Source organism: Microcoleus sp. B9-D4, from assembly GCF_036705105.1.
GTDB lineage: Bacteria > Cyanobacteriota > Cyanobacteriia > Cyanobacteriales > Microcoleaceae > Microcoleus.
On sequence record NZ_JAUBTS010000064.1, the window covers coordinates 1 to 47,116 of the forward strand.

The 47,116-nt window shown below is 45.7% G+C and carries 36 protein-coding genes; 14 read left to right on the forward strand and 22 right to left on the reverse strand.

Features of this window, described 5'->3' with window-relative positions:
• Positions 1 to 289 precede the first annotated feature (289 nt).
• From QUB24_RS27290 to QUB24_RS27300, 3 genes are all read right to left on the reverse strand, one after another.
• Positions 290 to 622 (reverse strand): DUF2834 domain-containing protein, encoded by a 333-nt coding sequence (locus QUB24_RS27290; RefSeq protein WP_333156736.1) that lies wholly within the window; start codon positions 620 to 622, stop codon positions 290 to 292.
• 57 nt (positions 623 to 679) lie between these two features.
• Entirely contained in the window at positions 680 to 2,812 is a 2,133-nt protein-coding gene (locus QUB24_RS27295) for a pentapeptide repeat-containing protein (protein WP_333156737.1), read from the reverse strand.
• 499 nt (positions 2,813 to 3,311) lie between these two features.
• Positions 3,312 to 3,614, reverse strand: coding sequence for a hypothetical protein (locus QUB24_RS27300; RefSeq protein ID WP_333156738.1), 303 nt, complete (start codon positions 3,612 to 3,614; stop codon positions 3,312 to 3,314).
• 97 nt (positions 3,615 to 3,711) lie between these two features.
• On the opposite strand from QUB24_RS27300, the gene QUB24_RS27305 reads away from it, so the two are divergent.
• The gene (locus QUB24_RS27305; protein WP_333156739.1) at positions 3,712 to 4,161 is read left to right on the forward strand and encodes a hypothetical protein; all 450 of its coding nucleotides are present in this window, start codon (positions 3,712 to 3,714) and stop codon (positions 4,159 to 4,161) included.
• Between the two features lie 102 nt (positions 4,162 to 4,263).
• Here QUB24_RS27305 and QUB24_RS27310 read toward each other — a convergent pair whose 3' ends face one another.
• The 5 genes from QUB24_RS27310 to folK all read right to left on the reverse strand — a co-directional run bounded on the left by QUB24_RS27310 (position 4,264) and on the right by folK (position 8,692).
• The gene (locus QUB24_RS27310; protein WP_333106357.1) at positions 4,264 to 4,911 is read right to left on the reverse strand and encodes a Uma2 family endonuclease; all 648 of its coding nucleotides are present in this window, start codon (positions 4,909 to 4,911) and stop codon (positions 4,264 to 4,266) included.
• A gap of 94 nt (positions 4,912 to 5,005) precedes the next feature.
• Positions 5,006 to 5,653 (reverse strand): Uma2 family endonuclease, encoded by a 648-nt coding sequence (locus QUB24_RS27315; RefSeq protein ID WP_333156740.1) that lies wholly within the window; start codon positions 5,651 to 5,653, stop codon positions 5,006 to 5,008.
• 220 nt (positions 5,654 to 5,873) lie between these two features.
• Positions 5,874 to 7,325: an FAD-binding domain-containing protein gene (locus QUB24_RS27320; protein WP_333156763.1), complete on the reverse strand. Its 1,452-nt coding sequence runs from the start codon at positions 7,323 to 7,325 to the stop codon at positions 5,874 to 5,876.
• A 150-nt stretch (positions 7,326 to 7,475) separates the two neighbouring features.
• Positions 7,476 to 8,024, reverse strand: coding sequence for an NUDIX hydrolase (locus QUB24_RS27325; RefSeq protein WP_333156764.1), 549 nt, complete (start codon positions 8,022 to 8,024; stop codon positions 7,476 to 7,478).
• A 179-nt stretch (positions 8,025 to 8,203) separates the two neighbouring features.
• Entirely contained in the window at positions 8,204 to 8,692 is a 489-nt protein-coding gene (folK, locus tag QUB24_RS27330) for a 2-amino-4-hydroxy-6-hydroxymethyldihydropteridine diphosphokinase (protein WP_333156741.1), read from the reverse strand.
• Positions 8,693 to 8,860: 168 nt separating this feature from the next.
• Between folK and QUB24_RS27335 the strand changes: the two genes are divergently transcribed.
• Together QUB24_RS27335 and QUB24_RS27340 are read left to right on the forward strand one after the other, a co-directional pair.
• Complete coding sequence (locus QUB24_RS27335; RefSeq protein ID WP_333156742.1) at positions 8,861 to 9,364, forward strand: hypothetical protein; 504 nt, start codon at positions 8,861 to 8,863, stop codon at positions 9,362 to 9,364.
• Between the two features lie 192 nt (positions 9,365 to 9,556).
• Positions 9,557 to 11,905, forward strand: a complete 2,349-nt coding sequence (locus QUB24_RS27340; protein ID WP_333156743.1) for a PhoX family phosphatase — start codon at positions 9,557 to 9,559, stop codon at positions 11,903 to 11,905.
• 462 nt (positions 11,906 to 12,367) lie between these two features.
• Here the strand turns inward: QUB24_RS27340 and QUB24_RS27345 are convergent, their stop codons facing one another.
• Both QUB24_RS27345 and larC read right to left on the reverse strand, forming a co-directional pair.
• Positions 12,368 to 12,931 carry a Uma2 family endonuclease gene (locus QUB24_RS27345; protein WP_333156744.1) on the reverse strand — a complete coding sequence of 188 codons (564 nt, stop codon included), beginning with the start codon at positions 12,929 to 12,931 and terminating at the stop codon, positions 12,368 to 12,370.
• Between the two features lie 302 nt (positions 12,932 to 13,233).
• Positions 13,234 to 14,643, reverse strand: coding sequence for a nickel pincer cofactor biosynthesis protein LarC (larC, locus tag QUB24_RS27350; RefSeq protein ID WP_333156745.1), 1,410 nt, complete (start codon positions 14,641 to 14,643; stop codon positions 13,234 to 13,236).
• A 75-nt stretch (positions 14,644 to 14,718) separates the two neighbouring features.
• Between larC and QUB24_RS27355 the strand changes: the two genes are divergently transcribed.
• Complete coding sequence (locus tag QUB24_RS27355) at positions 14,719 to 15,381, forward strand: L-threonylcarbamoyladenylate synthase (protein ID WP_333156746.1); 663 nt, start codon at positions 14,719 to 14,721, stop codon at positions 15,379 to 15,381.
• A gap of 332 nt (positions 15,382 to 15,713) precedes the next feature.
• Here QUB24_RS27355 and QUB24_RS27360 read toward each other — a convergent pair whose 3' ends face one another.
• Complete coding sequence (locus QUB24_RS27360) at positions 15,714 to 15,998, reverse strand: DUF427 domain-containing protein (protein ID WP_190738299.1); 285 nt, start codon at positions 15,996 to 15,998, stop codon at positions 15,714 to 15,716.
• A 97-nt stretch (positions 15,999 to 16,095) separates the two neighbouring features.
• Between QUB24_RS27360 and recQ the strand changes: the two genes are divergently transcribed.
• Positions 16,096 to 18,291 (forward strand): DNA helicase RecQ, encoded by a 2,196-nt coding sequence (gene recQ, locus QUB24_RS27365; RefSeq protein WP_333156747.1) that lies wholly within the window; start codon positions 16,096 to 16,098, stop codon positions 18,289 to 18,291.
• Between the two features lie 43 nt (positions 18,292 to 18,334).
• On the opposite strand, the gene QUB24_RS27370 is transcribed toward recQ, so the two are convergent.
• From QUB24_RS27370 to QUB24_RS27405, 8 genes are all read right to left on the reverse strand, one after another.
• Positions 18,335 to 19,132: a peptidylprolyl isomerase gene (locus QUB24_RS27370; protein ID WP_333156748.1), complete on the reverse strand. Its 798-nt coding sequence runs from the start codon at positions 19,130 to 19,132 to the stop codon at positions 18,335 to 18,337.
• Between the two features lie 85 nt (positions 19,133 to 19,217).
• Positions 19,218 to 21,239: a hypothetical protein gene (locus QUB24_RS27375; RefSeq protein WP_333156749.1), complete on the reverse strand. Its 2,022-nt coding sequence runs from the start codon at positions 21,237 to 21,239 to the stop codon at positions 19,218 to 19,220.
• A 149-nt stretch (positions 21,240 to 21,388) separates the two neighbouring features.
• Complete coding sequence (locus tag QUB24_RS27380; protein WP_333156750.1) at positions 21,389 to 21,628, reverse strand: hypothetical protein; 240 nt, start codon at positions 21,626 to 21,628, stop codon at positions 21,389 to 21,391.
• A gap of 128 nt (positions 21,629 to 21,756) precedes the next feature.
• Positions 21,757 to 22,017 carry a hypothetical protein gene (locus tag QUB24_RS27385; RefSeq protein ID WP_333156751.1) on the reverse strand — a complete coding sequence of 87 codons (261 nt, stop codon included), beginning with the start codon at positions 22,015 to 22,017 and terminating at the stop codon, positions 21,757 to 21,759.
• Between the two features lie 110 nt (positions 22,018 to 22,127).
• A complete protein-coding gene (locus tag QUB24_RS27390; RefSeq protein WP_333156751.1) occupies positions 22,128 to 22,388 on the reverse strand; it encodes a hypothetical protein in 261 nt (86 codons plus the stop codon).
• A gap of 592 nt (positions 22,389 to 22,980) precedes the next feature.
• Positions 22,981 to 23,436 (reverse strand): HetP family heterocyst commitment protein, encoded by a 456-nt coding sequence (locus QUB24_RS27395; protein WP_333156752.1) that lies wholly within the window; start codon positions 23,434 to 23,436, stop codon positions 22,981 to 22,983.
• A 130-nt stretch (positions 23,437 to 23,566) separates the two neighbouring features.
• The gene (locus tag QUB24_RS27400; protein ID WP_333156753.1) at positions 23,567 to 25,369 is read right to left on the reverse strand and encodes an HlyD family efflux transporter periplasmic adaptor subunit; all 1,803 of its coding nucleotides are present in this window, start codon (positions 25,367 to 25,369) and stop codon (positions 23,567 to 23,569) included.
• Between the two features lie 257 nt (positions 25,370 to 25,626).
• Positions 25,627 to 28,773, reverse strand: coding sequence for an ABC transporter transmembrane domain-containing protein (locus QUB24_RS27405; RefSeq protein ID WP_333156754.1), 3,147 nt, complete (start codon positions 28,771 to 28,773; stop codon positions 25,627 to 25,629).
• Between the two features lie 745 nt (positions 28,774 to 29,518).
• Between QUB24_RS27405 and QUB24_RS27410 the strand changes: the two genes are divergently transcribed.
• The 4 genes from QUB24_RS27410 (at position 29,519) to QUB24_RS27425 (ending at position 31,224) form a co-directional block, all read left to right on the forward strand.
• A complete protein-coding gene (locus tag QUB24_RS27410) occupies positions 29,519 to 29,686 on the forward strand; it encodes a hypothetical protein (protein WP_333156765.1) in 168 nt (55 codons plus the stop codon).
• The gene (locus tag QUB24_RS27415) at positions 29,670 to 29,852 is read left to right on the forward strand and encodes a RecQ family zinc-binding domain-containing protein (protein ID WP_333156755.1); all 183 of its coding nucleotides are present in this window, start codon (positions 29,670 to 29,672) and stop codon (positions 29,850 to 29,852) included. The genes QUB24_RS27410 and QUB24_RS27415 overlap by 17 nt, the downstream gene beginning before the upstream one ends.
• 119 nt (positions 29,853 to 29,971) lie before the next feature.
• On the forward strand, positions 29,972 to 30,052 hold the full coding sequence (locus QUB24_RS27420) for an RQC domain-containing protein (RefSeq protein WP_333156766.1): 81 nt from the start codon (positions 29,972 to 29,974) through the stop codon (positions 30,050 to 30,052).
• A gap of 59 nt (positions 30,053 to 30,111) precedes the next feature.
• A complete protein-coding gene (locus QUB24_RS27425; protein WP_333156756.1) occupies positions 30,112 to 31,224 on the forward strand; it encodes a hypothetical protein in 1,113 nt (370 codons plus the stop codon).
• Between the two features lie 284 nt (positions 31,225 to 31,508).
• On the opposite strand, the gene QUB24_RS27430 is transcribed toward QUB24_RS27425, so the two are convergent.
• A complete protein-coding gene (locus QUB24_RS27430; protein ID WP_333156757.1) occupies positions 31,509 to 32,450 on the reverse strand; it encodes a leucine-rich repeat domain-containing protein in 942 nt (313 codons plus the stop codon).
• 139 nt (positions 32,451 to 32,589) lie between these two features.
• On the opposite strand from QUB24_RS27430, the gene QUB24_RS27435 reads away from it, so the two are divergent.
• From QUB24_RS27435 to QUB24_RS27445, 3 genes are all read left to right on the forward strand, one after another.
• Positions 32,590 to 34,539: a long-chain fatty acid--CoA ligase gene (locus tag QUB24_RS27435; protein ID WP_333156758.1), complete on the forward strand. Its 1,950-nt coding sequence runs from the start codon at positions 32,590 to 32,592 to the stop codon at positions 34,537 to 34,539.
• A 144-nt stretch (positions 34,540 to 34,683) separates the two neighbouring features.
• Positions 34,684 to 35,124, forward strand: a complete 441-nt coding sequence (locus QUB24_RS27440) for a YlqD family protein (protein WP_015179467.1) — start codon at positions 34,684 to 34,686, stop codon at positions 35,122 to 35,124.
• 170 nt (positions 35,125 to 35,294) lie between these two features.
• Positions 35,295 to 36,593, forward strand: a complete 1,299-nt coding sequence (locus QUB24_RS27445) for a dihydrolipoamide acetyltransferase family protein (RefSeq protein WP_333156759.1) — start codon at positions 35,295 to 35,297, stop codon at positions 36,591 to 36,593.
• A 793-nt stretch (positions 36,594 to 37,386) separates the two neighbouring features.
• Here the strand turns inward: QUB24_RS27445 and QUB24_RS27450 are convergent.
• A complete protein-coding gene (locus QUB24_RS27450) occupies positions 37,387 to 42,678 on the reverse strand; it encodes an AAA family ATPase (protein WP_333156760.1) in 5,292 nt (1,763 codons plus the stop codon).
• 77 nt (positions 42,679 to 42,755) lie between these two features.
• Entirely contained in the window at positions 42,756 to 44,729 is a 1,974-nt protein-coding gene (locus QUB24_RS27455; protein WP_333156761.1) for a carotenoid oxygenase family protein, read from the reverse strand.
• A 577-nt stretch (positions 44,730 to 45,306) separates the two neighbouring features.
• Here QUB24_RS27455 and surE point away from each other — a divergent pair.
• Positions 45,307 to 45,984 (forward strand): 5'/3'-nucleotidase SurE, encoded by a 678-nt coding sequence (gene surE, locus QUB24_RS27460; protein ID WP_333156762.1) that lies wholly within the window; start codon positions 45,307 to 45,309, stop codon positions 45,982 to 45,984.
• A 559-nt stretch (positions 45,985 to 46,543) separates the two neighbouring features.
• Positions 46,544 to 46,663 (forward strand): hypothetical protein, encoded by a 120-nt coding sequence (locus tag QUB24_RS33700; RefSeq protein ID WP_445300438.1) that lies wholly within the window; start codon positions 46,544 to 46,546, stop codon positions 46,661 to 46,663.
• Positions 46,664 to 47,116 lie beyond the last annotated feature (453 nt).

Genomic DNA, 47,116 nt, shown 5'->3' on the forward strand with positions numbered 1-47,116 from the left:
GCTGCCTATCTTTTTTTACCACAAGTTGCCTCAATCCTTACTAGCTATGGGTTTGGGGTGGGTTGTCACCCCCCCAGCAAAAAATGAGTGAAATTGCTATTAGTATTATGCCACATCGGATGACAACCATTAAGTTGGTTTGTAGTGAGGAATTTAATCCTCATAAAATTCTGAGCACTTCCGTCGTCACTACAAACCTATAACGGTGATTTTACCGGAAATTATATAATACCTCGATCGCCTACACCGAATTATTATGCTGCGCCACACTCATCTGTTACACAACTTTTCAACTTGAGACTTCACTTGATTTTTCCAGCTTGGTTTCCCGCACAAACAAGAAAAGCGGGAAAGCACAGGAAAACGAAACAAGCACACCCAGAAGTATATACAGCCCTACAAAACTTATATCCAATCGTTTTGACTCAGCGTACATCCAAGTGCTTCCTGCTACAGTTGCGATAAACAAATCTAAACTTACCGATTTCGCAGCAAGATTAGCCGAACTCTCATTTACAAAGTCCAGGAAGCCAGCATTGCTAAAAAACTGCAAGTTATAGTACCAAGGCAGCACAAGCCCCAGAATTGCTAGGACGAGATAAATGATTCGCTTAACGCTCATAATTACCCTACCTGTTCGTTGAGCAACTGTATTAGCCTACTCGCTAACAACCAATCCTTACTTCTTCTGCGGGCACTTGGGATGAATCCCCCCCTGCAAACAAATGTAAGCAATTTGAGTTTTATCTAAATTCTTAGCCTCCCCAAAATCAACTCCTAGGAATCTACCGGATTTACTACCAGTCGGATTTTGAATAAATTGATCCGAAGCTGCCTTCCCCAGAAACACAGCGCCTTTAAAATCCGCTCCCGCTAAATTCGCGCCCCTAAAATCAACCGAACTCACCTCTGCATTCCGAAAATTGGCATCTTGCAACCGAGCATCTTTTAAATTCACGTTGGCGAGTTTAGTCGAAGTCAAATTGGCATTTTGTAAGTTTGCGCCGCTCAAATCAGCACCGGATAAATCAGCACCTTGCCATTCCGATTTAGACAAATTTGTCAAGGACAACTGAGCGCCTTGAGCCTTCACTTTGCCCAAACGTGCACCTGACAAATCCGCTCGCGACAAATTCGCGCTTCCTATATCGGCTCCGGTAAAACGGGCATTTTTTAACATTGCTTCCTGTAAATTTGCTCCAATTAAAATAGCACTGCTGAAATTAGCTGAATTCAAATTGCCGTTTGACAAATTAGCTTTGTTCATGACAGCGCGCACAAAATTAGTCCCGTTCATTACAGCACTGTTCAAAGACGCCCCGACCAAATTTACTCCTTCCAAATTAGCGCCGCTCAAGTCAGAAATCCAATCGTCAAAGGTAGCCGGACGCCTGTCTTCGCCGGTGCCGTAAAAGCGAGTTCCCTGCAAGCTGGCATTGGTTAAATTGGCATTTCTCAACTTAATTCCCGACAAGTCAACTTTGTTTAAAACTAAAGTAAACTGAGATGGGCCGGCAGGACTTTGAGCTAAATCCGTGCGGCTGAGATCCGCGCCGTTGAGCTGGCTGCTATACACTGTGAGAATTTTGCCGATCGCCCTTTGTACTGTTCGCTGGCGGGCGGCCGCTAACTCGCGTTCGGGGGCCTTGCCGCCAAACCGCAGGGAATCGAGGTCGTTGCTGAGGGCCTGATTCAACCGCTGCAACTCAGGCAAAGCTTTCGGGCCACTACTGACTAAAGCTTGCTGGATCGCGTCCAGCATGGCGCGGTTGTCTTCTTGAGCGAGCAAATCCGCTAGCAAAGGTACGGCGCGGGAGTCTTCCACGGCCCCCAAAGCCAAAATGCCCGATCGCCTGCCGGATGCCCCCAAGGCCGATGTGGGAGACAATTTGCTGACTAAAGCTACAAATAATTCGTCGTTCCGCTGCCGGGAATCCCGCATATTTGCTTGACTTTGAGTGTAGATGAGAGTGCCGACAAACAAAGTTAAAATCAATCCCGCGCTGCCGATGATAACTATCACTAAAGTTGTGCCTGGGTGTTGGCGCATCCAATTCCACAAACTGGCATTTGTTTTCAGGCCGCTTTGTGGAGTCACAACCAAAGCCGCAATCTGCGCGTCTTCCTCAGTCCAATCTGGACTCTTGACAGGATTGTCAGACAGTTGATGGGATCGAGCGTTGACGACCAAAGTATTCGCGAGGCGATCGTGTCCCGTTTGCCGTTTGTAGCGCCATGCAAAAGCCCCGTCTGCGAGCACTGCCAAGCCGCTGAGCCCCCCTAAAATCAGCAAATCAGGAAACGCTCCCGTCAAGCGCCAAATGCCGTAAGCGACGCCCAGAGGCACTCCCCAGCGCCCCAAACTTTCGCGAATTAGCACTTGCCCAAAACCCGGAGGAGTACCCGACGCGGTGACAACTTTGACGCCGAACCAGCGTTTGGGGATAGTTTGACCGGTTCTGGCGAGCAAAAACAGTTGCCACCCCGCTAAAACTGCCGGTGCCAGCAGGGCCCCTGACCAGAATAGATTAGTTAGGGGTGCGACTCTGGGGCTGCGATCGCGCACGGGTATGCCCAAGGTACGGGCGACGGTTTCGGATGCTGCTGCTACTGAGGAATTGAGCGGCACGGTTTGAGATTCATTGTTGACTAATGCCCCGATACTGAAGGGAACGAGGGCGCTGGCCGCAAGTAACGAAATTTCCACTGCCCAAGCGCCGCACCTGCGAACCAGCAGTGGCATTTGCTTGGATTGTGTTTGCCAAGACGGATCGGGTTGATTGATGCCGCTGGGCGCGGTGGGGTTAGCCATATTTAGAAATTCCTATTATTTGTCGTTAGTTGGAGGAATCAGGAGATATTGCCAATTTATCAGAAATTTGGGTTTAAAACCCCGTCCTTGGCTTGACGGCTTTCTATTGGATGAGCGTGAATTTACGCTTGGCAAAGCAACCCCAAACCAGGTTATAATTAAGTTGTCAGGGTGAAACTCCATTGCCATCGTGAAACAGTTGAGACACACTTTCAGGCATAAATTTAGGGGCAAAGAGCGGCGAAAACTCTTAAAACAGCTAGGGATAAAAAAATAATATCCCAATACCAGAGAACCAAATACTTTGTTGACTACTGAAGTAAGGCGGGGCACGCCTGAACTCTAGGTTCATATCCTAGTACGCTTGGGGAGATAGACCCTCTGGGATTAACTAAGTTAAGCTCGTCAATTGGTGGTATTCCACGGTTGAAAGGTTTAAGTATTGCCGTAAGGATAGTGAGTAGTAAGGTCAGTCGTGGAGCCAAGAATCACCTCGCCTTTAGGACGGTCGGTGAGTGTCAAACGCTATGTAGATTAGCACTCCGAGAACGGCAAGAGTCATCAGGGCGGAAATTAGCTTTACGATGCTATTGAAGACTGTCAGGACAATTATCGCTCCGACGGCAAAGGCTGCCACCTGCCCCGGTTTGGGGAGTCTTTGAAACTTGTCCAGTAATTGATTGTAGAAGGTTCCGACGGCTTGATAGCTGTCTGGATTTTGTGTGATGAGTGGCGATCGTTCTACTTTAGCTTTTAGTTCTCCGAGCGCTTGCTGCCAATTGAAGTTATTTTGAGGATTCATAAAAAAATTCGGAAGTTAGTTTAGATTAAGGTGTTTGGAACCGCCATTATCCTCTACCGTCAAAGAACTAGAACCAAATGCCATTGTGTGAGGAAACATGAAGATCCATTATCCGGGCGATCGCGGCAAACTGTGGTTTAGCTCGATCGTGACCCTAGCCTTGGCAATGATTTTAGCGGATGCCGGTGCCCTTCGGAGCCAACCGCTACAAATTGCTCCGGGATTTCCCGAACCGCTGGGAGTTTCGGGAGTTTCCGGCGGCCCGAACAATAGCGGCGACTGCGGTTTTGTGTCCCAAGGGCCGAACCACGTCATCGAAGTAACGCAGGATTTGCCTTACTGGCGGATTGCAGTACAAACCGCTGGAGCTCCGAGTTTGATGATTCAGGGGCCGAGGGGGCGTTTCTGCGTGCTGCCGGCGAATGCTGCTGCGGGGAATGTAGAATTTTCCGGTTATGGGGACAAGGGGACTTATGTTATTTTTGTGGGCGATCGAGCGCAAGGTCAACACCCTTACTCTCTCTCTATTTCCCAAAAGCGAAATTAAAAATACAACGGAATTAGGACGCTTGCTGTGATAAAATGGCTTTTTGGCGATCGTAAATAAGCCGGATTTCTGACAGCCAGTGCGTGGACTAGGGATTTCATATCAATTTTGTATTTGGTCTTTAACCCACTTGCGAAACAATCTGAGAGTTTGACTCGTACCCACTGTTTGGCTTTGTTCGCAATATTGAGAAATAGCTTCAATAATTGGTAGATTGGGAAAAGTCGGACTAATTTCTGCTTCAACATATTTCCCATCTTGAAGCACATTAATCTGAAGCTTCTTATTTTCATAGCGCCAGATTTCAGGTACTCCCAAAGCTTCGTAAGCGTCCAGTTGAGTCTTGGAAGTTATATCGACTTCAATTGCTAAGTCAGGCGGCGGATCGACAGTTAAGTCTATCCGCTTTTTACCAATCATTAGAGCATAATTCTGAATGTAAAAGCAGTTGTCAGGTTCAATTCCTTGTAACATACTTTTTCGCTTAAAAGTCGTCGAACCAAAACATTCTCGATCAATTTCAAGTTCTTCGAGTAATATTTTTACCATATCGCCAATGATTTCCTTATTGAATTCATGTTCTGGTAGTGGCATCCTAATCTCCAAAGTTCCTTGACTGTAAGCTATTCTAGCGCCACGGTGTTCTCCCAACTCTTCTAAAATTGCTTCAAATTCCTGCCAGTTGACATCATCTAACAGCACTCTATGTCCAGGTGGTACAATGATTTGTCTTAATTGCAGCGTTACCATTTCAACCTCCGATTTATTTAAGTTTATGATAACTTGTCTGTATCGGTAATTGGGCATTGGGAAACAGTCAGCTTTGTAGTGAGGACTTCAGTGATCAAAGCCTGATTTGTTCTCTAACCCACTTCCGAAACAATCTGAGAGTTTGACTCGTACCCACTGTTTGGCTTTGTTCGCAATATTGAGAAATAGCTTCAATAATTGGCAGATTGGGAAAAGTCGGACTAATTTCCGATTCAACATATTTCCCATTTTGAAGCACATTAATCAGAAGCTTGTTATTTTCATAGCGCCAGATTTCAGGTACTCCCAAAGCTTCGTAAGCATCGAGTTGAGTTTTGGAAGTTAGATCGACTTCAATTGCTAAGTCTGGCTGCGGATCGACAGTTAAGTCGATCCGCTTTTTGCCAATCATTAGAGCATAATTGGGAATGTAAAAACATTCATCAGGCTCAATTCCTTGTAACATACTTTTTCGCTTGAAAGTCGTCGAACCAAAGGGTTCAAAGTCGATTTCTAGTTCCTCAAACAGAATTTTCACTAAATAGCCAATAATGATTTTAGCTTTCTCATGTTCGGGTAGTGGCATCCTAATCTCCAAAGTTCCTTGACTGTAAGCTATTCTAGAGCCACGGTGTTCTCCCAACTCTTCTAAAATTGCTTCAAATTCCTGCCAGTTGACATCATCTAACAGCACTCTATGTCCAGGTGGTACAATGATTTGTCTTAATTGCAGCGTTACCATTTCAACCTCCGATTTATTTAAGTTTATTATATAGCGGTTCTCAAGCGTGGTGAGGTATGCCCACGGAGGCCACGGAGGCCACGGAGGCCACGGAGGCCTATGCCCATGAGTCCCTTATCTTTCTGAGAAAGGCTATAACTGATACAATCTTTTAAGTTGAGGGGTGTACAGCGCCCCCTGCACTTAATTGACTGGTAACTATCGCAAAAAATCGAGCTGTCTAATCTGCGTTTTTTTGCTGCGTGTACAGTTCCTTAAATTTGCGCTGCTGCTCGTTGTGATCTACGATCGGAGAGGGATAATGAAGAAGTCGGCGTTCTAAAGGCGAAATATTTCCTGTTAGCAAAACTTTAGTATCAACGCGGCGCAATTCTGGAACCCAGTGCCGAATATATTCCCCTTCCGGGTCGAATTTCTGAGCTTGACTGGCGGGATTGAATATTCGCAAAGGTTTCGGGTCCATGCCGCTAGATGCGCTCCACTGCCAGCCGCCGTTGTTAGCAGAAAGGTCGGCATCTATCAATTTTTGCATGAAGTATTTTTCACCCCACTGCCAGTTAATAATTAAATCTTTGGTGAGGAAACTGGCGACTATCATGCGGCAGCGATTGTGCATCCAAGCTGTCTGATTTAACTGCCGCATTGCTGCATCGATAATAGGATAGCCAGTTTTGCCTTTACACCAAGCTTGAAACAGCTTTTCATCGTTCTCCCAAGGAAAGTCTTTGAATGCTTGACGGTAGGGGCCGTCTGCTAATTCTGGGAAGTTATACATGGCGTGTTGGTAAAATTCTCGCCACGCTATTTCCTGTTGCCAAGTGCGGATGCTTGTAGACGCTTCTTCGCTGCGGCAAGTGTCCATTACTATCTGGGTAGCTTGCCAAACAGTGCGGATGCCAATTGCACCAAATTTGAGGGCTGCGCTGAGTTGGGATGTGCCGTTAATGGCGGGGAAATTGCGCTGTTCTTGATATTGGTAAATTGCCCGATCGCAAAATTCTTCTAATTTTTGTTGGGCTGCATCTTCTCCGGGTTCTATTACTAATGGGTTTTCCCAAATAAATCCCAAACTAGAGGCTGTTGGCACTGTTTCCATTGCACCTGCTTGGTTGGCGATTGCTTGTTCTTCGGCGGTTAATCCGGTCATTAATTCCAGATAAGTTATCGGCAGTGTCTCTACTGGTTGGGCTTTGGGTTTACTGTTCCATTTTTTCCAAAATGGTGTATAAACTGTGTAGGGAGTCCCTGTACCGCTGCGAATTTCATCTGGGGCGTGCAGGAGTTGATCCCAGAAATTTTGAACTTGAATTCCTGCTTGTTGGAGGGCGTTTGATACGGACTGATCGCGCTGTTTTGCGTAGGGTTCTACATCCCAGTTCCAAAATACTGCTTGAGCATTTATAGCTGTTGCTAATCTCGGTATTCCTAGAATCGGGTCATCTTGAATTATCAGCAATTGGCTGCCAGCTTCCCTATAACGCGAGGAGAGTTTTTGCAAGCAGCCGATCATGTATGTGACTCTAGCTGGCGCTACGTCATCCCGATTTAGGATATTGCGATCGAGACAAAAAATTCCGACTACTTTCGGGCTTTGCTGGCGCGCTGCTGCCAGTCCGATGTTGTCAGAAATACGCAAGTCGCGGCGGTGCCAAAATAAAATTAGATTGGATATATCGGACATTCGATTTTAGATTTTAGATTTTAGATTTTAGATTTTACAGTTCTGGACACAAGCGGGTTCAAAAACCCGGTTTCTAAGTTAAGATTTCTCGGTTTGATGCACGATTTTTCTCTGGAACCGGGTTTTTTCCGTCACTCCTATTTAAGTCAAAAATGGACGGGCTAAGAAAAAGCTAGAAATAGATTTTGCATCAATGGGTTCCCCAGCTAAGATAGCTTTTTCTAATTCTTCAGGGGTGAATAAAACTGTCTCCATGTCTTCGTCATCGTCTTGTGCTGGCGGCTTTTCCAGTTTTTCCAAATCTTGGGCTAAGAAAGCATAAATGATTTCGTCGGAATAACCGGGGGCGAGAAAAAATTGCCCTAATTTCCGCCATTTTCCGGCGCGATATCCGGTTTCTTCTTCGATTTCGCGTTTGATAGTTTCGGCGGGATTTTCATTGATTTCTACCGTACCAGCGGGAAATTCTAAAATTCGCCCTTTTGTGGCAAAGCGATATTGGCGTACCAAGACGAGTTTACCTTCGGGTGTGACGGGAACTGCAAGTGCTCCGCCTGGGTGGCGAATACATTCCCACTCGCCTTCGGAACCGTTGGGAAGACGGAGGGTGGCTACGTCAAAGTTGAATTTGCGCCCTTGGTAAAATAGGCGTTGTTTGAGGAGTTGGGGTAGTTCTTGACCGATCGACATAAGCGACAAGCGAATAATGTTAGCGTGCACCGATTTAAGACATCATAGGCGATCTGATAGGATTTTAGATTTTAGATTTTAGATTTTAGATTGGGAATGACTGATAGCTATCACAGTTTGCAGCTTTTACGGTTGCATTTTTGTTAAAACTGGTACGATCCGTGAATTGTACTCACTTTTTACAGTTGCAATTTTTGCACTCCCGAACAGTCTGCGGTTTGCAGGAGTTGGACGATCGCACTTTTCGTCACCGGATGCACCCAATCCGGGGCAATTTCTGCTAAAGGTACTAATACAAAAGCTCTTTCGGTCATCCGGGGATGAGGTAGAGTCAGTGTCGGAGTTTCTAGGATTAAATTGTCGTACAGCAGCAAATCTAGGTCTAGGGTTCTTGGCCCCCATTTTTCTCTGCGAATTCGATTAAATTTTATTTCAATTTCTAATAAAGCTGCTAGCAATTGTTCTGGTTCTAGTGCCACTTCTAGGATGGCGCAGGCGTTGATGTAATCGGGTTGCGGCGGCCCAACGGGGGCGGTTTGATACCAGCTTGAATGGGATTTTACTGCTATTCCTGGGGTGTTGTTGAGGGTTACGATCGCGCTAGAGAGTGTGGCGAGGGAGTCGCCTAAGTTGCTACCGAGGGCGATCGCACATTTTGTTAGTTTCATTGAAGGAAGAAGGAAGAAGGAAGAGGGAAGAAGGAAGAAGCGAGAGGGAAAAAGTAAGAAGAAAGAAGGATTTAGTTATCTAGCCTACAAGCCCTATTGTCGGCAAAATCTGATTATACAAAATATTATTTTAATCAGAACTTAATAAGGTGTTAATTTTTATTTATTATGATTTACAAGTGTCAGCATTTAGTTGAAAAAATAATGAGTTTGCACCGACGCTTATTTTCAGCCGGGATTTTGGCAACGGTCATTTTTACCGCAAATATATCAGTATCTTTAGCAGAAACTAAGGAAAGCTATCTTACGCTAGATGCGGACGGCAGTCAATCTTTTGCGAGTTTAGTGCAGCAGGCGGAAGATTTAGCGAAAGAGTCGATCGCCCGCGAGTTTCAAGAAAATCCGGCATTAACAGAAGTTACAGTCATCATTACAGCCGATCGCAGCCGACAAAGAGTTCCTGTTTTGCGATCGAGAGTATCCCGCCGCGACTGGCAACAAGATGCGAGAATCGAACAATGGACTAGATATTTTGCCGATGCTCAATTGCTGCTGGGATTCAGAAACGGCAATATTTCGTCCGCAAATTCTGGATCTTCGCAAGTGAGGAATGTACCTCCGCCTAGTCGATCGACATTCCGAGAAAATGATCCGGGTTTTCGAGATGATTGAAATCGGGCATCGGCCAAACAGGGCATTGGGCATCGGGCAAACAGGGCATTGGTCGCAAACAACAAATAACCAATTATTAACCTAAATATCTCCCAATTTTAATTAACCTTCAGGTTAACTTCCCTTAATTTAATAGTGATAGAGTTTCATACGGAATCATCTGATTAGGGAAGTTGGGCTGAACAGGAATTTATGTCTAAAATAACTCGCCGACAACTGCTAATTTTCTTCGGCAGCAGTGCAGCTACCACTGTGCTTGCCCCTCAAGTAACTAAAACACTATTCGGCATCAATTCCACCTCGGCAGAAGCTTTAGTTTCGCTATCTTTCACTCCGTTAAGACTTCCCCACCCGCTGCCAATTTATCGAGAACTGCCCAGCTTCATGGCGATGGCGCCGGGGGGACAGGGAACCGTGATGGCTGCCTCGCAGGATACTAGATTAACGAGTTACAGCGTTGTTGACGATGTGGTTGTGCCGCCGGAATACGAACGTTACGTGATTGTCCGCTGGGGGGATCGAGTTTTCCCCAATCCGGCAGACTATTTCGGCTACAACAACGACTACACCGGCTTTGTAGGCCTTCGCGGCAGCAATGACGACGGTTATCTCTGGGTTAACCACGAGTATGTAGGTTTCCCGATGTCGAAAGTGGCGCCGGAAGCGCCGTCCGATCTGGCACCATTTCCCACAACCGATCGCGCCGTCCTCGGTATAGACTTATCGGTCAAGAATCAGGCTACCCTCGGCGAATTTCTGTACAATCTCGGTGGTTCGATCGTCCGCATCACCAAACAGTCTAACGGTAGATTTCAGGCGATCGCCGGCGACCCCCTCAACCGACGCATTCACGGACTTTCCGGCCTCGGCATCAACAGCCAGCGTACCGACAAATACAAAGATGTCACCTCCTGGGGCACCAGACAAGGCGATAACGAGTACCTCACCGGCACGGGCCCGGCCGCTACCCAAGTCTTCGCGCAAGTCAACACCGACGGACTCGGCAACCGCATCATCGGTACAGCTTACAACTGTTCCGGCGCCACAACCCCGTGGGGCACAATCCTCTCCGCCGAAGAAAACTTCCAAGGTAGCGAACTATTCTTCGTGGGAGTTCAGGAAAACATCAAACCCAACGGCGGCCAAACGGGCTACGCCAAGGGCACTATCGGTGAGGAATTCGGCTTAGTCGGCGAAAAATACGGCTGGATGGTAGAAGTCGATCCCCTAGATCCGAGTTTCCGCCCCCGGAAGCACACATGGTTGGGCCGTTTCCGCCACGAAAACGTCGGGATTCGCGCTGAAGCAGGTCGCAAGTTAATAGGGTACATGGGGGACGATCGGCGGGGCGGACACACCTGGAAATTTGTCAGCAACGGTACTGTCACCAATCCCGCAGATAAAAACAACAGCCGATTGTTTGAAGATGGGGTTTTGTACGTTGCCCAATACAACCGCAACGGTACTGGAAGATGGCTGCCACTGACATTAAATGCCCAGACAAATCCGGTGCGTCCTTCTAAAGTTGGCGAGGCGGAATTAGCAAGTTTTGGCAAAGCTCAAAGAGATGCAAATACTCGCTTGCCCAAACGCGCCGGAATTGCTGGTCAAACCGAAGACGGCGGTTCTTTTGTAGTAGATACAACCAATGAAGCAACAGCAATTCCGGGCTACCAGAATAAAACTCTGGCTAATTTCTACAGCAGCCAAGGTGCGGTGTTAGTTGATGCTTTCTTAGCTGCTAATTTGATTGGTGGCACTCCGACGGCGCGCCCGGAAGATTTGGAAGTTAATCCTACTACTAAGGAAGTTTTCATTGCTTATACGGACGCAGCACCCGGAAGCGACGGCTATCCAGATTCTCGCATTTTTACTGTTGCTAAATACGGTAGCGCCGTCAACAGCACCCAGCAGTCGGGAGGACTTTACAAAATAATTGAAGACAGTCCCGACGGTGCAGGTTTGACGTTCCGCTGGCAGCGTTTGGCTCAAGGCGGAGAAGCGGGTTCGGTAGCTGGGGCGGGATTTGCTAGTGTAGACAATTTGGCTTTTGACACTCAAGGCAATGTTTGGGGCGTGACTGATATGTCTACGAGCACGCACAACGGTTTTGATGTCGGTGCGGCTGGAAAGCCAACGACGATCGACCACAAGAAGACTGGAAATGTGTCAGAGTTTACTGGAGTTTTCGGCAACAATTGGCTGTTTTATATTCCGACTTCGGGGCCGAATGCAGGAACAGTAATTCCGTTTGCTTACGGGCCGAATCGGTGCGAAATGACGGGGCCGACTTTTGTGGGAGATACCCTCTTGCTTGCGGTGCAGCATCCTGGGGAAGATTGCCCGATCGATGATGGTACTGTACTGAGTCGGCAAATTGAAATGTTGGATTTGAACGGTGCTGTTTTCAATCAGACTCGGAGTGTGTCTCGCGGCAGTTTGTGGCCGAGTAATATTGAGAATGATCGGCGTCGTTCGCCGATGCCGTCGGTGATTGGAATTCGTCGGGTGCGATCGACTACAACGGGTCAGTTTGTTTAAATCTCACATCTTGCACCATTCTCAAGAACAGGCTTTTCGGCCTGTTCCACAAGAAAATTCACTCTTTGTGGAACAGGCATCTTGCCTGTCCATAAAAAGCTTATTGAGAATGGTGCAACATCTCAGTTTAAATTGGACTTACGCATCGGGGCCCAGAAACCGAGTTTTTTACGAATCGGGAGTAAGATTAAATGAACCGCGAGGCACGCGGAAGCGAAGAAAGAGAAAGAATAAGATACTGTTCTTTCTTCGCGCTCTTCGTGTCTTCGTGGTTCGTTCAAATACTAAAAAAAATTGCTACAATAATTAGGATCGCGAATTAAATAACTTACAATTTTAATTGTTATGGTGGGATGGGCGTCCCGCCCGTCCTTTTTGGACGGGCGGGACGCCCATCCCACAAACTTGTGGAAGTTATTTAATTCTCATTCCTTAATATCAAATCCCTTGACAGGGAAATTTTTAAGAAAATTGTACTTGGCGATATAAATCGGCGATCGCAATTTCTAGATTCACCGATTCAAGTTGCAAGGAATCGCCTAAACCATACTCGAAGAGAACCCATTGCCCCTGTTGATTGCGCCGAAATATCTCTACTCCTGGCTGTTCAACTTGCACTAAGACATACTCTTGCAGTGTTGAAAATTGGCGGTATTTAGCAAATTTAATGCCGCGATCTGCTGCTTCTGTGGAAGGCGATAAAACTTCGATAATTAAGGAAGGAAATTGCACTAATTGCGGATCGTTATCGCGATCGTCGCAAGTTACCACAACATCAGGATAAAAATATTTTTGCCCTCGTTCCACTTGGACTTTGACATCCGCGATGTAAGGTTCGCAAGGGCGATCGACAAGGGCATCATCTAGGATTCTGAAGAAATTTCCTGAAATTCGATTGTGATTGCGGGTGCCCCCACTCATGGCGACGACTTCGCCATCCCAATACTCGTAGCGTTCCTCTTGGGTGGGTTCCCAAGCCAGGTATTCTTCTGCACTCATCGATGGGCGATCGGGTAAGGCAACCATAATGCGATCGGGAATGAAGTATGTTTCTAGAATAACTTGAAGAAAAAGGTTGCTGCGGTTGCCCCGAGTGATGGGGGCGGGTACTCTTGGGGTTTCCGTACTTAGTGTGCTTAAATATTAGTTTAAGGAGCCAAAAACTAAACTACGTCTGAATTGACGGAAAAGCTGAATTTATCTCGCCATCTCAAAACCGATATCAGAGGCTTTGATTCCTCTGATTTAGATATTCCTCAAGCCTCCTGGGTCTGACGGGTTGTCAGCCCGTCAGGGACTAAATTCCTCATGTAAGTCACTGTAATTGATTAACTTCGATCGTACCAACTTTGCAGCGCCAAGCGGTGAACTTCCCGCCAGCTAATATTTTTAAGTCTGGCAATCTCCGCGCAATCTTCGTATTCCGGCTGTACATTAACAATCGTTTGTCCAGACTTCGCAACTTTTATCTTGACTTCGCCGTATTCGGTTTTAACTGTCTGGATTTCTCGATGTAAAATAGTTCTTTGTTGAGTCGATCGCCTAATTCCCAAAGTAGTAGTCTCGCGAAAGATCACAGCTTCGCAAGCCTCCTCAAATTCTGGATGACAAATCGCAGTTAACAAAACCCCCAGCCGCGACTTTTTCATCACAATTGGGGCAGTAAAAACATCCAGAGCTCCGGCGGCAAACAAAGCATCAAAAACATAGCCGATCGCCTGCGGACTCAAATCATCAATTTGCGTTTCCAATACCGCAATAGTTTCTATGGAATTGGTAATTGGTAATTGGGAATCGGGAATGGGGAATTGGGAATTAGTAGCCGTCTTTCTCCCACTCTCCCACTCTCCCCCTCTCCCCCTCTCCCCCTCTTGCTTCTCCCCAATCCAGAGGCGCAAAATATTAGGAATTGCCAGCATTCGAGAACCTGCACCCAAACCGATCGCCTGAATTTGCATCGACGGTGGCGGGCCGAAACTAGCGGCGAGAGTACAGGCGATCGCAGTTCCCGTAGGAGTGCACAATTCGCGATCGATCCCATTGCTATAAACCGGCACTCGGTGCGTTTCCCACAACCGCATCACCGCCGGCGTCGGCACCGCTAATCGGCCGTGGGCCGCCTTCACCGTACCTGCACCAGTCGGCATCGCCGAAAAGTAAAACTCCTGAATATCCAACCAATCCAAACCCAAACAAGTACCGACAATATCAATAATTGCATCCGTCGCCCCCACCTCGTGAAAGTGAACCTCGCTTGCGGGGATACCGTGTACGGCACCTTCTGCCTCTGCTAATTTGCGAAATACGGCCAAACTCCAAGCTTCCACGCGCGGAGGCAATTTTGCAGAGACGATGATGTGCTCAATTTCGGGCAAATTGCGGTGATGACTGTGGCTAATTTCGGCATCTGCTTCCCCGTGACTGTGAGAATGTTCTTCCCCGTGATGATGGTGGTGGCGGGCGTCAAAAGTCGGGGATTCCGTTTCCGAGGGATCGAGTTCGGTAGCGGGATTTTCAGGTTTTAACGACAAATCCGCAGCTAAATCTACATAAAATTTAGTTGCTTGTTGAGTATTCCGGTGGACTAATTCCGTCCGCAACTGGTACTCTGTCGAAATGCCGAGCAAATTGAGTTTTTCGATTAGGTAGTCTAAAGGAACGCCGGCGTGGATGAGAGCTCCGATGCACATATCGCCAGCAATGCCGGTTGGACAGTCAAAATAAGCTATTTTATTCATTGTTAACAATTAATTTTTAGCATTGATTGTTTCACTCGATATTTCGATCGCCCACTTAGCCTGCAATATCTTAACATGGCAACTATTTACGAAGTGCATCCAGTTGCACCCCAAAGAGACCGGATCGAGAAAATTAACAAATCTCTAAAAGATGGGGCAGTGATGCTTTATCCGACAGATACAGTTTATGCGATCGGCTGCGATCTCAACTCCAAGTCTGCGGTAGAACGAGTCAGGCAGATCAAGCAACTATCCAATGATAAGCCTTTAACGTTCCTGTGTTCCTCGCTGTCAAATATCACCGACTATGCTACAGTCAGCGATGAAGCATACAGAATTATCAAGCGGTTAATACCTGGGCCTTATACATTTCTGCTGCCAGCTACCAAGTTAGTGCCACGGTTGGTAATGAACCCAAAACGGAAAACCACTGGAATTCGCGTTCCCGACCAGCGGCTTTGTTTTACACTGTTGGAAGCCTTGGGAAATCCAATTATTTCAACATCCGCTAACATTACCACGGATGATGAAGGTGCAGCACCCGTGCCAGCAGGAAAAGCAGAAAGTTTTGGCAAAGCTGAACTTTTTGACTGTTTTTCAAAGTTAGTAGATGTCATTGTCGATGACGGTTCCGATCCGGGATATCAAGTTTCTACCATTCTCGATTTGACACAAAGCGAACCGATTGTTGTTCGTCGCGGTTTGGGTGCGGAAGCTGTCGCCGTTTGGGAAGATTAAAATTTGAGGATGCTTTCGCTTCTCCAACAGTCCGCCGGGGGTTCAAAACCCCCGTCTCATAGCGAAAGTCCTCTCAAAGAGGACTGTTAAATATAGCGGTTATGGTATTGAATTTAATTAAGCTCAGTCCTATATTTTAAAAAATTGACAATTATCAGAGGAGCAATCGCTATCAGTAGATATTAGATATTATTTCTATTTGAACTCATCGCCACTTATGTTATTCCTCCCTAATTTTCACAGTCGTCTTAAGACGACTTCAGCTATGAGCCAGGGAATTAATTCCCTGGCGGCCTGTCGGAATCGCCAGCTAACAAACCTGCGGAAAAAACCTAAGCCTCTACCTTAACTCCTTTCCAAAAAGCAATATATCCGGCAATATTTTTAGCAGCATCTTTTGGAGTAGGATAGTACCACGCAGCATCTTTATTCACTTGTCCGCCGACTTCGACACTGTAGTAACTAGCAACACCTTTCCAACCGCAAGTAGTGTGAGTGCTGCTGTCCTTGAAATACTCACGGTTGATGGCATCGGCGGGGAAATAATAGTTGTTGTCTACAATTTCGCACTTGTCGCTCTCGGCCAAAACGGCACCATTCCAAATTGCTTTCGGCATCAGTTTTTCTGCTTAAATTGAGATTCTCAATTATTGTAACTGTATTTGTGCTCAAAAGGCATAGAATAGTTGAGAAGCCAACAACCAACTACTGCTAATGTCAGCGTCTAATCCGCCAATATCTTCTGTGCCACTGTCCCTGGAACAAGCTCTTAAACATTTTTTTGGCTATGACTCTTTCCGTCCGGGACAGCAGGAAATTGTCGAAGCTGCTTTACAAAAACGGGATATGATGATTGTCATGCCGACGGGCGGTGGCAAGTCTTTGTGTTTTCAATTACCGGCACTGTTGAAACCGGGATTGACAGTGGTTGTTTCGCCGTTAATTGCTCTGATGCAAGACCAGGTGGAGGCTTTGCAGGATAATGGAATTGGGGCGACTTTTCTCAACAGCACTTTGAGCAGTCAGGAAACCCGATCGCGCGAAACAGCAATTCTCGAAGGTAAGATTAAATTGCTCTACGTTGCACCCGAACGCTTGCTGGGTGAGAGATTTTTACCGTTTTTAGATATAGTAGCAAATAAGTTAGGAATTTCGGCATTTGCGATCGACGAAGCCCACTGCGTTTCGGAATGGGGGCACGACTTTCGACCAGAATACAGGCAAATGCAGCGAGTGCGCGATCGATATCCCGACATTCCCATTATGGGACTAACCGCCACCGCCACCGAGCGCGTCCGCCAAGACATCATCCAGCAGCTAACTCTGCGAAATCCCTACATCCACGTCGCCAGCTTCAACCGCCCCAATTTATACTACGAAGTTCGCCCCAAAACCAAACACAGTTTTGCCGAAGTTTTGCAAATTATCCAAAAAAAAGGCGGTTCGGGAATTATCTATTGCCTCAGCCGCAAAAAAGTTGACGAAGTTGCCTATAAATTGCAACAAAGTGGCATCCAAGCCTTACCATACCACGCCGGCATGAACGATGTCGATCGCGCCACCAATCAAACCCGCTTCATTCGCGACGACGTGCAAGTAATGGTAGCCACAATAGCCTTCGGTATGGGCATTAACAAACCCGACGTGAGGTTTGTAATTCACTACGACTTACCCAAGAATCTCGAAGGATACTATCAAGAATCCGGCCGCGCAGGCCGAGACAACGAACCCGCCCATTGCAGCTTATTTTTTGGCTACGGCGATGTCAAAATGATCGACTACATCATCGAGCAAAAACCCGATCCGCAAGAACAACGAATTGCCCGCCAACAGTTGCGACGAGTAATCAACTATGCAGAATCCACCGAGTGCCGTCGCACAATTCAGTTAAGTTATTTTGGCGATTCATTCCCCGGAAACTGCGGTACTTGCGATAACTGTTGCAACAAAAAACCAGTAGAAGATTGGACGATTGAGGCAATGAAATTTCTTTCTTGCGTCGCGAGATGCCAAGAAAAATTCGGCATGAATCACATTATTGACGTGCTGCGCGGTTCAAAAAATCAAAAAGTATTGCAATACCAGCACCACCAACTTTCTACTTACGGAATTGGCAAAGATAGAAGTGCTGATGAATGGAAAAAGTTGAGTCGCTCGCTGTTAAATCAAGGTTTTTTAGAGGAAAGGACAGACGGGTTTCCCATTTTGAAACTGAATGAAAAAAGTTGGGAAATTATGAAACGTCAGCGCACAGTTGAAATCGCCATTGAACCGCAGCGGGAAGTACAGGGAAAAGTTCGGTCTTTGGCAGTAGAAGTAGAAGCTTTATTTAGCATACTGCGGACGCTACGCAAGCAAATTGCCGACGAACAATTTGTGCCACCTTACGTAGTTTTTGCGGATAAAAGCTTGCGAGATATGGCAGAAAAACGCCCGCAAAATCTCAGAGAATTTGAGGAAGTTTACGGTGTTGGTAGCAACAAGCGAGATAAGTACGGTAAGGTTTTCTTAGAGGCAATTCGCACTTTTTGCCAAGAACAAGGATTGCCAAGTGGTGCTGCATCTTCTGAGGTCGCTAATCTTCCCAATCTTTCCAACGTTGCGTCTTATTCGCAGATGCAAACCTGGGAATTATACCGACAAGGTTTGACAGTTCAAGGAATCGCCAATGCGCGGGGTATGAGTCCTAATACTATTTCTGGGCATCTGATAGAATTGATGGAAATGGGCAGGGAAGTTGATATAAATTTGTTGGTGGAATCGGAACGCCAGCAGGCCATAGTGTACGCAATTGAAGTTATGGGGGATGAAAAACTCAGAGCAATTTATGATTTCCTGGAAGAACGTTATACGTTTGAGGAAATTAAGTTTGTGCGCGCTTGGTGGCGGCAAAATTATGTCGGTTTTTGATGGCGACAAATTAGGTCTCTCTGTGCTATTCGCACCCTACGTTTTAGATAGGCATCTTTTCTGGTGTAAGATGGATCTCGGAGCCGCCCGTCCTGCGTAAATTATCCGATTGATTATACAATAAATAGTTAACCTCATTAGCCAACCATTCGTTAAACAGATTGTGCAATATTTCTTGATACCGTTCAGGGGTTAATTCCGCCGGGAGAAACTTTTCAACCAGGAACAAGTGATATCCTAGCTCTGTTTCAATTGGACGAATTACTTCTCCGGGTTTAGCGCTAAATACGGCGACGGCTATGTCTGGTTTTAAACCCCACCGATAAACCTTGCCTTGGCAACCGCATATATGCCGACGATTTTCGTCAATATCGTAAAGGTGAGCGGCATCAAAAAAGCTGATTTCTCCTTCTTGAATTTGATAAAATAGTTCTTGAGCAAGCTGCGGGCTGGCAACAACTATTTGATAAAGAATTATTTGATCGAATTGCAATTTGTTTTGAACAAAAATCTTTTCTACTTCTTTGCTGAACAAGTGTTCGGCTAGTTTTTGGGCAAGGAGCCGATCGCAAATTCCGGCTTCTAAATCTTCTACAGAAATCATCTGATCGACCAGCCAAGCAATCGTATCCGCCGCTTTCTCCAAACGCTTCTCGCGGCGGAGTTGGTCGCCCTCTGCTTGAATTTCTTCGGGAGTCACAGTTAACCCCCGTTCCCGGCTGGCTTTCTCAATAACTTTTTTCTGCAAAACCTTTTGACTAAATGTCTTTATTTGCTGCTGTTGTCTGAGTAGTTCGATGATTTCACTTGCTTCTATCAATGGCCCGTAAAAGTCCTTCATCTTTCTCTCTCAACCTATATAAATTTATTAACTTCATCCCCCAACGATTCCTGTGGGGTAGTTGGTGTTAACGGTTAACGGTTAGCTACAAGATGTCATTTGGCAAACTAATAAAATCAGCATTGCTCAAAGTTGTGGCACCCGCTGCGTTAACTGTTCCCAAAACAACAGCTAAAATTCGATCGCCATTATTTGAACTAAACTTGAGCAGAGTCGCGTCTGTCGTACCGGAACCGTCAGTATCAAACGCCACGAGTGTCAAGTCTGCTACCGAAAGCCCCCCTATCAGCCCAATTCGATCGCCTTGAGCGGGATTGAAATCAACGACTCGATCGGCTAACAAAGGATTAGCTGCTGCACTCGCTGTTTCGGGTTGAAATGCAAAGGTATCAGCGCCGCTACCTCCAATCAATGTATCGGTGCCGAAGTCGCCACAAAGAAAATCGTCGCCGTTGCCACCACTGAGCAAATCTTGACCTTTTCCTCCCCGCAAAGTGTCGTTTCCATCGCCTCCATCGATCGCATCATCACCTCTGTTACCTGTGACAATATCGTCGCCGCTTCCTGCAAAAATTTGATCGATCCCGCTACCGCAAATAATCACATCGCTCTCGTTGGTGCCGAGCCAATATCCGTCGCCATTGCTGTCATAGCTGATAGTTAATGCGCCCGGATAGTTTTCTGGGGCGACCATTTCTGGAGGCGGGGTTGTGTCAGCATTGCTGTTGTTCGTATTGTGATTGGGAAGTGCGATCGAATTATTGCTGTTACTGTTATCTGTGGGATTAGAAGTGCTCGCGCTGCTGTCACCACCACCCGTACCGATCGCATCCTCATTATTTGAGGGTGTTGGCGGTGTTGGCGGTGTTGGCCCTGGTGTTGGCGCTGGTGCTGGCGCTGGCGCTGGCGCTGGCGCTGGTGCTGGCGCTGGTGTTGTGATGTTAGTTGTGATGTTAGTTGTGATGTTAGTTGTGATGTTAGTTGTTGGTGGATCGCCTGTAGTAGCGGTTGCTTCTGCACTGCCAGAAGTAGCTCCCGGAGTATAGGCTGTCTGATTGCTAGTGCTACTGCCTGTGGGGGAAGTTACTGTCGCGCTGCTGTTGTTAGTAACACCTTGATTATTGGCGATCGAGCTCGTTTCGCTCGAACTGCTACTCTCTGAAGGCGCTGGCGCTGGTGCTGGTGCTGGTGCTGGTGCTGGTGCGGGCGCTGGTGCTGGTGCTGGTGCTGGTGCTGGCGTTGGTGCGGGCGCTGGTGCGGGCGCTGGTGCTGGTGCTGGTGCTGGTGCTGGTGCTGGTGCTGGTGCTGGTGCTGGCGCTGGTGCTGGTGCTGGTGCTGGTGCGGGCGCTGGTGCGGGCGCTGGTGCGGGTGCGGGTGCTGGTGCGGGCGCTGGTGCGGGCGCTGGTGCGGGTGCGGGTGCGGGTGCTGGTGCTGGTGCGGGCGCTGGTGTTGGCGCTGGTGTTGCTGCTGTGGCGCTAGTAGTTGGCGGAGTATCTAAACCACTGCTAGCTGAGGCGCTCGCACTGCTAGAAGTGCCACCGGGAGTCGATGCTGTCTGAGTGCTGGTGCTGCTGCTGTTCCCTGTCGGAGAAGTCGCTGTCGCGCTGCTGCTGGCACCGCTGCTATCTCCTAACGGTGCAGGTGCAGGTGCAGGTGCAGGTGCAGGTGTTGGTGTTGGTGCCGGTGTTGGTGCCGGTGTTGGTGTTGGTGCCGGTGTTGGTGCCGAAGCTGTGGCACTTGTCGTCGGAGAAGCCCCCGACGAGGCTGTAGCGCTGCCGCTGCTCGAGGTGGCTCCCGGAGTATAGACTGTTTGGCTGCTGTTGCTAGATTCTCCTGTAGGGGAAGTGGCTGTCGCGCTGCTTGTACTGCCTGCACCGCTGTCGGAAGTGGATGAAGTGGATTGGGCAGAACTGCTGCTGCCTCCTGAAGCCTCGCTGGGAGTAGAAATGTTAGAACTGTTAGCTGTTGGGGCTGATTCTGAAGATGCTGAATAGTTAGTAGGTTCACTACTACTTGCACCAGTTCCACCCGCTAACAAGCTAGAGCCACTTGGACTGCTGCTACCGACCGTTAGGGTAGGAGGAGCAGATGCGTCTAATTGAGGCATCGCTGTTAATCTCCTTAAAATTTGTTTTAAGCTGGATAAATCAACTGAAGATTGCTCTGGGTCAAAGCAATGGAGCTATACATTTTTATTGTGATTTTATTACCCTATCGAGATAATAAAAATTATTTAATTTCTATTATTCACGGAATCTAGTTTCGGAAATTGGGAAATGACGGCGGAGTGTAGGCGATCGCAAATACCTGACCGTAACCAACCGCTAGAGAACCACCGTAAGGCGAAGATACTGCCCAAGACTGAGAATTAGCAGCAGTTGAGGTGAATGCACCGATCGCGGAGCTAAAAACACTGATATCGACTGAAGCAAAACCGCCAACTATATTGCCTTCGTCAGAAATTTTCTCCAAATATGTCAAATCCTCAATTCTCATTGATTTTTACCTTTATCTGATTATTATTCTTGGATACGGCTGTATTTTTGACTTGAAAAATGTGTAATTCTATCGTTCCGCTGCCAGTAGTGCGGACTTAATTATACTAGCAGCGGGCGACTGAATTCCTAATCGGAAACCGATACGGAAAATGCACCGGATGAACTCGAAAAAGGAGTCGTAAATGTGCTGGTAGCAGCCTTGGTAAATGAGCCATAACCGATCGCACCGGCACCAGCGTCGGCTACCGCTACGTTACCAATTGCTAGACCAGCAGTCAGTGAAATGAAAGAAACTTTGCCGACAATCAAATCAAATTCAGTGAAACCGCCTTCGATTCTGGTTGCTTCGGAAACAACTTCGACATGGTTCAGGTCAGAGATAATCATGGTTTTTTCCCTTTACTATTGCAGGTTTGTTTGACTAAAAAACTGTGTAATTCTATCGTTTAGCTGCCAGTAGTTCGGACTTATTTAACTAGCAGCATTTGACTGAATTCCTAATCGGAAACCGATACGGAAAATGCACCGGATGAACTCGAAAAAGGAGTCGTAAATGTGCTGGTAGCAGCCTTGGTAAATGAGCCATAACCGATCGCACCGGCACCAGCGTCGGCTACCGCTACGTTACCAATTGCTAGACCAGCAGTCAGTGAAATGAAAGAAACTTTGCCGACAATCAAATCAAATTCAGTGAAACCGCCTTCGATTCTGGTTGCTTCGGAAACAACTTCGACATGGTTCAGGTCAGAGATAATCATGGTTTTTTCCCTTGTTGGTTAACTGCTTGCTCGAAGCAATCTTGTTTGCTTTCGATGTACCTAATATATCTGGACTAATTAGAGCTGTGTTGCCAATTTGGCAGATTTGTGGAAAATTAAAATGTAAACTTCACTTCATAAATATTTGTATTTCTTTTGGTCAAAAGCTACAGAAAATCGATGTATTTTGACAGAGAAAAACCAGCCTCGTTTTATTATCTATTGACGAGACTGGAAGATTGTAGTATAGGGCTCACTTGATAAGTTGTATTGACAAAGACTGCCCCGGCAAAACCGCAGAAGTTACAGGTCAAACGATTTTAGATTTTAGATTAAAGAATTGAATCAACGTAAAACGTTATTATCTTAGATAGCCGACTTCTTAAAGAAGTCGGGTATCTGGGTATTCCGTTTTTTTAGGTTGACCTACTTAACAAAGTATTAGGTACGATCGCCACAGAGTGTTGCCATTTTGGCAGATTTATCGGAAGTGCGGATGTTCAATACTGAAAAACCCGATCGCCCGCGGTGAGTCAACCAAAAAACATGTACACCCAACGCCCGCAACCGGGTTGTCGGTCAATCGACTAAATTACTTACCCGCCCAATTAAACCAGCGCGTCTTAAATCCAGCAAAAAATCCTTGATTGTGAACATCAACCGCCAACGGCGAGATAGGTGAACCTGGGCCGACTACTTCAGCTACAAAACCTGCGGTATCTGAGTGCAACTCGCTACCAATCTGAATTGCATCACCCCCTCGAACTCCGGCTCGTTTTTCCCTCACCACTTCCACATAATCTAAATCCGCAATTTTGCTCAGCGCCGGCTGAGTTTCCGATTTCCTCGTTTGACTGTTTTCCTTCAGCAAGCGGTTGGAAGTACGGTAAGGGATATAGTCGAGAGGGTTGTAACCCGTGCACCGCAAAAGTAAAAAACAAGCCCAAGAATACTTTCCTGCCAGAATCGCTGAAATTATCTCATCCAATTGTTCGGGTTTGATTCCAACTTGAGGATGATTAGCAGAATGGTGAAATTGGGAATTCATAGTTTTATCCTGTTTTTTGTAAATTAGTTGACTGTTGACTGTTGACTGTTGACTGTTGAGTGGAAAGCTAATAACAACTGACTACTGACTACTGACTACTGACTACTGACTACTGACTAATGACTAATTTCTACAAACTCATGCCGCCCTTTTGTAGCTGCTTGAGAGGGTCAAGCAAAATGTCGGCTATGCTGCGCTGGCGGATGACAATTTCCGCAGTAGCTGTTTGGCCAGCTTTGAGTTTCCAGGTTTGATTTTTGGCTTTCACTGAGTCTCGATCGACACTCACTTCCACCCGGTAAAAAACACCCAATCGCTCGTCGGTTTTGGCATCCGGCGAAATAGATAAAACTTTTCCCGGAATCACGCCGTAATTTTGATAAGGAAAAGCATCGAATTTGACTTGCACCGGCATTCCGGTTTTGACAAATCCCGCTTCTCGGTTCGGCAAACTGACTTCCAGCACTAGCGGAGCGTGATTCGGAGTCATTTCTGCAATAGTTTGACCCGGTTGAACAACTTCGCCTTTGTTGTGAATGTTGAGTGCGGAAATCACTCCGCTGACGGGTGCGTAGAGAAATCTTTGTTTGAGCTTATTTTTGGCTTGATCTAGCAGGGTTTGGGTTTCGGCAATTTTGGATTTGACTTGATTTAATTGCATTTCCAACTGCTGAATTTTTTGCTCTTTTTCTAACTGCGTTTGGCGCGCTGCGGCTTGTTTGCTGGCGGCTTCGGCTTGCAGCCGATCGACTTCTGCCAATTGTTGAGTTAATTCACCTTGGGTTCTAGAAATGGCGCTAGTTTGATCGCGCAAATTTTGCTCGACTTCAAACAGCCTTTCCTTAACCACAGTTGCATCAGAGAGTTGACTCCTGATGGCAGCACTTTGCCTGTCGCGAACGGTTTGCTCGACTTCAAAGGCGCGATCGTCAGCCTGAGTGGTCTCCCCCAACTGGCTTCTAATCACGGCATTTTCGCTTTCTCGTAGAGCTTCCTCAGCTTGAAACAATACGTCTTTTGACAGAGCTCCTTCATCTACCAAAGGTTTGAGACGCGCGATCCGCTCTTTGTGAGCCACCACCTTTGCTTGCAACCCGGCCAGCAATTCTTGAGTCTTGCGTTGCAATGGTTTCACCTGATCGCGCCGCCCTTGCTGGGAATTAATATCTGTTTTCAGTTGCGAGAGCAAGTCTTGTACATTGTTTTCCAGAGGTTTGAGCTGTTGTTGCCGCGCTTGCTGAGACACTACATCTGCTTGCAATTGCTCGATTTGAGACTGCGTGGTGGCCGCTGAAGCGATCGCACGGGCGATCGCAGCTTCAGCCCCCCGCTGTTCTGCTGCTGCAATAGCTTGGCTCGCTTCAACTTCCAGTTTAGTTCTCTCGATCGAACTCATCTCTTGCATCAATTGAATCCGATAAGAGTCCAGAATTTTATCAAGACGCTCCACCTCGCTCTGAGCATTCGACGGGTCTAATTCGGCCAATAATTGTCCAGCTTTGATTTTTTGACCTTCTTTGATAGCGAGGTTAATAATTTTTCCCGTCTCCGTCGGGTGAATTTTGTAAACAGCGCCTTTGGGAACTAATTTGCCCTGAGCATGACCAACCTCGTCAATTTTTCCCAAAGTTGCCCACGCTCCAAAAGCTACGGAAAAAACCATTCCTCCTAATATCAACCGCTGCGGAAAAGATACTGGCGGCTGGTCGAGTACCGAGTGCAAAGAAGTAGACCAATTATTAGCATCTGGCTGCCGTAACTTGGCAATATTGATACCGTCATGAATTTTATATGAGCGATTTTGAGATTCGACTACTTCTAAAGAGCGGTCTTTTTTTCGGGCTTCGTTTTCTTGCCTAGAAGCTACGCCCCCATAAACTTCGCCTATTTCGTTAGGAGCGTGGCCTAATTCTTTGGCATCTTCTGAAAACATTGTATTTCCTCCAAATTAGTCTGTTGACTGTTGGCAGTTGACCGTTGTTAGGAGCTATCAGTCAGGAGTCAGAAGTTAGGAGTCAGGAGTCAGGATTCAGGAGTCAGTGAAAATGATATTTAGTCTTGTGTTGGTTGCTAATGACTAATGACTAATGACTAATGACCAATGACCAATGACTAATGACCAATGACTAATGACCAATGACTAATGACCAATGACTAATGACTAATGACCAATAACTAATGACTAATGACTTAAATATCGAGTTGTTGCTGAGCGAGGTGATAGTAAAGTCCGCGTTCAGCCATCAATTCATCGTGGTTGCCTTGTTCGGCTAAAATGCCTTTGTCTAAAACCAAAATTCGATCGGCATTACGCACCGTAGACAACCGATGAGCGATAATAAACGCAGTGCGATCGCGACTAATGCGGGCGAGATTTTGTTGAAACCTGCGCTCAGATTCGGTATCCAGCGAAGAAGTTGCTTCATCCAAAACCAAAATCCGGGGATCGCCCAACAAAGCGCGGGCGATCGCAATTCGTTGTCGCTGGCCCCCAGACAAACTCGTTCCCCTTTCCCCCACAGGAGTTTGATAACCCAGCGGCATATCTTGAATAAAAGCATGAGCTTCTGCTAGCTTCGCGACTTCTATCGCCTGTTCCAAGCTTGCAGAACCAGCATCGTTTCCGTTTTTATACAGCGTAATATTTTCCAAAATCGTTCCCGAAAACAAGAAACAATCTTGAGGAACAACACCCAACTGAACTCGCAGCGACTGCAAAGAAATATGCCGAATATCGTGGCCGTCAATGGTCAGCCGCCCCTTTTCTGGATAATAGAAACCTTGCAGCAGCTTTACCAAAGTGCTCTTACCGGAACCGCTGCGGCCGACAATTGCCACAGTTTCTCCAGCTTGCACCTCAAAGGAAAGATTTTGCAGCGTATTGCGTTCCTCATCCTGAGCATAACGGAAAGAAACATTGTCAAACTTGACGTTTCCCTGAATGCGAGGCAGCACCAGCATTGGCTTGTAAGGGCTTTCTTCAGGTTGGGCAGAGAATACATCATCCAAACGCTCGATCGAAACCAGCACTTCTTGAAACTCATCCCAAAGTCCCACCACTGAAAGCACAGGAGAAATCACGCTCCCAATCATCATATTAAAAGCCACAAATTGACCGATCGTCAACTCGTCCTGAATAACCAGCATTGCCCCGTACCACAGCAAAGCCGTGCTGCCCAAAGTATTAATCCCACCCCCGATCACCTGCAAAGAATTAGCCAACTTCTGCCCGCGAAATTTAGCATTAATCATGCAGGTTAATTGGTCTTCCCAGCGCCAGCGCATTTCTCGCTCAGCAGCAGTTGCCTTAATCGTCGCCACCCCAGTAATCATTTCCACCAAAGATGAATTTTGTTTAGCACCTTCGTTAAAAATCTCCCGCGACACTTTTCGCAGGAATGGAGTTGCGACTAAAGTCAAAATCACGATCGGCGGAATCAAAGCCAGCACCAACAAAGCCAGACGCCAGTTATAGTAAACCATCAGTCCGATGTAAACTACAGCCATCAAAGCATCCAACCAAGCCGTAATAGCTTGGCGAGTCAAAAATGCCTGAATTTTTTGATTTTCCTGAACCCGCGTCAAGATATCGCCCACCTGACGAGATTCAAAAAACTTGATCGGCAAACTGAGAGTGTGACTGATAAAGCCGCTAATTAAAGTCAGGTCAATGCGGTTCGACAAATAATCCAGCAAATACTGTCTCGTTACACCCAACAGCGTTCGCCAAACACTAAACAGCAGCAGTCCTAGCGCAAAAACGTGCAGAGTTACTATGCTTTTGCTGACAACCACTTGGTCGAGAATTACTTGGGTAAATAGGGGAGTAACTAGACCAAATATTTGGAGCAACAAGGAGAGGATCAGAATTTGGGCGATCGCAGCCCGGTAGGGCCAGACTAGGCCAACAAAATTTTTAAGTTTGATCCCTTGATGTTCGGCAGTGTGATTGCGGTATAGTTCCGCTGTCGGGTCTAAAATTAGGGCGTACCCAGTCCAATTTTCGGTAAAACTTTTAATGCTCATCCACCGCTTGCCCGCAGCCGGATCAGCCACTAAAACCTGTTGATTTTTAAAGCGGTAAACTGCCACGTAGTGATTGCCTTGCCAGTGAGCAATCCAGGGATTTTGATTTCGCAGGGGAGTTAAAGAAGCTCGCACGGGACGGGTTTGAAATCCCATCCTTTCCGCTGCTTTTGCCAGACTCTTGAGCGACGCGCCGCTGCGGCCGATTTCTGCCAATTCCCGCAAGTAATTTAGGCTGAATTTTTTACCCCAATATTCGCTAATCATCGCTAAGCAAGTAGCTCCACAATCTGCTGCGCTCTGTTGTTGAATGAATGGGTGTCTGCTGCTAAACCAGCGGCGCTGCTTGGGTTTGGGAAAGCTGATGATTCCGGCTACGGGTTTTTGCTGAGCAAGAGCGGTTAATTTTGATGGCTCGGTTTGTGAGGTAGATCTGGCATCTTGGGGCGGCGTTACTAAGCTTAAAATTGGAGGTTTGCGGATGATTTTAGGGCGGGAATTACTTTCGGAACTAATTGTGGCTTGGGCGATTTCCCACTGTTCGCTGCTAAGCTGGTAAATTAGCAGATCTGTTACCGCTCTCCAGTCGCTCTTTACGTCTGAATGTTCCCAGTTACTGCCGATAATTCGCGGTGCTTGACCTTGAATTTGACCGCTGCGGAGCCAAAAAATATTGTTGGAGTTTTGGCAATGCTCAGCGAGGGAAACTCCGGCAGGAATTCGGATTTCTTCTATGTAAGGAAGTAAGTGCGGCCACAGAAGCTGTTGTTGGTGGGGAGGGAGCGATCGCAAATCTGTTTGTGTCTTGAAAAATATTAACCGCTGTCGCTCTTGAAATTCTTGCCGCCAGTGCTGTTGCAGTTGCGGGAATTCCTCTAAAATAAGCTCCAATGTGGTAGCCGCAATTCGACCGATTTGGCAAGTCCCAGCCGCAATTGCCCTGTAAGGCAGTCCGCTTTCAATAAATAAATTATCTGTCCCAAATATTGCTCCGACTTCCAGTACCACCGCCGAAATCTCCTGCTGTTGGGACGCTTCTACCGCTAGCAGCCTGACTCTTCCCTCGCCAACTAAATAAAAATTGCGATCGCTCTGTTCTTTTTTAACGAAATTGTTGCTATTATCTGATGTTTGATATTGAGTGATTTCATCTCCGAGCTGAAACTCGCAAATTTCACAGGCTTTATTTAATTTTGCCACTAATGTCGGCCCTGCACCGACTTCCTCGAAAATTTTCTGAATAGCCGGGAATTTTTCCAAGGCTTCTCGGGTTTTAACAATGTGATTTTCCACCCCTAAATTTTTTTTCATAACTTACCCTGTCAAAAAAGTGTTTCAATTTTTTTGAATTACAACTAACCCGGTTATGAGCAATTTTTATTGGTTTAGTTGCAATTTAGTTGGCTTAAAAACTGTTTGTCGATATGTCCGACTAACACCCCTGAGTTACGACATCCCTTCAACGCCTTTAGGATATATAAAATTGCGTTCTTTCAGGATTTTGCGGTGATTACGTAAGTATGGTTTTGGCTGGCTCTCAGTTTAACTTACAGAATCGTGATTTTGGCTACCTTTAAGGGTAATCTTTACCTAATCTTTATAAATTTACCGTAATTCTACGGAAATTTATGAAGATTGTGTGAAGTTGCGAAGGCAACTGTTGTGGCCGGTATACGTATATATACGCAAAAATTTACATTCAAGATTCAAAAACCATCAATTTTTGACGCTTGTTTGTGAAGTCCAGATTCCGCACATTGTAAAGAAATATTGATGGCTGTTAATTTGTAGCAGTAATTCAAGCAAATAATTGACCATCTAATCTCGGTATGTAACGAATTAAAGTAAAGTGGAAAATTCTGCTGTTGATAACGGCTTTCCATTTGGGGGTGACTTCTGTGAGGGCCCAAACCCATCACTATCGCTACCCATCACTATCAATCTAAACCCCGATTAAAAGTATCGGTTTCTCTGCTTAAGGAATTTTGTGCGATCGCACTCAGTGTATGTGTTCTCCAACATGGAATAGTGTAGAATCCAACAACCAACTCAGGAAATTGTCGAACCTGCTTTACAAAAACTGGATATGATGATTGTCATGCCGACGGGCGGTGGCAAGTCTTTGTATTTTCAATTACCGACACTGTTGAAACCAAGATTGACGGTGCTGATTTGGCGGTTAATTGCTGTGATGCAATGCCAGACACTTGTGGCGAGTAATTAACTATGCAGAATCCAGCGATTGCCACCGCACAATCGAGTTAAATTATTTGGGGGATTTATTTCCAGGAAATTGCGGCAATTGCGACAACTGTTGCCATCAAAAACCAGTAGAAGACTTGACAATTGAGGCCATAAAATTTCTTTCTGGCGTGGCGAGGTGCCAATAAAATTTGGTCATCAATCCCATTATATAGCAATCCTTGCAGGAGTCGTAAATTTTTTACCCCACCCGAACCCGCTGGGAGTCCGTAAGAAATTCACAAATGATGCGAGGATTGCTATAGACGTGCTGCGCGGTTCTAAAAATAAAAAATTTTTGCAAGGCCAGCACCACGACCTTTCTATTTATGGAATTGATCAAGACTGAAGTATAGACGATTGATGGGAGGAAGGCTACTCTTCGGCACATCTTAGCCGTATCATCTGTTGTTTAATTCACCCTACTTCATGCCGTTTCACCTGAGTTCGGGTCAGTCAAGGCAACTGCTAGTAATTGAGCAGCCTGCACGTTACTCATTGCGACTTCCCAAATGCCTTTTGCACAATAGCTGTAAAAGTTACGAACAGGCAGAAACAATGAAAGCTACTGGTAAGGTGTATACAATTGATTTGGCTGGAAATCAGTATCAAAGCCCTCGCTACTTGCAAAGTCGGGCCAGGATTAACTCCCTCATCGACCATTATATGTCATTGGAAGTTTTGAGCGATCGACTTTCGGATCTCCCCCGGCAATTTTCCACCCCGCATCCCCGCCCTTGGGAACCCATAGATTGGCAAGGAATCAATTGCGACCAAATTATTGGTGTCAAGCCAGAAATATTTTTGCAAATTTTAGCAAGTGCGGCAGAAATTGAAGCTCCCATCCGCAGTTACGGTAGAGAAAGTTGGTGCTACTTACAGCATATTTACCCGCAAATGGCGCGGTTTATGGGAGGAATTTTTGATGCCAACGGCAACATTCTAGAGATAGGTGTCTGGGAAAAAGAAGAACGCCAACATTGCCCGACATTTAGGAAAATTTACCAGCAACTTACAGCCGAAAAACTGCAAGTTAAACCGAACTCTGTGAATGGCTGTCAATCCACAGGTGACGCTTGGCAAGATACCTACAAACACGTGATTAGTCGCCTGAGTACCGAGTGGGGAGCTACTTCTGTTTATTTATGGTTGATGGTACACTCAACAGGATCGTTGCAACAGGCAATTTCTCAGCCTTTACAGGATGAAATCAATCATTTGGCTAAGTTTTGGGGTTTCAGCCGCTGGGCATTCTCCCAGAGTTATTTTAATCAACTGAAAGGCTCTACCAAAAACCTGATTGCTTTGCTGAAACACCATCAGATTGAACGCACGCACGGCAATGATGTGTTTAATACTTCACTCAGTCTCAAACAGCTTTCTTTGGTGTTGGAATTGACTTTTACATTCACGCGAGTGATGGTGCGCCTGCGGCGCTGGAACCGCGAGATCAGTCGCAGTTATCTAAGACATTTGTTTGGTACTGCGCCGATGGTTGATGCACCGCGCAAGGTCGCTTAAATAGGACTTATGCGGAGCAATTTTTATACTATTTGTGGGGAGAAGGTGGGGTGTGCTTCGCCCTACAGATAGTGTCTGTGGGTAAGTCATGTTAACAAAATTAAACCCGAATTGCCAAATTAAAAGATCGCACTTCAGAGACAATTGAAATTAAAAGGTAGTATAAATCATGCAAATTACGATCAACCTTCCCGACAATCTCCCCCTGACTGAAGCCGATGTGAGGATAGAATTGGCGATCGTACTTGAGCGACAACACAGCCTCCGTACCTCCCTCTAGTAAATTATGGTTCCCATTTACAGATAGACTCTGGCTTGAGCGGGCAAGTTTTGGGAGCGATTGGATTTCCGCTGAGGCTGAGTTCAGTCAGTTTAGTCAAAGATGCTAGCGGTTTGATGTCGCCGAGCTGATTGTCGTGGAGGTCGAGCACAGTCAGGTTAGTCAAGGATGCTAGTGGTTTGATATCGCTGATTCGATTGTTGTAGAGGAAGAGCCAAGTCAGGTTAGTCAAGGATGCTAGTGGTTTGATATCGCTGATTCGATTGTTGATGAGGGTGAGCGAAGTCAGGTTAGTCAAGGATGCTAGCGGTTTGATGTCACCGATCGGATTTAAGCTGAGGTAGAGATTAGTCAGGTTAGTCAAGGATGCTAGTGGTTTGATATCGCTGATTCGATTGTTGCCCAGTTGGAGCTCTTTTAGGTTAGTCAAGGATGCTAGTGGTTTGATGTCGCCGAGCTGATTCTCGTTGAGGTAGAGATTAGTCAGGTTAGTCAAGGATGCTAGCGGTTTGATGTCACCGATCGGATTTAAGCTGAGGGAAAGCCAAGTCAGGTTAGTCAAAGATGCTAGTGGTTTGATGTCGCCGAGCTGATTGTCGTGGAGGTAGAGCTCCTTCAGGTTAGTCAAGGATGCTAGCGGTTTGATATCGCTGATTCGATGGTTGCCGAGGTAGAGTTGCGTGAGACTCGAAAGTTTTCGATCGGCGGCATCGCACTCATTAGTCTTTGCTTCCTTCAACAGCACCTCAACAGTATATTTACCTTCAGGACTCAAATCAGCTTTTTGGCGACACCAATCGGCAAATGTTCGTCTACTGTTTCCCGGTTGCGTCTGTGCAACTTCGGCGAAAATTACATTTCCAGATAATGCTACGATCGCACTCAAAGCAACTACTATTAACTTTCGTAAATTCATGTATTTCGGTGCAACTATAACTGTCATCATTTTGTATCTCTAATTGTCCGAATAGACAATAGCAAGTTTACAAACTGTCACGACACTGCCACAAAGTTCTAAAATAACTGTGATATTAAACTAATAGCCAATAATTTTATCTCCGAAAACTCAGTCAGGAAAATACCCTATGAACAGCACAGCATCTTACACATCATCTCAAATGACCGATCGCGATCGCGCGAACCTCAGCAAGCTAATCGATTACAGTTCCATTCGATCGATACCCGAAATTTGGGCGATCGTCAAACAAAAATTCGGTCAAACCGTCGCCCTCCACGACCCCCACACCCAGCCAGAAATCAAACTCACCTACACCGACCTCTACCAGCAAATCCAGCAATTCGCCGCCGGCCTCCAAGCCCTCGGCATCGAACCAAATCCCGAAGAAGCAGTCCCTCCCCGCGTCGCCCTCTTCGCAGACAACAGTCCCCGGTGGCTGATAGCCGACCAAGGTATCATGATGGCCGGGGCCGCCAACGTGGTTCGAGGCGCCACCGCCGACCCTCAAGAACTCCTGTACATCATCCAAGACAGCGGCAGCACCGCCTTGGTAGTCGAAAACCTGGCATTACTGAAAAAACTGCAACACCGCCTCCCTGATTTGCCCATTCAACTCATCGTCCTCCTCTCCGACGAAGAACCGGAAACCAGCCAAACCCTAAGCACAGTCAAATTTTCCCAAGTGATGACCACAGGGGCCAACCGTCCCCTCAAACCCACCAACCACAAGCCTCAAACCCTCGCCACCCTCCTCTACACCAGCGGCACCACCGGCAAACCCAAAGGCGTCATGCTGACTCACGGCAACCTGCTGCACCAACTCAACACCTTGGGCACAATTCTCCAGCCCGAAGGCGGCGACGGCGTTCTCAGCATTCTGCCCAGTTGGCACGCCTACGAACGCAGCGTCGAATACTTCCTGCTTTCCCAAGGATGCACGCAACTTTACACCAATATTCGCTATTTCAAACAAGACTTTAAAACTTACAAACCCCAGTACATGGTCAGCGTTCCGCGCATCTGGGAATCGATTTACGAGGCAGTACAAAAGCAGTTTCGGGAACAGCCACCTAACAAACAAAAATTGGTGAATTTCCTGTTATCTTCCAGCCAGCAATACATCGAGAACCGCCGCATTTTCCAAGGATTAACTCTCAGTTTGAAACCGGCTTCTGCTTCCGAAAAACTAATCGCCCGCACCAAAAGCATTCTGTTGTCGCCCGTGCACGCCCTCGCCGAAAAACTGGTTTACCAAAAAGTCAGGGAAGCTACAGGGGGACGCTTAAAATGGGCGATTAGCGGTGGCGGTTCTTTGGCCGCGCATATAGACAATTTCTTTGAAATAGCGAATATCGGTTTGTTAGTGGGATATGGTTTAACCGAAACGTCCCCGGTTTTAACCGTCCGCCGCCCTTGGCACAATCTTAAAGGTTCCGCAGGACAGCCGATCGCCCATACGGAAATTAAAATAGTAGACCCCGAAACCAGACAGCAACTGCCCACAGGCCAGCGCGGTTTAGTATTGGCGCGGGGGCCGCAAATTATGCAGGGCTATTATCTTAATCCCCAAGCGACTGCCAAGGCGATCGACTCCGAAGGCTGGTTCGACACCGGCGATTTGGGCTGGCTGACACCGGGAAACGACTTAATCTTGACCGGGCGGGCCAAAGATACGATCGTCCTCACCAACGGCGAAAACATCGAACCCCAGCCCATAGAAGACGCCTGCCTCCGCAGCCCCTACATCGACCAAATTATGCTAGTAGGTCAAGACCAGAAATCCGTCGGCGCCTTAATTGTCCCCAATGCAGAAGCCGTGCAGAAATGGGCAGAAACTCAGAATCCCCCATTACACGAAATTGACTGGAATAGCAAGACAATTCAAGATTTATTCCGCAAAGAATTGAACCGAGAGGTGCAAAATCGCCCTGGATACCGCGCGGACGATCGCATCGGCCCGTTCCGGTTGATTCAGGAGCCATTTTCGATGGAAAATGGAATGTTGACCCAGACCCTGAAAATTAAGCGCCCGGTTGTGACGCAACACTACCGCGATATGATTGACGGGATGTTTTGAAATATTCGCTGGACTTGGGGAATGGAAAAGAAAAAATTATCCCAACACCCGAGTCCCGAATCCGAGTCCTCAGTCCTGGGCCATTAGTTCATGTTTACAAACTAATGACTAATGCCTAATTCCTAATTGACAAGCAACAACTTTATGGAACCACAATTACTCTTGAAGCGATCGATTAACGTTAAAGTCGTCGTTACTCCCCGCTGGAAAGAAGAAGCTCAACAGCAACTCCAAGCCCAAATCAACCAAATAGACTCTCAGCTACAACAGTTAGAAATGCAAGGGCAGCGGATGATTTCAGAAATCCAAAAGCAAAATCTGCAGCCCCCAGGCCCGCAAGTAATGCAGCAAATAGAAAATATTCAAGTGCAGGTGAATCAAAGAAAAAGCGAACTGCTAGAACAGAAAAACCAAAATCTGCAACAGCTTCAGCAAGTGCAGGTGCTAGACCTGGAACAAGAAGTGAGTCAAGGTCAAATTGACGGCACGTTCACTGTCGGGCTCGGAGAAAACTTGATTCAAAAAATGCAAGTAGAAATTCTCCTCCGCGACGGAATAGTCGAAGAAATTCGAGGTGATATTTAGAAATTGGTAAGTGGTAATTGGCGATCGGTAATTGGCAATTGATTTTGAGTCAACAGTCACACATCAAGAATGCGAGAGACTGGCATAATAAGTATTGCCGGTGGCCGATCGCCAATTATCAATTGCCAAATACCGATTACCTATTACCAACACAAAAGGACTTTTTACAGATGATTCGCGAAGTTTTCATGCCAGCCCTGAGTTCTACCATGACAGAGGGCAAAATTGTTTCCTGGGTCAAATCCGCCGGAGACAAAGTAGAAAAAGGCGAAACGGTGGTAGTTGTTGAATCCGACAAAGCCGACATGGATGTCGAGTCTTTCTACGAAGGCTATTTAGCAATAATTATCGTACCTGCGGGCGAAGTTGCTCCGGTGGGGGCAGCAATCGCCCTCGTAGCAGAAACAGAAGCCGAAATCGCCGCAGCTCAGCAGCAAGGAGCCGCCGCCCCAAGCGCCGCCGCCCCGGCTCCCAGCCCCGCTCCTGTGAGCGCAGCTACATCCTCAGCAGGTTTGCAGCAAAATGTCAGTCGCCAAAACGGCCGCAGCATCGTTTCTCCCCGCGCTCGCAAATTAGCCAAAGAGTTTAAAGTAGATTTGAATTCTATCAAAGGCAGCGGGCCCAACGGTCGCATTGTCGCAGAGGATGTGGAAGCAGCAGCAGGCAAAGCTCAACCAGCTCCGGTTCAGCAAGCGGTAACAGTCCCCGCAGCACCGGCACCCGCAGCACCCACCCCCGCCGCAGCGCCCGCCGCAGCCAAACCCGTACCCACACCAGTCCCAGCGATCGCACTTTCGGGCCAAAAAGTACCGATGAATGCGCTGCAAAATGCGGTGGTGCGGAATATGGAAGCAAGTTTGAGCGTGCCGTCTTTCCGCGTGGGTTACACAATTACTACTGATAATCTGGACAAACTCTACAAACAAATTAAGTCGAAGGGCGTCACGATGACGGCTATGCTGGCGAAGGCTGTAGCTGTAACTTTACAAAAACATCCTCTGCTGAATGCTTCTTATGTGGAGTCGGGAATTCAATACCGCGCTGATATTAATGTGGCGGTAGCGGTGGCGATGGATGGCGGCGGTTTGATTACGCCGGTGCTGCAAAATGCCGATCGCCTGGATATTTATTCGCTCTCCCGCACTTGGAAGGATTTAGTCGATCGCGCCCGCACCAAGCAGTTGAAGCCTGATGAATACAGCACGGGAACTTTTACTCTTTCCAATCTGGGAATGTTTGGAGTAGACAAGTTTGACGCGATTTTGCCGCCGAATCAAGGCTCGATTTTGGCGATCGGCTCTTCGCGGCCGCAAGTAGTAGCTAATGAAGATGGTTTGATGGGAGTGAAGCGCCAAATGCAGGTGAATATTACTTGCGATCACCGGATTATTTACGGTGCTGATGCTGCGTCTTTCTTGCAAGATTTAGCGAAATTGATTGAGACAAATCCTCAGTCTTTGACGCTTTAGCGATCGTCCTAAATCTCCCTTTTACTGTTATTGGCAGGAAAGGGGGATTTAGACTTAGCTTTTAATGAGATTTCTAATTTCGGAATGATTTAACCGCAGAGACCGCAGAGGACACAGAGGAAGAGAAGAGAGAGATGAATAATTCCGATACCAACGGATTTGATATTACTCGTTAATACGATGGTGCAAGTTTTGTCTATTCAACCGGCGAGGCAACCTAATACTCACGAGGTTTTGGTGTCAGTTGGTACGGATACACACAAATTTATTTTGACCACAAGTTGGTTGATGTGTTTGAGGAATTTTGGATTGTAGGTGGATGTTTGCAGTAAATTCGCCGATCGCCCAACTTAGCACTGATATCAAATCCGTTAGCATCGGAATAGTAAATTCGTGTTCACTGTTCACTGTTCACGGCGTCAACAGTCAACCGTCAACCGTCAACATCATGTATGAGTGTAACCGGAAATGATATGACAGGGTATCGAAGATGAACCACGCACTCAAGAATCAACGCGCACTGATTACCGGAGGCAGTCGCGGCCTTGGGGCTGCGATCGAAAGCAGCGTTTGACCCGTGAAAGCGCTGATGTTGCCTTTGATTATACCAATTCGCCCGATCGCCCAATTTAGCACAGACGTGGCGCTCAGCTTTCGATCGCACCTTCGTGAGTCCGCGCACCATTTCCCCAATTGTTGGGCGTGAACTCGGTTTCGATCGTCGGACGCTTAAACAATTTACCAATTACCAATTACCAATTACCAATTACTAATTACCAATTACCAACTTGCGTTATTTCTGTTTTAGGACTACCAACGTAATGTCGTCAAAAACTTTATGTTTGTCAATATGTTCCAGCAGATTATCAATTACTGCTTGTCGAATTTCTTCAGCGGTTTTCTGGCGATTTTCTTTGGTCACTTGGCACAATCTTTCTATCCCGTAATACACTTTATTTATATTTACAGCTTCGGTAATTCCATCTGTGTAAAGCACTACTACATCCCCTGAATTAAGATGCACTTGAACTTGGGAAACAAAATCAGCAATATCTTCCTCTAATCCCAGAGGAAAGCCGAGTTCCATTGTATCGATCCGTTCGATGTTACCATCAGTACGGACTACAATTATTTCTTCATGTTGACCGCTGAGGGTAAGGTTACTATCTTGATAATCTAACAAAGCCAAGGTCATGTTTCTAGACGAGTCGATGCGCTCGATATTGCCATAAAGGGTGCGGTTTAACACATCAAGAAACTTCACCGGATCGGTTTCGTTCATTTGTTGGAGAGTGCGGACGGCGGTTTGCGCCATAATCATTAATACGCCACTTTCTAAACCATGTCCCGTAACATCGCCGATGCTAATTTTTACCTGATCATTTTGGGTTAGCACGTCGTAGTAGTCGCCACCAACTTCATCGGCAGGTTGCATATATCCAGCTATTTCTAATCCTTTAATTTTATCAAGTTCTGATTGTTTGGGCAAGATCATTTGTTGCAGTCGTTTCGTGACTTCTAACTCAGCACTGAGGCGGATGTTTTCGGCTTTAAGTTTGTTGTTGAGGCTGCTAATTTCCTGGTTTGCTTGGGCGAGTTGGGCGGTGCGTTGTTGCACCTTTTCTTCTAAAGTTTGATAGAGACGGGCATTTTCGATGGAGATCGCAGCTTGGGCGGAAATGATGTTGAGGACTTCTAAGCGATCGCGCGTAAAAGCCCCCGCTGTTAAATTATTTTCTAGATATAAGATGCCTACCAACTTACCTTGATTAATCAGGGGGCTACACAAAATAGATTTAGGTCGCTGCTGAATAATATACGGGTCAGACGCAAACCTGCTTTTATTCGTTGCATCATCGATCGCAAGAGTTTCTTGCGTGCGTTCTACATAATTAACCAGCGAGATAGGAATCTCTTGACTTTCAGTCGCTGACTTGGAGATTAATTCACATCGTTCACCCGTACATTGAGCTTCTATTTTCCACTTACCTGCTGGGTCAGGTAGGAGGAAATAAAATTTTTCTGCTCCCGCGTTTTCCAGCAAGACTTGCATCAAATTCGAGAGTAACTTATCTAAATGAACTTCCCCTGAGAGCGCTTGGGAGGCTTTGATAATTGTTGATAAATCCAGCTCGTTTGCAGCACCTGAACTGGTAGAAGTTACAGTGGTTCTGCTCTGAATAATCCTTTCGTCTCTTCCACTCGTCAGGCTATTTTTCCTACCGACGATAGGTGCGATTAATTCAGCATGGCGCTCTTCTAAATCCTTAACTTTTGCCTTTGCTCCCCAGCGAATATAAGCATAGTAAGCGTCTATCAGGTAGGTACGCGCTACTTTCTGACGACCTAATGCTAAATAAAATTCTGCTGCTAGTTCATTGGCGAGGGCTTCGTGCTGGACGTATCCATTTTCCTTGGCTCCATCTATCGCCCGGTCGTAATATTCCATTGCTGAGAAAGATTGCCCTAAGACGCGGGCTTTTTCTGCTTCTACTAAGTCATACTTATGCTGGTAATTGGCTGGGCAATGAAACGCCCAATATTTCATCTTTTCCTGATTTTCTTCTACTTGTTTCAGGTATTGTTGCTGCTTTTCCTCAGTTTCCTGAAAATACTGAGCTAAAAGAGCCAGAGAATAGTAATAAACGTGGTTATTAAAACTAATGTTACCTTGAACAAGCATTGAATTATTTAACGCTGTTTTAGCATAAATTATAGCATTTTTATAATCTTTAAATAAATAGCAAAGTAGGGTTTTTGCAAAAAGCACTCTAAATAAAGACATTAAATTATTAATTTTTGTCAAATAAGCAATAGCTTCTCCCTCATTCAAAAATTCACCAGTTAAAATCAGGCTATTATCTGTTATGCCTCGTAAATTTGCGACTAATTGACCAATAATTTTGAGCAGATAAAACTGATGTTCTTGGGAAAACTTATCTGCAAAATCAATATAGTTTTTTTGTTGTTCTTGCACGTAGTCTAGATGCTCGCCATTAAAAAACAGATGAGCGCAGTAGTAATCAGCAGCATGACAAGCATATTCTATATCTCCAAATTCTAAGCCGCTATTAATTGCTTGACGAAGGGGTTCTATAGTTTCCCTAGTATGCTTTTTGAAGTGCGTAATACAGATGGAAACATTAACCAATGTTTTAGAACGAAACTCTTTGGCATCTAACTGCTCTAATACTTGTAAAGAAAGTTCACCAAGTTGATAGGCAAAATCTATATCTGGTATGAGCCAAGACACGAGTATTCCGTAAATAGAATATGCAAAAGTACACTGTGGCGAATTCCCATACTGACGAGAAAGTTCGATCATAGTATATAGAATTGGTAGCGATAGCGGGCTTTCTGCGAAGCAAGCTGGTGGGAAAATCAGAACTAAAAACTGCATAGCCGCCAGCTTGTAGGGATCGGTCATTTCTGGCAGGTTAGCTAACTCCTCAATATTGAGTTCTTGCGGCGGTGATTGAGATATGGTCACTCCCAGCATTTCTAGAACTTGCAGTCCGGTATCTACCGCAGAATTGTTCTGGTTTTTAGCGAGGTTAAGCCTAATTTTCAGTTCGTATAAGTTGACTTGTTCGAGGATGGTTTTGGTTTTTTGGAGAGTGCGATCGCACAAGCTCCCCGCTCGTTCTAAATTGGCATTGAGATATTCGGCTTCCGCCGCTTCCAGATAAAAATCAAATGTCAAATCGTATCGACTTTCCCAGCTATCTTGACTCAGGAGTTCTATACCTACATTCAAATAATTAATAGCGGCTTCATATGCAGTAGCTGCCTTTGCTTTCTGTCCAGCAATCAGGTTTAATTGGGCTAACTCATCTTTTTCTGACTGATTAGTTAGCAAATCTGTGCCAAAATTCAGTTGGTTAACCAGAGCAAAAATATTATCTTTTCGCTCTTGCTCTGTTGTATTATTCAGCAACAGTTGACCAATTTTCAGGTGAGTGGCTTTTTTCTCTGACTCTGGAATCAAAGAATAAGCTGCTTGCTGCACTCGATCGTGCAAAAATTTGTAGTCAACTTTGATATCGCGTACAGATGCCAAATCTTCCTGGGCAAACACTAGAGGAATTTTGTAATTTTCAGACAGCGGCAGAATCAAACCCGCTTGCAGTGCTTCCCACAAATGAGCAGCCGTCGCTATGTTTGATTCTTCATTGACAATTGATAAAACTTCTAAGTTAAATTGGTTGCCGATACAAGCCGCTAATTTTAATGATTTCTGGGTTGTTTCTGGGAGTTTGCGAATATTTCTGGCAACCAGTTCAACGATATTGAAATCTGCGATACCAATCGCCTGTATTTGTTGAATATCCCACTCCCAGCGGTCTATATCTACTTGATAAACCAGCAGATTTTCCGAGTACAGGGTTTTGAGTAGCTGCGTTAAGAAAAACGGATTGCCTTGGGTCTTATTAAAAAGTAACTGTGAAAAAACTTTTATTTTGTCTGAATTTATGCTGGAATCGAGAGTGTCCGCGATTAATTGGTTGACGCTATCCAAAGCCAGCGCCTGAATGGTGATATTATTCACCACCGTTTCAGTTTCTTGAATTTTTTCTATTGTCTGAATTAAAGGATGAACGGGACTGACTTCGTTATCTCGATAAGCTCCAATCGTTAATAAATATTTGCTATCTGGGTCAGTGACTAAGAGTTGGATTAGCTTGAGAGATGCCGAATCTGCCCACTGTAAATCGTCTAGGAATATGACGAGCGGGTGTTCGGGTTGACAAAAAACGCGAATAAATTGTTGAAATACCCGATTAAATCTGTTTTGGGATTCCGATGAACCCAGTTGAGGAACTTCAGGCTGTTTACCGATAATTAGTTCGACTTCCGGGATAACATCAATAATAACTTGACTGTTATTATCTAGCGCTTTTAATAAGTTTGCTTTCCAAATAGCAATTTGTTCGGAACTTTCGGTTAATAGCTGACGAACTAATTCTTGAAATGCTTGGATTAACGCCGCATAGGGAATATTGCGCTTAAACTGGTCAAACTTACCCGCAATAAAAGCTCCCCTAGCTGCTACAATTGGTTTATGAACTTCATTGACGATTGAAGTTTTACCAATCCCGGAATAACCGGAAACTAACATCATCTCGGTGGCACCGAGGCTGACTCGTCCAAAGGCATCTAGAAGAATTTGGACTTCGGTTTCTCTACCATAAAGCTTCTGGGGAATAAGTAATTGGTTGCCGCGATCGCGTTGACCGATGGGAAAATTTTCAATCTTGCCAGTTGTCTGCAATTGCTGCAAACAAGTTTCCAGGTCAAATTTTAATCCCGCCGCACTTTGATATCGGTCTTCCGCATTTTTGGCTAACAGTTTCATCACAATATCTGAAACCGCTTGAGGAATTTCTGCTACCTCTTTAGGTGGGACGGGTTGTTTGGCAATATGACAGTAAACCAACTCCATCGGATCGGTGGTAGTAAATGGCAACTGGTTGGTCAGCATTTCATAGAAAGTCACTCCCAAAGAGTAGAAGTCGGTGCGGTAGTCAATTGCTCGATTCATCCTCCCCGTTTGTTCGGGTGACATATAAGCGAGAGTCCCTTCTAGCAAGTTGGGATTGCTAATGCTTTGGTTTTTCAATTCCAAGCGCGATGAAATACTAAAGTCAGTCAGTTTTACTTTTCCGGTCGCTGGATTGATAATGATATTTGAGGGCTTAATGTCTTTGTGAATGATCGGTACTTGATGGAGATAGCTCAAAGTTTCGGATAGAGCGATCGCTACCCTCAGAAACTCGCTTATTGACAGGTTATTGGCTGCCATAAAATGATAAAGGGATAGACCCCCAAAATCTTCTAATATGAGCGCTACACTATTCTGATAATTTTCTAAGTTGTAAGTTTTGACAATTCCTTCACACTCTAAATTTTGAGTAATTATAAATTCTTGCCTTAAGTTGGTGATTTGTTCAAGGCTAGGATAATCATATTTAATAATTTTAATGATAACTGGTTGTCTGTAACCATCTTTTTTAGCTCTATATACAACAGTCCTTACTCCTTCGTAAATTTTTTCTATAATTTCGTATCCTGAAAGAACGATCATTGTTTTCACCTTACCCTTTTCATTAACTATTCTAAATCACAGGCAGATTCATGGAGAATCTGCCTGTTAGTAAATTTTTACTCACTTTCAAAGCGCGGGTACAACTCTTTAGCAAACAACTCCTGAATCTCTTTCTCGAATTCCGGCGGAGATTGGAAGTTCTTTGCTAATTCCTCGTAATCTTCCGGCAACGAGATTTTGTATTTAGCTGAACGAGGCCCTATTTGTTGTAACCAAGCTGTATGCAATGTGAATGTAAAGTCAAGGGATTTATGGCTGAGTTTGCATTTCGGCCCGCCAGACAAATTGTCAGCCTCGAAAATCCAAATTTCATTTCTTTGGGGAGTGAAAACGGTGCAAACTATATAACCGTCGGTTGAACTACCTTGATTACCGCGACGTGGCATAAACTGCGGTGAACTCACGATGTAGCCAGGATCAAACTGATAGCGATCGGCAATTTCCATCGACTGCGTGTCCAGCCGCAGCAAGCAAGCTGGTACGCCCTTTTCAGCCAGAGCCAGAACATCTGACTGCGGTACTTTCTGATACTTATAATCTCGGTATAAGTGGCACAAAAACTCGGTGGTTAAATCCTTCCACAGTCCGAAAGAAATCCAGTAGATATTATCTAGCTTTCTGGGAGTTTTACCTGACGGTAATCGGTCAAGGTAGGCGTATAATCCCAGCCCCCATGTATATTCGGTATCCCAGATAACTTTTGGCTCGATGGTTTGATCTTGGTTGTTTAGGTCAATTACGTAGCGTCCCAAACGGCTGATGTCCATCTCATTCAGTTCCATCCCAGGCAAGTTTTTAGGCACGGGATTGTGAGGTTGATAAGGGGAAATATCGTATTGACGCAGCCATTCAGCAACGTCCCAAGCACAAATATGAGCTACGTGGAGCGTAATTTTCTCGTTAGGATTTTCATAGTCCACCAAAAAGTGAGCCGCTTCGAGGGGAATTACCACTTTTCGCGCGACAACTTTAACTTCAGGTTCGTTCAAGGCTGGACGCTGCCCCTTCCCCTTTTGCAGATCGCTGCGGCTAACGATATAAATAATAGAATCGGGTGACGGTGGACTTTCTAATAATTCCCTTAAAATTCTTTCTAGCTCTTTGTTTTCTGGAAAAGGATTGGTGAGCAACTGCTCCAGTCCAGTGCTAAAGGCTGTGTCCATCAAAATTACATAATTTTCCGTTACTCCAATCTGATGGATAGTTTGCTTGATGCTGACTGGCGAACCATCAGGATTTACCAGCGTCCACCGCTCCAATTGATTCACTCCATCCCAGCGAATCAGATAGACGAAATCTTCTAAACCCTTAAATTTTTCCCAAAATAGACGAACTCCTGGAAAGCGTTCGTCTATCTTCTCAATGGAAGGTATAGTCTCAAGAAAATTCTCTAACGATCTACCATAATTAACTGCGAACATATCGCCCGTGTAGGTATCAAAAGTAGGATGGGCGGTACTAAAAATGGGTGGAAAAAGATAGGGCAGAGGAGCTTCAGGACGCCACTCTTTATTTGACCCAACTGGCGTCACCAGATGAAGGGTATCGGTATCAATTTCATAAGGACGACCCGCGTCATAAGTTACTAACAAACGCTCCTGTTCGTCTTTTAAGAATTTCACAGGCAGAAAAGCTGTATTTAACTCGTTGCGAGCGCCCAGAAGTAAGGAAAACCTTAAGATCCCATGATTGCGAAATCCCAACTTACTACCCTTAGTTGCCTCGTCAAAATGGTAATCTAGAGGCTTGGCAATCCGCGTTTTCAAAATTACTTGACCCTTTTGATTAAAATCAAGTCGGTAAATCATGCCGTCGCCATTCAAAAATGAGTCTCCGTCGGCAAAAGGAAGACCTCCTGATTCAACGGTTCCTACTGGCGCAACAATGAAGATATAACCCTGTACCTCTTCTGGTAGTTCCCCCTTAATGTTCATTGGAATGTCATCTAGTTCTTCCCGACTGGCGCTCATAATCGACTGAGGAACTGGGGGACAACCTGCTTTGGTATTGCTTTGAGTGGGTTCGTTCATATCACTCTCCTGAATTAAAATGTAATAATGGTAACAGTGTAGATCAGTATTTGACTTATGAATGGGAAATGAGGACTGTAACTTAGATACTATCTTTGATAAATATTTGATATCTATTCTCCCATCCCCTGCGTCAAAGCGCCATGGGAATCGACATTAACTTATTATCGGCTCTCTCGTACTTATGGTGATAACGCAAGCTAATAATTTAGCACGATCGAGGGTTTCAACGTTCAGTCTCAGATACTTAGTATCATCTGCTACTTTTAACACCTAGCATCGGGGAGAGCCGAGGAAAAAATTATGTGATTAATTGATGTTTGCATCGACACTGATGTTATGAATGCTGCACTGGGGCAAGCGTAACAAGCCGCTTTAGCTGTCATATCAAGGTGCGACTCGGCTAAAATGTGGCGCGCCACATTTCTGGGGCAACTGTTCAATTAATGTCATGATATAAATGTGTGGCAATGCTCATACTGACGATCGCCACCAACCAACAACCAATTTGGGCTAGAACTATCAGAAGGTTGCCAGCCTCTGCGCTCTCAAATCGGTTCTATAAAACCGACACATAATGACGATAATTTTAACCAACGACGACGGCATCGACGCTCCCGGCATTCAAGCACTTTTGCAGGCTGTAGAAGGCAAAACAATTATGGTGGCTCCGCAGGGGCAATTGTCCGGCTGCGGGCATCAAGTGACGGCTCACAGTCCGATTCATGTCGATCGGCGATCGTCCGTGGAATATGCTGTAGGGGGAACACCGGCCGATTGCGTGCGTATTGCTCTTCATCACGTTTGTGCGAAGCCGGATTTGGTGCTTTCGGGTATTAACGCGGGTGGCAATTTGGGGGTTGACGTGTATATTTCGGGTACGGTGGCGGCTGTGCGCGAAGCAGCCATGCACGGTATTCCGGGAATCGCAATTTCCCACCGGATTAAAAGGCCGCTCGAAATTGACTGGGATGTCGCTACTCGTTGGACATCGCGGGTGTTGGCGGATTTGCTCAACCGGGAACCAAAGTCGGGGTGTTTCTGGAATGTAAATTTGCCGCATTTAGCGCCGGGAAGTGCGGAACCGGAAATTGTGTTTTGCCGGCCTTCGACGCAGCCGCTGCCGGTGGTGTACCGGGTGGAGGGAGAATACTTTTATTATGCGGGAGAGTACGGCTCGCGCGATCGGGCGGCGGGGACTGATGTTGACGTGTGTTTTGAGGGTAATATTGCGGTGACAGAGATATCCCTGTGATAGATTTGGGCGATCGAACTCTATTTTTTTTCAACCAAGTCTAAATAAATGGTGTTAAAGTCGATCGGCGACGGAATGTTTAATATTCATGGCTAAAAACAGATTTCATTATACTTTCGGTTTAGCATTGCCTATTCCCTAGATATAATAAACCTGTTTTCGCCTTATCCCAAAAGAGGATATTTAAAGTTGTTAAAAATCGATAGTAATGACAATTGAACAAAATTAATCGCAATCCGAAGAGTGGCAGCTATCTCTACTTGCGGCCGTCCGTGCTACCATAATTTTTTTTGTCATCCTTCGGCTTAGCAACACCATCAGGTTGTTTCTTTGGCTTTTTGACTTCTTTATTGCTTTTTCTTTCTTTTGACATGATTTTTCCTCAATTTTGACTCAGCATAACATAGATTGACACATTTGCCTAACTGCCAGTAGAGGGGGTGAACCTAGACAAATATTACTCGCTGTTAGTTTTGTACAATCTTGAGTAGATTATCAACTAGGTTTTGAACAAATAGCCTCTATCGTTAGGCATATCGCTAAATCCCTCACAAGTACAATGTCTGAAATTACTTTTAACTCCGAGCGACTAAAGGAAATCTTAAAAAGCGCGATCGTAGAACTGCTGCGAGACAACCGAGAAAACTTCTCGCTGATTAAGCTGTTGTTTTACATCTAATTTTCATGAAAAATGACAGTAGATAAAATATGGAACTATGGCCATGCCAGCCTTAGCGACACCTGACGGAAAAACAACAACAAATTTGCAGTCTCCGTTTAAAAAAAGCTGTTAGCCACAGTGGACAACAAAAATATTGATTTTAACTATTGATTAACACTTCGGACAGTGTTTGATGGCTTACCTACTGAGAATAACGCTTTCACGGATCTCAGTACGATCGCAACGCTTGTTGAAGCACACCAGAGGCTAAGTAAATCAAGGGTTTCAGACTATAGCAATCCTAAATCATTATCAAGACTATGATACAATTATATGCAATACTTGATTGTAACCATAAAAAAATGAATAACTTACAACTGCCAGAAAAAGATATGGAAAAAGAAATAGCCCAATTAGAAGATTTCATTAAAAGCGATATCGATGCAAGAGAACTAAAACGAGCAATAGCTG

What these genes read in the sequence shown, in the direction of transcription:
- QUB24_RS27290 (WP_333156736.1), bottom strand. Translation starts at nt 622, where the DNA reads ATGAGCGTTAAGCGAATCATTTATCTCGTCCTAGCAATTCTGGGGCTT.
- QUB24_RS27295 (WP_333156737.1), bottom strand. Translation starts at nt 2,812, where the DNA reads ATGGCTAACCCCACCGCGCCCAGCGGCATCAATCAACCCGATCCGTCT.
- QUB24_RS27300 (WP_333156738.1), bottom strand. Translation starts at nt 3,614, where the DNA reads ATGAATCCTCAAAATAACTTCAATTGGCAGCAAGCGCTCGGAGAACTA.
- QUB24_RS27305 (WP_333156739.1), top strand. Translation starts at nt 3,712, where the DNA reads ATGAAGATCCATTATCCGGGCGATCGCGGCAAACTGTGGTTTAGCTCG.
- QUB24_RS27310 (WP_333106357.1), bottom strand. Translation starts at nt 4,911, where the DNA reads ATGGTAACGCTGCAATTAAGACAAATCATTGTACCACCTGGACATAGA.
- QUB24_RS27315 (WP_333156740.1), bottom strand. Translation starts at nt 5,653, where the DNA reads ATGGTAACGCTGCAATTAAGACAAATCATTGTACCACCTGGACATAGA.
- QUB24_RS27325 (WP_333156764.1), bottom strand. Translation starts at nt 8,024, where the DNA reads ATGTCGATCGGTCAAGAACTACCCCAACTCCTCAAACAACGCCTATTT.
- folK (WP_333156741.1), bottom strand. Translation starts at nt 8,692, where the DNA reads ATGAAACTAACAAAATGTGCGATCGCCCTCGGTAGCAACTTAGGCGAC.
- QUB24_RS27335 (WP_333156742.1), top strand. Translation starts at nt 8,861, where the DNA reads ATGATTTACAAGTGTCAGCATTTAGTTGAAAAAATAATGAGTTTGCAC.
- QUB24_RS27340 (WP_333156743.1), top strand. Translation starts at nt 9,557, where the DNA reads ATGTCTAAAATAACTCGCCGACAACTGCTAATTTTCTTCGGCAGCAGT.
- QUB24_RS27345 (WP_333156744.1), bottom strand. Translation starts at nt 12,931, where the DNA reads ATGGTTGCCTTACCCGATCGCCCATCGATGAGTGCAGAAGAATACCTG.
- larC (WP_333156745.1), bottom strand. Translation starts at nt 14,643, where the DNA reads ATGAATAAAATAGCTTATTTTGACTGTCCAACCGGCATTGCTGGCGAT.
- QUB24_RS27355 (WP_333156746.1), top strand. Translation starts at nt 14,719, where the DNA reads ATGGCAACTATTTACGAAGTGCATCCAGTTGCACCCCAAAGAGACCGG.
- QUB24_RS27360 (WP_190738299.1), bottom strand. Translation starts at nt 15,998, where the DNA reads ATGCCGAAAGCAATTTGGAATGGTGCCGTTTTGGCCGAGAGCGACAAG.
- recQ (WP_333156747.1), top strand. Translation starts at nt 16,096, where the DNA reads ATGTCAGCGTCTAATCCGCCAATATCTTCTGTGCCACTGTCCCTGGAA.
- QUB24_RS27370 (WP_333156748.1), bottom strand. Translation starts at nt 19,132, where the DNA reads ATGAAGGACTTTTACGGGCCATTGATAGAAGCAAGTGAAATCATCGAA.
- QUB24_RS27375 (WP_333156749.1), bottom strand. Translation starts at nt 21,239, where the DNA reads ATGCCTCAATTAGACGCATCTGCTCCTCCTACCCTAACGGTCGGTAGC.
- QUB24_RS27380 (WP_333156750.1), bottom strand. Translation starts at nt 21,628, where the DNA reads ATGAGAATTGAGGATTTGACATATTTGGAGAAAATTTCTGACGAAGGC.
- QUB24_RS27385 (WP_333156751.1), bottom strand. Translation starts at nt 22,017, where the DNA reads ATGATTATCTCTGACCTGAACCATGTCGAAGTTGTTTCCGAAGCAACC.
- QUB24_RS27390 (WP_333156751.1), bottom strand. Translation starts at nt 22,388, where the DNA reads ATGATTATCTCTGACCTGAACCATGTCGAAGTTGTTTCCGAAGCAACC.
- QUB24_RS27395 (WP_333156752.1), bottom strand. Translation starts at nt 23,436, where the DNA reads ATGAATTCCCAATTTCACCATTCTGCTAATCATCCTCAAGTTGGAATC.
- QUB24_RS27400 (WP_333156753.1), bottom strand. Translation starts at nt 25,369, where the DNA reads ATGTTTTCAGAAGATGCCAAAGAATTAGGCCACGCTCCTAACGAAATA.
- QUB24_RS27405 (WP_333156754.1), bottom strand. Translation starts at nt 28,773, where the DNA reads ATGAAAAAAAATTTAGGGGTGGAAAATCACATTGTTAAAACCCGAGAA.
- QUB24_RS27430 (WP_333156757.1), bottom strand. Translation starts at nt 32,450, where the DNA reads ATGATGACAGTTATAGTTGCACCGAAATACATGAATTTACGAAAGTTA.
- QUB24_RS27435 (WP_333156758.1), top strand. Translation starts at nt 32,590, where the DNA reads ATGAACAGCACAGCATCTTACACATCATCTCAAATGACCGATCGCGAT.
- QUB24_RS27440 (WP_015179467.1), top strand. Translation starts at nt 34,684, where the DNA reads ATGGAACCACAATTACTCTTGAAGCGATCGATTAACGTTAAAGTCGTC.
- QUB24_RS27445 (WP_333156759.1), top strand. Translation starts at nt 35,295, where the DNA reads ATGATTCGCGAAGTTTTCATGCCAGCCCTGAGTTCTACCATGACAGAG.
- QUB24_RS27450 (WP_333156760.1), bottom strand. Translation starts at nt 42,678, where the DNA reads ATGATCGTTCTTTCAGGATACGAAATTATAGAAAAAATTTACGAAGGA.
- QUB24_RS27455 (WP_333156761.1), bottom strand. Translation starts at nt 44,729, where the DNA reads ATGAACGAACCCACTCAAAGCAATACCAAAGCAGGTTGTCCCCCAGTT.
- surE (WP_333156762.1), top strand. Translation starts at nt 45,307, where the DNA reads ATGACGATAATTTTAACCAACGACGACGGCATCGACGCTCCCGGCATT.
- QUB24_RS33700 (WP_445300438.1), top strand. Translation starts at nt 46,544, where the DNA reads ATGTCTGAAATTACTTTTAACTCCGAGCGACTAAAGGAAATCTTAAAA.